Annotated in this window: 66 protein-coding genes, 2 pseudogenes and 1 riboswitch (2 of these 69 running past the window's edge); of the genes and pseudogenes, 42 read left to right on the top strand and 26 right to left on the bottom strand. The window is 36.9% G+C overall.

Going from position 1 to position 55976, the window contains the following annotated elements:
* Window positions 1–335: the 5' portion of an adhesin gene (locus AAIE21_RS14530; protein WP_343267424.1), read on the bottom strand. The gene continues 301 nt to the left of window position 1, outside the view; the window shows 335 of its 636 coding nt (coding positions 1–335); it begins with the start codon at window positions 333–335; its stop codon lies beyond the left edge, outside the window.
* 188 nt (window positions 336–523) lie between these two features.
* Between AAIE21_RS14530 and AAIE21_RS14525 the strand changes: the two genes are divergently transcribed.
* The gene (locus AAIE21_RS14525) at window positions 524–826 is read left to right on the top strand and encodes an MTH1187 family thiamine-binding protein (protein WP_241817709.1); all 303 of its coding nucleotides are present in this window, start codon (window positions 524–526) and stop codon (window positions 824–826) included.
* Window positions 827–940: 114 nt separating this feature from the next.
* Window positions 941–1186, top strand: a complete 246-nt coding sequence (locus AAIE21_RS14520; protein ID WP_343267423.1) for a YusU family protein — start codon at window positions 941–943, stop codon at window positions 1184–1186.
* Between the two features lie 136 nt (window positions 1187–1322).
* Here the strand turns inward: AAIE21_RS14520 and AAIE21_RS14515 are convergent, their stop codons facing one another.
* Window positions 1323–1850 (bottom strand): GNAT family N-acetyltransferase, encoded by a 528-nt coding sequence (locus AAIE21_RS14515; protein WP_343267422.1) that lies wholly within the window; start codon window positions 1848–1850, stop codon window positions 1323–1325.
* 482 nt (window positions 1851–2332) lie between these two features.
* Between AAIE21_RS14515 and AAIE21_RS14510 the strand changes: the two genes are divergently transcribed.
* Window positions 2333–3250 carry a proline dehydrogenase family protein gene (locus AAIE21_RS14510; protein ID WP_174102366.1) on the top strand — a complete coding sequence of 306 codons (918 nt, stop codon included), beginning with the start codon at window positions 2333–2335 and terminating at the stop codon, window positions 3248–3250.
* A gap of 26 nt (window positions 3251–3276) precedes the next feature.
* Here AAIE21_RS14510 and AAIE21_RS14505 read toward each other — a convergent pair whose 3' ends face one another.
* Both AAIE21_RS14505 and AAIE21_RS14500 read right to left on the bottom strand, forming a co-directional pair.
* Window positions 3277–4116: a D-alanyl-D-alanine carboxypeptidase family protein gene (locus AAIE21_RS14505; protein WP_343267421.1), complete on the bottom strand. Its 840-nt coding sequence runs from the start codon at window positions 4114–4116 to the stop codon at window positions 3277–3279.
* Window positions 4117–4371: 255 nt separating this feature from the next.
* Complete coding sequence (locus AAIE21_RS14500) at window positions 4372–4518, bottom strand: YuzL family protein (RefSeq protein WP_174102368.1); 147 nt, start codon at window positions 4516–4518, stop codon at window positions 4372–4374.
* A 238-nt stretch (window positions 4519–4756) separates the two neighbouring features.
* Between AAIE21_RS14500 and AAIE21_RS14495 the strand changes: the two genes are divergently transcribed.
* From AAIE21_RS14495 to AAIE21_RS14485, 3 genes are all read left to right on the top strand, one after another.
* The gene (locus tag AAIE21_RS14495; protein WP_343267420.1) at window positions 4757–7138 is read left to right on the top strand and encodes a 3-hydroxyacyl-CoA dehydrogenase/enoyl-CoA hydratase family protein; all 2382 of its coding nucleotides are present in this window, start codon (window positions 4757–4759) and stop codon (window positions 7136–7138) included.
* A 21-nt stretch (window positions 7139–7159) separates the two neighbouring features.
* A complete protein-coding gene (locus AAIE21_RS14490) occupies window positions 7160–8335 on the top strand; it encodes an acetyl-CoA C-acetyltransferase (RefSeq protein WP_343267419.1) in 1176 nt (391 codons plus the stop codon).
* 129 nt (window positions 8336–8464) lie between these two features.
* Window positions 8465–10249 carry an acyl-CoA dehydrogenase family protein gene (locus tag AAIE21_RS14485; RefSeq protein ID WP_343267418.1) on the top strand — a complete coding sequence of 595 codons (1785 nt, stop codon included), beginning with the start codon at window positions 8465–8467 and terminating at the stop codon, window positions 10247–10249.
* A gap of 244 nt (window positions 10250–10493) precedes the next feature.
* On the opposite strand, the gene AAIE21_RS14480 is transcribed toward AAIE21_RS14485, so the two are convergent.
* Window positions 10494–10727: a hypothetical protein gene (locus tag AAIE21_RS14480; RefSeq protein ID WP_343267417.1), complete on the bottom strand. Its 234-nt coding sequence runs from the start codon at window positions 10725–10727 to the stop codon at window positions 10494–10496.
* A gap of 332 nt (window positions 10728–11059) precedes the next feature.
* Here AAIE21_RS14480 and AAIE21_RS14475 point away from each other — a divergent pair, with 332 nt between their 5' ends.
* The 6 genes from AAIE21_RS14475 to AAIE21_RS14450 all read left to right on the top strand — a co-directional run bounded on the left by AAIE21_RS14475 (window position 11060) and on the right by AAIE21_RS14450 (window position 14493).
* Complete coding sequence (locus AAIE21_RS14475; protein ID WP_343267416.1) at window positions 11060–11272, top strand: helix-turn-helix transcriptional regulator; 213 nt, start codon at window positions 11060–11062, stop codon at window positions 11270–11272.
* Between the two features lie 11 nt (window positions 11273–11283).
* Window positions 11284–11571, top strand: a complete 288-nt coding sequence (locus AAIE21_RS14470; protein ID WP_343267415.1) for a DUF2178 domain-containing protein — start codon at window positions 11284–11286, stop codon at window positions 11569–11571.
* A gap of 234 nt (window positions 11572–11805) precedes the next feature.
* Complete coding sequence (locus AAIE21_RS14465; RefSeq protein ID WP_006096499.1) at window positions 11806–11991, top strand: hypothetical protein; 186 nt, start codon at window positions 11806–11808, stop codon at window positions 11989–11991.
* 13 nt (window positions 11992–12004) lie between these two features.
* A complete protein-coding gene (locus AAIE21_RS14460; protein WP_343267414.1) occupies window positions 12005–12253 on the top strand; it encodes a spore coat protein in 249 nt (82 codons plus the stop codon).
* A gap of 255 nt (window positions 12254–12508) precedes the next feature.
* Entirely contained in the window at window positions 12509–13459 is a 951-nt protein-coding gene (locus AAIE21_RS14455) for an L-lactate dehydrogenase (protein ID WP_481858681.1), read from the top strand.
* Window positions 13460–13479: 20 nt separating this feature from the next.
* On the top strand, window positions 13480–14493 hold the full coding sequence (locus AAIE21_RS14450) for a PTS sugar transporter subunit IIC (RefSeq protein ID WP_343267413.1): 1014 nt from the start codon (window positions 13480–13482) through the stop codon (window positions 14491–14493).
* Between the two features lie 83 nt (window positions 14494–14576).
* Here AAIE21_RS14450 and AAIE21_RS14445 read toward each other — a convergent pair whose 3' ends face one another.
* Window positions 14577–15224: a phosphatase PAP2 family protein gene (locus tag AAIE21_RS14445; protein ID WP_343267412.1), complete on the bottom strand. Its 648-nt coding sequence runs from the start codon at window positions 15222–15224 to the stop codon at window positions 14577–14579.
* Window positions 15225–15366: 142 nt separating this feature from the next.
* Between AAIE21_RS14445 and AAIE21_RS14440 the strand changes: the two genes are divergently transcribed.
* The 16 genes from AAIE21_RS14440 (at window position 15367) to AAIE21_RS14365 (ending at window position 30166) form a co-directional block, all read left to right on the top strand.
* Window positions 15367–15894, top strand: coding sequence for a hypothetical protein (locus tag AAIE21_RS14440; RefSeq protein ID WP_343267411.1), 528 nt, complete (start codon window positions 15367–15369; stop codon window positions 15892–15894).
* A gap of 331 nt (window positions 15895–16225) precedes the next feature.
* Entirely contained in the window at window positions 16226–16591 is a 366-nt protein-coding gene (locus AAIE21_RS14435; RefSeq protein ID WP_000218966.1) for an arsenate reductase family protein, read from the top strand.
* Between the two features lie 41 nt (window positions 16592–16632).
* On the top strand, window positions 16633–17016 hold the full coding sequence (gene gcvH, locus AAIE21_RS14430; RefSeq protein ID WP_343267410.1) for a glycine cleavage system protein GcvH: 384 nt from the start codon (window positions 16633–16635) through the stop codon (window positions 17014–17016).
* 341 nt (window positions 17017–17357) lie between these two features.
* Window positions 17358–17702 carry a toprim domain-containing protein gene (locus AAIE21_RS14425; RefSeq protein WP_000263236.1) on the top strand — a complete coding sequence of 115 codons (345 nt, stop codon included), beginning with the start codon at window positions 17358–17360 and terminating at the stop codon, window positions 17700–17702.
* A 3-nt stretch (window positions 17703–17705) separates the two neighbouring features.
* Entirely contained in the window at window positions 17706–18014 is a 309-nt protein-coding gene (locus tag AAIE21_RS14420) for a thioredoxin family protein (protein WP_343267409.1), read from the top strand.
* Between the two features lie 151 nt (window positions 18015–18165).
* Window positions 18166–18510 (top strand): hypothetical protein, encoded by a 345-nt coding sequence (locus tag AAIE21_RS14415; protein ID WP_343267408.1) that lies wholly within the window; start codon window positions 18166–18168, stop codon window positions 18508–18510.
* Between the two features lie 125 nt (window positions 18511–18635).
* A riboswitch (SAM riboswitch) is annotated at window positions 18636–18745 on the top strand.
* A 340-nt stretch (window positions 18746–19085) separates the two neighbouring features.
* On the top strand, window positions 19086–20111 hold the full coding sequence (locus tag AAIE21_RS14410) for a methionine ABC transporter ATP-binding protein (protein WP_343267407.1): 1026 nt from the start codon (window positions 19086–19088) through the stop codon (window positions 20109–20111).
* A complete protein-coding gene (locus AAIE21_RS14405) occupies window positions 20104–20769 on the top strand; it encodes a methionine ABC transporter permease (RefSeq protein ID WP_343267406.1) in 666 nt (221 codons plus the stop codon). Before AAIE21_RS14410 ends, AAIE21_RS14405 begins: the two co-directional genes overlap by 8 nt.
* A gap of 25 nt (window positions 20770–20794) precedes the next feature.
* On the top strand, window positions 20795–21607 hold the full coding sequence (gene metQ / locus AAIE21_RS14400) for a methionine ABC transporter substrate-binding lipoprotein MetQ (protein WP_343267405.1): 813 nt from the start codon (window positions 20795–20797) through the stop codon (window positions 21605–21607).
* A gap of 128 nt (window positions 21608–21735) precedes the next feature.
* A complete protein-coding gene (metQ, locus tag AAIE21_RS14395) occupies window positions 21736–22542 on the top strand; it encodes a methionine ABC transporter substrate-binding lipoprotein MetQ (RefSeq protein ID WP_343267404.1) in 807 nt (268 codons plus the stop codon).
* Between the two features lie 236 nt (window positions 22543–22778).
* Window positions 22779–23564 (top strand): Fe-S cluster assembly ATPase SufC, encoded by a 786-nt coding sequence (gene sufC / locus AAIE21_RS14390; protein ID WP_343267403.1) that lies wholly within the window; start codon window positions 22779–22781, stop codon window positions 23562–23564.
* A 15-nt stretch (window positions 23565–23579) separates the two neighbouring features.
* Window positions 23580–24872 carry a Fe-S cluster assembly protein SufD gene (gene sufD, locus AAIE21_RS14385; protein WP_343267402.1) on the top strand — a complete coding sequence of 431 codons (1293 nt, stop codon included), beginning with the start codon at window positions 23580–23582 and terminating at the stop codon, window positions 24870–24872.
* On the top strand, window positions 24872–26092 hold the full coding sequence (gene sufS / locus AAIE21_RS14380; RefSeq protein WP_174102388.1) for a cysteine desulfurase SufS: 1221 nt from the start codon (window positions 24872–24874) through the stop codon (window positions 26090–26092). The genes sufD and sufS overlap by 1 nt, the downstream gene beginning before the upstream one ends.
* Complete coding sequence (gene sufU / locus AAIE21_RS14375; RefSeq protein WP_000009522.1) at window positions 26082–26513, top strand: Fe-S cluster assembly sulfur transfer protein SufU; 432 nt, start codon at window positions 26082–26084, stop codon at window positions 26511–26513. Before sufS ends, sufU begins: the two co-directional genes overlap by 11 nt.
* A 48-nt stretch (window positions 26514–26561) precedes the next feature.
* Entirely contained in the window at window positions 26562–27959 is a 1398-nt protein-coding gene (gene sufB, locus AAIE21_RS14370) for a Fe-S cluster assembly protein SufB (RefSeq protein WP_001118827.1), read from the top strand.
* A gap of 674 nt (window positions 27960–28633) precedes the next feature.
* Window positions 28634–30166, top strand: a complete 1533-nt coding sequence (locus AAIE21_RS14365; RefSeq protein WP_343267401.1) for a thiol-activated cytolysin family protein — start codon at window positions 28634–28636, stop codon at window positions 30164–30166.
* A 241-nt stretch (window positions 30167–30407) separates the two neighbouring features.
* On the opposite strand, the gene AAIE21_RS14360 is transcribed toward AAIE21_RS14365, so the two are convergent.
* The 5 genes from AAIE21_RS14360 to AAIE21_RS14340 all read right to left on the bottom strand — a co-directional run bounded on the left by AAIE21_RS14360 (window position 30408) and on the right by AAIE21_RS14340 (window position 33608).
* Entirely contained in the window at window positions 30408–31133 is a 726-nt protein-coding gene (locus AAIE21_RS14360; protein WP_343267563.1) for a VanZ family protein, read from the bottom strand.
* Entirely contained in the window at window positions 31133–31462 is a 330-nt protein-coding gene (locus AAIE21_RS14355) for a PadR family transcriptional regulator (RefSeq protein ID WP_343267400.1), read from the bottom strand. The genes AAIE21_RS14360 and AAIE21_RS14355 overlap by 1 nt, the downstream gene beginning before the upstream one ends.
* Before the next feature lie 304 nt (window positions 31463–31766).
* Entirely contained in the window at window positions 31767–32372 is a 606-nt protein-coding gene (locus AAIE21_RS14350; protein WP_343267399.1) for an ABC-2 transporter permease, read from the bottom strand.
* Window positions 32365–33231 carry an ABC transporter ATP-binding protein gene (locus AAIE21_RS14345; RefSeq protein ID WP_343267398.1) on the bottom strand — a complete coding sequence of 289 codons (867 nt, stop codon included), beginning with the start codon at window positions 33229–33231 and terminating at the stop codon, window positions 32365–32367. The genes AAIE21_RS14350 and AAIE21_RS14345 overlap by 8 nt, the downstream gene beginning before the upstream one ends.
* Window positions 33232–33236: 5 nt before the next feature.
* Window positions 33237–33608 (bottom strand): GntR family transcriptional regulator, encoded by a 372-nt coding sequence (locus AAIE21_RS14340; protein WP_343267397.1) that lies wholly within the window; start codon window positions 33606–33608, stop codon window positions 33237–33239.
* A 413-nt stretch (window positions 33609–34021) separates the two neighbouring features.
* Here AAIE21_RS14340 and AAIE21_RS14335 point away from each other — a divergent pair, with 413 nt between their 5' ends.
* From AAIE21_RS14335 to yunB, 3 genes are all read left to right on the top strand, one after another.
* A complete protein-coding gene (locus AAIE21_RS14335; protein ID WP_343267396.1) occupies window positions 34022–35431 on the top strand; it encodes a bifunctional metallophosphatase/5'-nucleotidase in 1410 nt (469 codons plus the stop codon).
* Between the two features lie 67 nt (window positions 35432–35498).
* Window positions 35499–35801, top strand: a complete 303-nt coding sequence (locus AAIE21_RS14330) for a YunC family protein (protein ID WP_098492015.1) — start codon at window positions 35499–35501, stop codon at window positions 35799–35801.
* 55 nt (window positions 35802–35856) lie between these two features.
* Window positions 35857–36594: a sporulation protein YunB gene (yunB, locus tag AAIE21_RS14325; protein ID WP_343267395.1), complete on the top strand. Its 738-nt coding sequence runs from the start codon at window positions 35857–35859 to the stop codon at window positions 36592–36594.
* 73 nt (window positions 36595–36667) lie between these two features.
* On the opposite strand, the gene AAIE21_RS14320 is transcribed toward yunB, so the two are convergent.
* Complete coding sequence (locus AAIE21_RS14320) at window positions 36668–37666, bottom strand: M23 family metallopeptidase (RefSeq protein WP_343267394.1); 999 nt, start codon at window positions 37664–37666, stop codon at window positions 36668–36670.
* Between the two features lie 190 nt (window positions 37667–37856).
* On the opposite strand from AAIE21_RS14320, the gene lipA reads away from it, so the two are divergent.
* Together lipA and AAIE21_RS14310 are read left to right on the top strand one after the other, a co-directional pair.
* Window positions 37857–38753, top strand: coding sequence for a lipoyl synthase (gene lipA / locus AAIE21_RS14315; RefSeq protein ID WP_343267393.1), 897 nt, complete (start codon window positions 37857–37859; stop codon window positions 38751–38753).
* 57 nt (window positions 38754–38810) lie between these two features.
* Window positions 38811–39140, top strand: coding sequence for a DMT family transporter (locus AAIE21_RS14310; RefSeq protein ID WP_343267392.1), 330 nt, complete (start codon window positions 38811–38813; stop codon window positions 39138–39140).
* Between the two features lie 207 nt (window positions 39141–39347).
* Here the strand turns inward: AAIE21_RS14310 and AAIE21_RS14305 are convergent, their stop codons facing one another.
* The 4 genes and pseudogenes from AAIE21_RS14305 to AAIE21_RS14290 all read right to left on the bottom strand — a co-directional run bounded on the left by AAIE21_RS14305 (window position 39348) and on the right by AAIE21_RS14290 (window position 41419).
* Complete coding sequence (locus tag AAIE21_RS14305) at window positions 39348–39824, bottom strand: YbaK/EbsC family protein (RefSeq protein ID WP_343267391.1); 477 nt, start codon at window positions 39822–39824, stop codon at window positions 39348–39350.
* 19 nt (window positions 39825–39843) lie between these two features.
* A pseudogene (locus AAIE21_RS14300) lies at window positions 39844–40011 on the bottom strand (YoaP domain-containing protein); the annotation flags it as partial.
* Entirely contained in the window at window positions 39981–40553 is a 573-nt protein-coding gene (locus AAIE21_RS14295; protein ID WP_343267390.1) for a histidine phosphatase family protein, read from the bottom strand. The gene AAIE21_RS14295 and the pseudogene AAIE21_RS14300, both read right to left, overlap by 31 nt.
* Window positions 40554–40639: 86 nt before the next feature.
* Window positions 40640–41419, bottom strand: coding sequence for a YhfC family intramembrane metalloprotease (locus AAIE21_RS14290; RefSeq protein WP_343267389.1), 780 nt, complete (start codon window positions 41417–41419; stop codon window positions 40640–40642).
* A 435-nt stretch (window positions 41420–41854) separates the two neighbouring features.
* On the opposite strand from AAIE21_RS14290, the gene AAIE21_RS14285 reads away from it, so the two are divergent.
* Window positions 41855–42589: a MerR family transcriptional regulator gene (locus AAIE21_RS14285; protein ID WP_343267388.1), complete on the top strand. Its 735-nt coding sequence runs from the start codon at window positions 41855–41857 to the stop codon at window positions 42587–42589.
* A gap of 39 nt (window positions 42590–42628) precedes the next feature.
* On the opposite strand, the gene AAIE21_RS14280 is transcribed toward AAIE21_RS14285, so the two are convergent.
* A complete protein-coding gene (locus AAIE21_RS14280) occupies window positions 42629–43207 on the bottom strand; it encodes a YhcN/YlaJ family sporulation lipoprotein (RefSeq protein WP_343267387.1) in 579 nt (192 codons plus the stop codon).
* A 118-nt stretch (window positions 43208–43325) separates the two neighbouring features.
* On the opposite strand from AAIE21_RS14280, the gene AAIE21_RS14275 reads away from it, so the two are divergent.
* A complete protein-coding gene (locus tag AAIE21_RS14275; RefSeq protein ID WP_343267386.1) occupies window positions 43326–43628 on the top strand; it encodes a YutD family protein in 303 nt (100 codons plus the stop codon).
* A gap of 39 nt (window positions 43629–43667) precedes the next feature.
* Here AAIE21_RS14275 and AAIE21_RS14270 read toward each other — a convergent pair whose 3' ends face one another.
* The 3 genes from AAIE21_RS14270 to glpX all read right to left on the bottom strand — a co-directional run bounded on the left by AAIE21_RS14270 (window position 43668) and on the right by glpX (window position 45799).
* Window positions 43668–44168, bottom strand: coding sequence for an RNA-binding S4 domain-containing protein (locus tag AAIE21_RS14270; protein WP_343267385.1), 501 nt, complete (start codon window positions 44166–44168; stop codon window positions 43668–43670).
* 374 nt (window positions 44169–44542) lie between these two features.
* Window positions 44543–44809, bottom strand: a complete 267-nt coding sequence (locus AAIE21_RS14265) for a DUF3055 domain-containing protein (protein WP_000392617.1) — start codon at window positions 44807–44809, stop codon at window positions 44543–44545.
* A gap of 18 nt (window positions 44810–44827) precedes the next feature.
* A complete protein-coding gene (gene glpX / locus AAIE21_RS14260; RefSeq protein WP_000439096.1) occupies window positions 44828–45799 on the bottom strand; it encodes a class II fructose-bisphosphatase in 972 nt (323 codons plus the stop codon).
* A 147-nt stretch (window positions 45800–45946) separates the two neighbouring features.
* Between glpX and AAIE21_RS14255 the strand changes: the two genes are divergently transcribed.
* From AAIE21_RS14255 to AAIE21_RS14245, 3 genes are all read left to right on the top strand, one after another.
* A complete protein-coding gene (locus AAIE21_RS14255; protein ID WP_343267384.1) occupies window positions 45947–46387 on the top strand; it encodes a DUF86 domain-containing protein in 441 nt (146 codons plus the stop codon).
* 76 nt (window positions 46388–46463) lie between these two features.
* A complete protein-coding gene (locus AAIE21_RS14250) occupies window positions 46464–47096 on the top strand; it encodes a helix-turn-helix transcriptional regulator (protein WP_343267383.1) in 633 nt (210 codons plus the stop codon).
* A gap of 99 nt (window positions 47097–47195) precedes the next feature.
* Complete coding sequence (locus AAIE21_RS14245; RefSeq protein WP_343267382.1) at window positions 47196–47960, top strand: TIGR01457 family HAD-type hydrolase; 765 nt, start codon at window positions 47196–47198, stop codon at window positions 47958–47960.
* 39 nt (window positions 47961–47999) lie between these two features.
* On the opposite strand, the gene AAIE21_RS14240 is transcribed toward AAIE21_RS14245, so the two are convergent.
* Complete coding sequence (locus AAIE21_RS14240) at window positions 48000–48581, bottom strand: NAD(P)H-dependent oxidoreductase (protein ID WP_343267381.1); 582 nt, start codon at window positions 48579–48581, stop codon at window positions 48000–48002.
* Window positions 48582–48834: 253 nt separating this feature from the next.
* On the opposite strand from AAIE21_RS14240, the gene AAIE21_RS14235 reads away from it, so the two are divergent.
* From AAIE21_RS14235 to AAIE21_RS14220, 4 genes are all read left to right on the top strand, one after another.
* Window positions 48835–49623: an ABC transporter ATP-binding protein gene (locus AAIE21_RS14235; RefSeq protein WP_343267380.1), complete on the top strand. Its 789-nt coding sequence runs from the start codon at window positions 48835–48837 to the stop codon at window positions 49621–49623.
* Window positions 49607–52180 (top strand): ABC transporter permease, encoded by a 2574-nt coding sequence (locus AAIE21_RS14230; protein WP_343267379.1) that lies wholly within the window; start codon window positions 49607–49609, stop codon window positions 52178–52180. Before AAIE21_RS14235 ends, AAIE21_RS14230 begins: the two co-directional genes overlap by 17 nt.
* Window positions 52181–52345: 165 nt before the next feature.
* Window positions 52346–52885, top strand: coding sequence for a hypothetical protein (locus tag AAIE21_RS14225; RefSeq protein WP_343267378.1), 540 nt, complete (start codon window positions 52346–52348; stop codon window positions 52883–52885).
* Window positions 52886–52909: 24 nt separating this feature from the next.
* A complete protein-coding gene (locus AAIE21_RS14220; protein ID WP_343267377.1) occupies window positions 52910–53170 on the top strand; it encodes a response regulator transcription factor in 261 nt (86 codons plus the stop codon).
* Window positions 53171–53219: 49 nt separating this feature from the next.
* Here AAIE21_RS14220 and AAIE21_RS14215 read toward each other — a convergent pair whose 3' ends face one another.
* The 5 genes and pseudogenes from AAIE21_RS14215 to AAIE21_RS14195 all read right to left on the bottom strand — a co-directional run.
* The gene (locus AAIE21_RS14215) at window positions 53220–53528 is read right to left on the bottom strand and encodes a hypothetical protein (RefSeq protein WP_343267567.1); all 309 of its coding nucleotides are present in this window, start codon (window positions 53526–53528) and stop codon (window positions 53220–53222) included.
* A 126-nt stretch (window positions 53529–53654) separates the two neighbouring features.
* Window positions 53655–53702: pseudogene (locus AAIE21_RS14210) on the bottom strand (hypothetical protein); the annotation flags it as partial.
* 44 nt (window positions 53703–53746) lie between these two features.
* Window positions 53747–54502, bottom strand: coding sequence for a helix-turn-helix domain-containing protein (locus AAIE21_RS14205; protein WP_343267376.1), 756 nt, complete (start codon window positions 54500–54502; stop codon window positions 53747–53749).
* Window positions 54503–54518: 16 nt separating this feature from the next.
* The gene (locus tag AAIE21_RS14200) at window positions 54519–55187 is read right to left on the bottom strand and encodes a vWA domain-containing protein (RefSeq protein ID WP_343267375.1); all 669 of its coding nucleotides are present in this window, start codon (window positions 55185–55187) and stop codon (window positions 54519–54521) included.
* Between the two features lie 59 nt (window positions 55188–55246).
* Window positions 55247–55976: the 3' portion of an HAD family hydrolase gene (locus AAIE21_RS14195; protein ID WP_343267374.1), read on the bottom strand. The gene runs 83 nt beyond the window's last position; the window shows 730 of its 813 coding nt (coding positions 84–813); its start codon lies beyond the right edge, outside the window; the stop codon is at window positions 55247–55249.

Genomic DNA, 55976 nt, shown 5'->3' with positions numbered 1-55976 from the left:
GTTCCGTTATATGTCGCGATTTGTGCTGTTTCAGTAAAGAGTTTAACGTTGCTGATGCTAATGCCATTTGAACTGCCAACTGAGTTAATTGCATTTACTAGCTTTTGCATAATTTGGGCCGTATCTACTGAGGCTGGTGGTGGAGTTGGATTAGGATTAGGTGGTGGAGTTGGGGTAGGTTGTGGGGTTGGACTAGGTGCTGGGGCTGGCTCTGGCTTTGGCTCTGGCTTCGGCTCAGGTTTTTCTACTGGTTTTGGGTCCTTCTGCCATATGTCACAGGCTGTTGTTCCAAATAAAAGAGGAATAGCAAATAAAATGAGAAACAACTTTTTCATGCGTCCACTTCCTTTCAAAAGGATAAAGTGATTAAAAAAGGGTAACATCAATATATGCACAACAGATGAAGAAGGATTACTGCGAATAAGCATATTATGAAAAATAAATTAAAAGTATAGTTATGGTTAGTAAAGTCGGAGAGAGTTTTGTACAATAGAAATGAAGCAAACATAGGAGGGAAACGATCATGGCAATTGTTGATGTATCGATTATTCCAGTTGGAACAGGTAATCCAAGCGTAAGTGAATACGTAGCAGAAGTACAAAAAGTGTTAGAGAAAAATGCGGATCGCGTGAAGTATCAATTAACACCGATGAATACAGTAATTGAAGGAGAACTTCCTGTATTACTTGAAGTGATTCAACAAATGCATGAGGTACCATATACAAAAGGTGCAAAGCGTGTAGCGACAACAATTCGTATTGATGATCGTCGCGATAAAGAGAGTACAATGGAGAAAAAATTAAACTCTGTTCGATCAAAATTATAAGAAAAAGCAGCGCCTTTCGCTGCTTTTTTATATGGATAAATTAGGCAAGGTGACTCTATTCGTGATACACTTTTTTATTATTAATGGTGGAGATTGGAGAAGGAGGAAGAGAAGATGAGTGACAAATTTAATGAACAGTTTGATGGCTTGCTTGAAAAGTATACGGAATTATTACTAGGAGAAAGCAGCGAAGAGAGGAAAGAGCAGGTGCAAAAGTGGGCACTGTACTCTTACATTGCAAAAACAATGCCAGCTTTAGTGAAGCATTGGAATGAGACGTATCCAGATGGAAAAGAAGAAATGGTGAACGTAATTGCGGATATTAAAAGATTAAATGAAGAACATCGAAATCATAAATAAGAGTTAGAAATCATTTTGTAACTGTCGCATAAAGAGCTTGAGGAAAAATAGTCCTCAAGCTTTCATTTTTATTACTGCTATTCCACTAAATTAGTCAATAACATGCAACAAAATACGTGTCTATAAAGGTATTACTTTATGTTGTAGAAGCTATTTCTAAACGCCAATCATTGCATCGCATAATACTTCCTGGTGGATATTCAAAATCACACTCACTAATAAATAAGAAGCCGAGTTTTTTGCAAATAGCGTTTGAAGCAGGATTACGGATGGAAGGAAAAGCATGAATGAATCTGTGCTTTTGTTCCATTCTAGCATGAGCAATAGCTTGCTCAATGGCTTTTGTTGCGATTCCTCTACCTTGAAATGCTGGTAGGACACTCCATCCAATTTCGTACACGGTCTCTTCTTGCCAGTAGTTGTCCCAATAGCCAACACTACCAACAATTTCGAGTTGCGGGAGTAGGACAATGTTAAACATACGTCCGTTCCCAAGTCTACTAATCCTAAGGTACCGTTCGTGGCGAGCAAGGAGTTGTTCTTCGGTTTCGGGACCTCCTAGGTATTCTAACATCTCAGATGTATTCATAAGACGAAGTAAAGTAAGGTTGGTATCGTTCCAAGGTTCAATCCGAACGTATTGTGCATTCATTCTTCCTGTCATTTCTCACACTCCAATTGTTATTTTCCACCCCAACAAAATTGTATATGCAATGTAGGATAGTACCTGTAAATGAAAACGGGATCCTATGTTTTTACACTTGCTATTCTTATTTCAACAGGAATCCTCTCCCACCTTTACACTTGATTTTTATAGGAGTGAATTAAGTGCACTCAGGATCTTATATTTGTATTCATCTTCAGTTATATTAATATTTTTATATAATTTATGGGGAGAGGTAAGAGGTGTGACGAGTAGTGTCGAATTTTTATTTTTAGGCTAGTTATTCACTTGTTTTTCTAGTTTCTTTTTAAATGTCGAAAAATTTTTATGAATATTTGAAAGCGATATTATAGGCTTTTAAACATTTTTATAGTATTTTATAAATTATCTAAATAATTATTTGTATCAAATAATTTTAAACAGTGATATAATTTTGAAGAGGGGTAAAAAACAGATAAAGTACAGTCATAGGGGTGAATTACATGGAACAATTAATGCGCAATTCGTTTCTTTTTTTATCAAAAAATAAAGCGTTAACAAAACTGGCTAAGAAGTATGGTTTACGCTTTGGTGCAGGGCGCTTTGTCGCAGGGGAGACAATTGATTTAGCTGCTGCAGCTATTAAACAATTAAACAAGCAAGGCCTTTGTGTAACAATCGATTATTTAGGTGAGTTCGTTGATAATGAAGCCGAAGCAAATGAAATGGCGAGCCAATCGATTGAAGCAATTCGCGCAATTGGACGCGAAAAACTTGATTCACAGCTTTCTTTAAAAATGACTTCTATGGGATTAGATATCTCAGATGAAATCGTAATGAATAATATGCGTCGCATTTTAGAAGCTGCAAAAGAAAACGGTGTGTTTGTTACGATTGATATGGAAGACTATACACGCTGCGGGAAAACAATTGATATCTTTAAACAATTAAAATCTGAATACGATAATATCGGTACTGTTATTCAAGCTTACCTATATCGTACAGAAAAAGACATCGAGGATTTAAATGCCTATAGTCCGAATTTACGTCTTGTAAAAGGGGCTTATAAAGAACCAGAAGAAGTGGCGTTCCCGGACAAGAAAGATGTAGATGACAATTATAAAAAAATTATTAAAATGCACTTATTAAATGGAAATTATACTGCAATTGCTTCACACGATGAGGCAATTATTGAATATACAAAGAAACTTGCCGAAGAACATAATATTTCACGTGATCAATTTGAATTCCAAATGCTATATGGTATTCGTACAGAACGTCAACTTGAGCTTGTAAAAGAAGGCTACAAAATGCGTGTTTATGTGCCATATGGAAACGACTGGTATGGTTATTTCATGCGCCGCCTAGCAGAACGTCCAGCAAACGTTGCGTTCGTTCTAAAAGGAATGATTAAAAAATAAACCAAGGAGAAAAAATACTCCTTGGTTTATTTTAATTGTTTGAATGCGTAATGTGCCATCTTTTTTGTATCAGGGTATAACTGCGCACGAGTAGAAGAAAGTACAACGTTAATAACACGCTTGCCGTCTTTTTCATCGACTGTTATGACCGTGTATTTTCCTAAAGCAGATAAACCGCTTTTACTTCCAATCGCATAGGGATCATCGTAAAGTTCTTCACGGCCATAATTTGCGATTTTCGGAGCACGCTCCGAAGTATGTAATGTTGTGCGCGTTGTATTCATATAATTTAATACAATTGGATATTTTAATGCTTCTTTTGTAATGACTGCAATGTCGTAAGGGGAAACCTTATTACCGAGTGCGTCAGCTCCGCTCGCATTTTTAAAGGTCGCATGCTTTGTTCCAAGCTCTTTGGCTCTCGCATTCATCATTTTTACAAACCCCTCTTTTGATCCCGCAATATGTTCCGCAATGGATTCAGAGATTGGATCCGCACTAATGATGAGCATCAGTTTCAAAGCCTCATCCCTTTTTAATTTTTCACCCGCGCGAAGTTTAATTTTCTTGCTCTGGCTCTCTGTTTTTATTGCATTTTTTGTAATCGTAATTTCTTCATCTTTTTTCACATTCTCTAGTAATAGAAGAGTTGTCATCATTTTAGCTATACTGGCTGGATAAGAGCGTTCTTGTTCACGTTTTCCATATAGAATTTCACCAGTGTCGGCATCAATTGTAATGGCGTATTTCCCTGTGATAGCAGGCTGATTCTCTCGCACGTCTTTTTGCCGTTGTGCATAGGAGAAGAAGATCATACTTGTAAAAAGTGTGGAAATTATTACAATCATGACTATTGTTCGTTTCATTATTTAGTCCCTCTTTTGCTTTATGTATACAAATAAATTGGGCAGAAAAGCGGCCCAATACTCATTATGCCACGTTCTCTGCCCAAAAATATAGCGGAAGTTCAAAAAGTCCGGTAAAGATAGCTATCGCATTTCTTCGTTACGTCGCCAGTCCGGTACTCATGTAGTTCCAGCTACACTCCGTATCCTCCCGGCTTCCGCGCCTCGAACTGCTCGGCTCTCTTTATCCTCCTTTTTGAACAAACACATATAGGGTTATTTTTCACCCATGTTGTGCTTTTTGTATTGCTGGTTGTTACCTTGGCGTCCTTTTTCGATGCCGCGATCAACCGGTCCTGCATTTCCTGTTACACTTGCTGCGCTAACGCCTGCTTTTGAAGGATCTTTCTTAAGTTTTCCCATATATATTCCTCCGTTTTCGTCAAATTCTAAAAAAGGAAAAAGCGTATTTTATCGCGAAAATACACAGTTATAGGATAACCGAATAAAAGAAAAGTATTTATTTCAGAAAATTTTATCAATAAATATATTGCGAAAATTTAAACAGTATCATATATTTATTAATAGAGGCTCACTCATTGATTGCGACTTATGTCGAAAAATTGAATGAGCATTCATTCAAGAATAGGGGGAGAAATGAATGTTCCAAATTAAAAAGGCTGCTGTTCTCGGTTCTGGCGTAATGGGCTCAGGGATTGCTGCACATTTAGCCAATATCGGTATACCAACATTACTGCTTGATATTGTGCCACAGGCGCTTACAAAAGAAGAGGAAGCGAAGGGGCTTACGTTAGAACATAAAAGTGTGAGAAATCGTTTTAGTAACGGGGCACTGCAAAAATTAGTAAAGCAAAAGCCAGCTCCTCTTACGGTGAAAGATAACTTAGCGCTGATTGAAGCAGGGAATTTAGAAGATGACCTTGAACGTCTTGCTGATGTAGATTGGATTATTGAAGTTGTTGTTGAAAACTTAGATATTAAAAAGAAACTATTTGAAAAAATAGATGCAGTTCGTAAAGCTGGCTCAATTGTGAGCTCAAATACATCAGGTATTTCCGTTGAAAAAATGGCAGAAGATCGTTCAGATGACTTTCAAAAGCATTTCTTAGGAACACACTTTTTTAATCCACCACGTTATTTAAAACTTCTAGAGATTATACCGACAAAAGAAACAGATCCACAAGTGTTAAACTTCATGAAATTATTTGGCGAAGACGTTCTTGGAAAAGGCGTTGTTATCGCAAAAGATACACCAAACTTTATTGGAAACCGCATCGGTACGTATGGATTACTTGTAACATTACAAGAAATGATCAAGCGTGGTTATAGCGTTGGGGAAGTTGATTCTGTAACAGGTCCATTAATTGGCCGTCCAAAGAGTGCAACGTTCCGCACGTTAGATGTTGTTGGTTTAGATACATTCGTTCATGTTGCAAACAATGTATATGAAAATGTACAGGAAGAAGAACGCGACGTATTTAAAGTACCTGCTTTCATGCATGACATGCTTGATAAAAAATGGCTAGGAAGTAAAACAGGCCAAGGTTTCTTCTTAAAACAAGGAAAAGAAATTTTAGAGTTAAATCCTGAAACAATGGAGTATGGAGCTCGTAAAAAATTAAAAGCTGCTTCCATAGAGTTAAGCAAACAAGAAAAAGGATTAGCGAATAAATTGAAAGCGCTTGTATATGCGAAGGATCGTGCAGGAGAGCTTTTATGGAATATTATCACGCCAACCCTTTTATATTCTGCAAAGCTTCATAAAGAAATCGCAGATGATATTGTTGCAATTGACCAAGCGATGAAATGGGGATTTGGCTGGGAGCAAGGGCCGTTTGAAATTTGGGATGCAATTGGCGTAGAAAAATCTGTTCAGAAGATGGAAGAGAACGGAAAAGTTGTTCCTGCATGGGTGAAAGATATGTTAGAGAAAGGATTTAGCACTTTCTATAAGCGTGATAACGGCGAAAGCTATTACTACGATAACGGCGAATACAAATTGATTGAACGCAATAAAAAAGCAATTTCCCTTAAGCAATTAAAAGAGAAAAATGGCGTATTAAAGAAAAATAGCGGTGCAAGCTTAATTGATTTAGGCGATGGCATCCTTTGCTTGGAATTCCATTCGAAGAGCAATGCGATCGGTATGGATATTACGCAAATGATTAATTACGCTGTTGATGAAGTAGAGAAGAATTATAAAGGGCTTGTTATCGGTAACCAATCGAAGAACTTCTGCGTTGGTGCAAACCTTGCGATGATCTTAATGGAAGCACAAGATGATAACTACTTTGAAATTGAGTGGGTCGTGAAGAACTTCCAAGATGCAATGACGAAAATTAAGTACAGCTCTAAGCCAGTTGTCGCAGCGCCATATGGTATGACACTTGGCGGCGGTACAGAAGTTTGCTTACCAGCAGCTAGCATTCAAGCTTCTAGTGAAACGTATATGGGATTAGTAGAAGTTGGTGTTGGCTTAATCCCTGGCGGTGGCGGTAACAAAGAACTATATATTAAACATTTAAACAAAATGGCAAACGGTGTGGAGTTTGATCTGCAAAAGGTTGCGAATAAAGTGTTCGAATCAGTTGCGATGGCGAAAGTATCTACATCAGCGCAAGAGGCTGTTTCTCGCAACTTCTTAGGCGATAAAGATGGTATTAGTGTGAATGGTGATCACTTACTATATGATGCAAAACAAAAAGCTCTTGCTTTATATGAAGCGGGTTATAAAGCACCGATTCGTAAAAAGATCCCGGTTGTTGGTGAAACAGGATATGCAACGCTTTTACTTGGAGCAGAAGCAATGCATTTATCTGGTTACATCTCTGAGTACGACTTACACATTGCGAAAAAGCTTGCATATGTCATTGCTGGCGGAAAAGTACCGTACGGAACAGAAGTTGATGAGCAGTATTTATTAGATGTAGAACGTGAAGCATTTATTAGCTTAGTAAGTGAGATGAAATCACAAGCAAGAATGCAGCACATGCTTGTAAAAGGAAAGCCATTACGTAACTAATAACGAGGGGAGATATCGTTCATGAGAGAAGCTGTCATTGTTGCGGGAGCAAGAACGCCAATTGGAAAGGCAAAGAGAGGTTCATTAAAAACCGTTCGTCCTGATGATTTAGGGGCATTAGTAGTAAAGGAAACATTGAAACGTGCGAATAACTATGAAGGGCCAATTGATGATTTAATTTTTGGCTGTGCGATGCCAGAAGCAGAACAAGGCTTAAATATGGCGCGTAATATCGGCGGATTAGCGGGACTTTCTTATGATGTTCCAGCTATTACAATTAACCGTTACTGTTCTTCAGGTCTGCAAAGTATCGCTTACGGTGCAGAGCGTATTATGCTTGGTCACTCCGAAGCTGTATTATCTGGCGGAGCTGAATCGATGAGTTTAGTTCCAATGATGGGGCACGTCGTTCGTCCAAATAGTCGCTTAGTAGAAGCGGCTCCTGAATATTATATGGGCATGGGTCATACAGCAGAGCAAGTTGCTGTGAAATATGGCATTTCTCGTGAAGAGCAAGATGCATTTGCAGTAAGAAGTCATCAGCGTGCAGCAAAGGCATTAGCTGAAGGGAAATTTGCTGACGAAACAGTATCTGTTGATGTAACGCTTCGTACGATTGCAAGTAATAACAAAATGCAAGAAGAAACAATGATCTTCGCACAAGATGAAGGTGTAAGAGCAGATACAACGCTCGATATCTTAGGGAAATTACGTCCAGCATTTAACGTTCGCGGTTCTGTAACGGCTGGTAACTCTTCACAAATGAGTGATGGTGCAGCATCTGTCCTTCTGATGGATCGTGAAAAAGCAGTGAGTGATGGTATGAAACCACTTGCGAAATTCCGCTCATTCGCAGTAGCTGGGGTACCACCAGAAGTAATGGGAATCGGTCCAATTGCAGCGATTCCAAAAGCGTTAAAATTAGCAGGATTAGAGCTATCTGATATCGGCTTATTTGAGCTAAACGAAGCATTTGCATCTCAATCGATCCAAGTTATTCGTGAACTTGGCTTAGACGAAGAAAAGGTCAATGTAAACGGCGGTGCAATCGCCCTTGGACATCCACTTGGGTGTACAGGAGCAAAATTAACGTTATCTCTTATTCATGAGATGAAACGCCGTAATGAGCAATTCGGTATTGTAACAATGTGCATCGGCGGCGGCATGGGAGCTGCAGGAGTGTTTGAACTTCTATAAAAAGTGGAAGCGGCTCGTTTAGAATGTGAGAAGAATGGAAGCAATTAAAGGGTATAAAAAATAAAGGAAGAGCCCGCTTCTCCCAAAATGAGAGAAGCGGCTTATGAAAATATGAAGGAGGAAATTTTCATGGAAAAAACAGTAGGAAGCGCAGTAAAAGGTGGTAGCTTTTTAGTTGATGATATTACAATTGATCAAGTGTTTACGCCGGAAGATTTTTCATCAGAGCATAAAATGATTGCGAAAACGACAGAGGACTTTATTGTAAATGAAGTTTTGCCAGAGCTTGAATATTTAGAGCAACATGAGTTTGATCGCTCTGTTCGTCTATTAAAAGAAGCTGGAGAACTTGGTTTATTAGGTGCTGACGTACCAGAAGAATACGGCGGAATTGGCCTTGATAAGATTAGTTCAGCGTTAATTGCAGAGAAATTCTCTCGTGCTGGTGGCTTTGCAATTACACATGGCGCTCACGTTGGTATCGGATCATTACCAATCGTATTATTCGGTAACGAAGAGCAAAAGAAACAATATTTACCGCTACTAGCAACAGGTGAAAAATTGGCTGCATATGCATTAACTGAGCCAGGTTCTGGATCTGATGCATTAGGTGCGAAAACAACAGCACGCTTAAATGCAGAAGGTACACATTACGTGTTAAACGGTGAAAAACAATGGATCACAAACTCAGCTTTCGCTGATGTCTTTATCGTATATGCAAAAATCGATGGAGAGCACTTCTCGGCATTTATCGTAGAGAAAGAATATCCAGGCGTATCTACAAGCCCTGAAGAAAAGAAAATGGGCATTAAATGTTCTTCAACTCGTACGTTAATTTTAGAAGATGCATTAGTACCGAAAGAAAATGTACTTGGTGAAATCGGTAAAGGTCATGTTATCGCGTTTAACATTTTAAATATTGGCCGTTATAAATTAGGTGTTGGTACAGTTGGTTCTTCTAAACGTGCGTTAGAAATTTCAGCACAATATGCAAACCAACGTCAACAGTTTAAACAACCAATTGCTCGTTTCCCATTAATTCAAGAAAAATTAGCGAATATGGCAGCGAAAATTTATGCAGCTGAAAGTTCTGTATACCGTACAGTAGGTTTATTTGAAAGCCATATGAGTACATTAACAGAAGAGCAAGTAAAAGACGGTAAAGCTGTAGCAGCTTCTATTGCTGAATATGCAATTGAGTGCTCTTTAAATAAAGTATTCGGTTCGGAAGTATTAGACTATGTAGTAGACGAAGGTGTTCAAATTCATGGTGGTTACGGATTTATGGCAGAGTACGAGATTGAAAGAATGTACCGTGACTCTCGTATTAACCGTATTTTCGAAGGTACGAACGAAATCAACCGTTTAATCGTACCAGGTACGTTCTTACGTAAAGCGATGAAAGGTGAATTACCACTTCTTCAAAAAGCTCAAAAATTACAAGAAGAATTAATGATGATGATGCCAGAAGAAGTAGGCGATGAGCCATTAGCACTTCAAAAACACTTAGTAAATAATGCGAAGAAAATCGGCTTAATGGTAGCTGGATTAGCTGTTCAAAAATACGGTAAAGCATTAGATAAAGAACAAGAAGTTCTTGTTAATATCGCTGATATCGTAAGCAACTTATATGCAATGGAATCAGCTGTTCTTCGTACAGAAAAAGCAATTAAAACAACTGGTCTTGAAAAGAACAAACAAAAAGTATTATACACAGAAGTATTCTGCCAAGAAGCGTTCAACCAAATCGAAGCAGATGCAAAAGAAACAATTATCGCAGTTGAAAACGGTGATATGCTGCGCATGATGTTATCAGCGCTTCGCAAGTTCACTCGTCACACGCCACTTAACGTAATTCCGAAGAAGCGTGAAATTGCTGCGAAGGTTTTAGAAGATGAGCGTTATACGGTTTAATGAGTAAGGGAAAGCAGTAGCCACATTTGGCTACTGCTTTTTTGTTGTTCTTTGTCGGAACGTCGATATATTCGGATTTGCGCTGATAAAATTTCATTTGCTTTTGTCTATCACGATGAAATATTGATATGTGAATCGTCACTGTTACTTTATGTATATATTAATCTTCACTAATTACTCCGTATCGCATTTTATCTCCCATCCACGAACTGACATCTCTCCATTTTACATTTTTTGCAGAAATCTAGCTTACTTCATATGGTGTCACCTTGTTAGGTTGCCAACCGATATCATCTGCCCAATAAAATAAATTGTTTTGTAATAGAAGAGATGCACCGAAAATAATTGAATCATGATTTTCAGGAGGCGGCGTTAAATGAAATTGTGTGACACCTTCAAAGAGTAACTCTATTGCGGAGGGGTTCTCATACTGCCTTTGAAAAAGGATCCTTACGTTTGTACTAGATGATATCCTCATAGATAAATTCTCACCTACGTAGCTATCTGTCCATATATACAATTCTTTCAAACAACTGTCGTGAAAACCCCAAAATAAACGAAGGAAGTTTTCAATTTCCTCTTTTGTTTTGAGTGTATTTCAATTCATATAGCACCTACTTTATAGATATTTTAGCTCTGTTTTATTTCATGTCTATTGTACTTGAAATTCCATTACTTGGATAAATTTAACTAACGAATTTATTCATTAGGAAGTAATTTGTGTTACAGAAAAATGTTAAAAATAATTTACAACATGTTAAAAATAAATTACAATAAAAATATAGAAAATAATGTAAAAACGGAGGTCCTATGAATCAGAGAGGAATGTTACGAAATAATCTGATTGTACTTCGGGCGGAAAAACGTTGGTCACAAACGGAATTAGCAAACCGAGTGGGTGTTAGTAGACAAACGATAGCTTCTATTGAAGCAAATCGATATAATCCATCTCTTATTTTAGCTTTTGAAATCGCGCATGTTCTTGGTAAGGAATTTCATGAAGTCTTTCAATATACGATATAGGGGGAAATGGAATGATAATGGCAATAGGGATAGTCGCATCAATCGCAGGGTTAATTGGGGTGTTATATTCTACTCGTTTTGAAAAGAAAGAGGGAAATGATGAGAGAGGAGATCAAATTACAGGAAATGCTGCAAAAATCTCGTTGTTTGTATTCTTACTTTCGTATTTAATTATTTTTCTAATCGGTAACCTATATTCATTAACGAGTGAACAGTATAAATTAGCAAATGCATGTTTATTGGCAGGAGTATTATGCTCCTATTCACTATCTATTTTAGTTTTGCGAAGAAGATATTAGATGAGAAAGAGCTATTTTACATATTAATTTGTAAATAGCTCTTTTTGTTATGTTTGATTAGAGGGGTGAAAAGGAGCGAATGAGATGAGAATCGTACATGAAAGTACAGTTTGTATTTGCTTCTTGGCTTTCTTTCGCATGTACAAAAACTTTATACCCTCACTTTACATGCATACAATCCAAAAACAAATAAATACTAAATGATGAATGACCAAAGAAAGGAAGGTAATTATTATGCCAAATTTAACAGAGCTTGAGCTTGAAAATTTACGCCATCTTATTGGGGGGCATGCGACAGTTGCGAACAAATTAGACCAGTATGCACAGCAGTGTACAGATCCTCAATTGAAACAAATGCTACAACAAGATGCACAAGCGGCAAGAAATACAAAACAACAATTAATGTCCTTTTTAGGCTAGGAGGGTACCGATTATGAATGAAAAAGATATGGTTAACGATTATTTATCGGAATTAAATGCTAGTTTGACTAGTTATGCGAATTACATAGCAGAGTCAAATAACGAACAGTTACATCAAACGCTGATTCACATTCGAAATCAGGATGAAATGAGACAACGTAATGTATATAAATATGCATTGCAAAAAGGGCATTATAAACCAGCGGCTCCTGCAAATCCAGCGGTTGTTCAGCAAACGAAAAGTCAATTAAGCGCACAATAATGCATAAAAAAGCGAGTGAATCTCGGAGAATGATTCACTCGTTTTTTTGTGCATTTGTATATGTCAATAAATATGTATGAAATATTTTTCCAGTTGTAACAAATATGACGAAAACGGAGTAGAGTGTTTCACAAAATATACACATGCTTTGCTCAACTATTCACAAAGTATCCATGGTTTCTATAGTGAGAATCTCTATAATGAAGAGTGTAAAGAACAAATAAAACATTACATGATTACTTAGGAGAGATTCTTATGAATAGAAACACAAGAAAAATCGCAATTATTGGTACTGGATTAGTTGGATCAAGCTGTGCGTATTCAATTGTGAATCAAGGCATCTGTGAAGAGTTGGCATTAATTGATATAAATCATGAACGTGCAGTTGGTGAAGCGATGGATTTATCGCACTGCATTAACTTTACAAATACAAGAACAAAAGTATATGCAGGTACTTATGAAGACTGCAAAGATATGGACATTGTGATTATTACAGCAGGTCCAGCTCCAAAACCAGGACAAAGTCGTTTGGATACTTTAGGAGCAAGCGCGAAGATTATGGAAAGTGTTGTAGAAGGTGTAATGGCAAGTGGATTTGATGGTATTTTCTTACTTGCATCAAACCCGGTTGATATTATTACGTATCAAGTTTGGAAATTGTCTGGATTACCAAGAAATCGTGTGATTGGTACTGGAACATCATTAGATTCTTCTCGATTAAAAACAATTTTATCTGAAATGCTTGAAGTTGACCCTCGTAGTATCCATGGTTATTCATTAGGTGAGCACGGTGATTCACAAATGGTTGCTTGGTCTCACGTAACAGTCGGTGGGAAACCGATATTACAAATTTTAGATGAACAAAAAGAACGTTTCGGTGAAATTGATTTAGATGAAATTGTAGAAAAAACTGCAAAAGCTGGATGGGAAATTTATAAGCGAAAAGGAACTACTTATTACGGTATTGGTAACTCACTTGCTTATATTGCACGTTCTATCTTTAATGATGATCAACGCGTGATAGCTGTTTCAGCAATTTTAGATGGTGAATATGGCGAATATAATATTTGTACAGGTGTACCAGCAATTATTACAAGAGATGGCGTAAAAGAAGTTGTTGAACTGAACTTATCAGAAGCTGAAGAAAACCGATTTGCAAAATCAAATGATATTTTACGTGACTACATGAAAACAATCGGTTACTAAACTAGGAGAAGGTGAAACAGATGAAGGAATATATAATGTCTCGTGTCTTTAAAGGATCTGCCGGAATTGCACAAGGTATTTTCGTATCCCTTGGAATTGGTTTACTTATCGAGAATATAGGAAGAATTGTTGATATTCCGATGTTGATCACAATCGGAGTTGTCGCGAAATCATTGATGGCACCAGCCATTGGGGCAGGGATTGCTTTCATGCTTGGAGCAAACGGACTTGTCATCTTCTCAGCGATGGTGGCCGGAGCGATTGGAGCAGGATCGATTTCCATTACTGAAGCAGGTCTAATCATCAAAACTGGTGAGCCAATCGGTGCATTATTAACAGCAACTCTAGCAGTTTATATCGGTAAACGATTAAGTGGAAAAACTGCTTTAGATATGATGCTCGTTCCATTTGCAGCAATACTCGGTTCTGGTATAGTCGGTATTTGGCTATCTCAAAATATTAGTCCTGTATTAAATACAATTGGCGCGTTTATTAAAGATAGTTCAGCTGGTAGTCCATTTATTGCTTCTATCGTACTTGCGGTTGTTTGGGGATTATTACTTATTTCTCCAGCGTCATCAGCAGCTTTAGCAATTGCACTTAGTCTAGACGGTGTTGCAGGCGGTGCTGCACTTGCTGGATGCGTCGCTCAATTTATTGGATTCTCTGTTATCTCCGCAAAAGAAAACAATTTAGGTGGTATTTTAGCACAAGCACTTTGTACTCCGAAAGTACAACTGCCGAACATTACTAAAAATCCAATGATTCTCGTCCCGACTGTCGTCGCCAGCGCCATTGTGGGCCCTGTATCTGCCCTTATCTTCCAGCTAGAAGCAGGTAAAGAAATTGCAGGTCTTGGATTAAGCTCTCTGATTGCACCAATTAATTTAATCTCCAGCCAAGGATTCAGTGTTGTACCAGCGATGGTTATCACTTATATCGTAATCCCAGTAGCTGTTTCTTATATACTATACATCGCACTAAAAAAAGCGGGTCGCATTCATTCAGGCGATATGACTGTGCCACAATCTTAATCGCCAAACAACGTATTGCACCTGAAAATCTCCTTTATAGATAGATAAAAGCAGACTGAAGAAGCCACAGTCTGCTTTTTTGTTTACATTTTATGATTTTGTTTCACCGGTACTGTCACCGTCTCTTTTACTAATACTAGCTGAATACCAAAGTATAGCATGCTTGCTAGCGTCATCCCAGAAACGGCATCTACGAAGGCATGCTGCTTCGTAAATAGCGTTGAGAAAATGATGAGTGTGCCAAAGAAAGTAAGAATATAATATTCAAAAACATGTTGTTCTCTTCGGTTAAAGGCAGCTAACATAATGACAAATGTCGTAAGTACATGAATGCTAGGGAAACAGTTTACGGGTTGATCAATACTATAAATATAGCGAACTAGTTCAGAAAATATGTCTGTTCCAACGACGGTTGGACGTGGTACCGTCGTTTGCCAAAAGTAATAAATAGAAAAACAAGCAAGCTTTCCAAGAATTACACTACTTAGAGTGACATAATATTGCTTTCGATCAGCAAAGCAGTAATAAATAAGTGCACCGTATAAGTATGGAAACCACAGTAAATAAGGAATAATAAATGCTTTTACAAATGGAATCCAATCATCTACTACAGTTGTAACGTTTACAGCGTGAACAGTCGATTTATTTAATACATCGTAAAGGGGACTTACGAGTACGAGTAGAAGTATATAACTTAACGGAAGAAAAGATGAAAGTTTAAAGTTCTTCATAATAATCTCCTAGTGTTTAGTAATGTAAGTAAATCCAATTGATTATAATATAGAAAATCAGATTGGGCTATCGATTTCACTTACATTTTCTTGAATTCACCTTACATTTTTGTCACTTGACTTAAGAAGGGGAGGGTGCTAAATGAAGCGTTTCTTTTATTTTTTCGTTTTTATATTGTTATGCCTAGTTGGTGTTGGGTGTGCAAAGGATAAAGAAGGAGAGAAATTAGAGTATAACGGGAGAGCACTCGTAATTGGAGTTATTGGTGAAAATCCGAAAGATACGTTTAGAAATATAAAGTTTGAAACTATAAAATTAGGCGAAATGAAAAAGAAATCGGGAGAAGTAGATGGTTTTCTTATAATGAAAGAGCACTTTCAAGAAGCGTCGAAAGAGCAGTATAAAGATTTATTTTTATCGTTAAAGAAACCAGTGTTTTTTATCGGCTTACAAGATAAATCGTATTCGATTTTTATTAAAAAGAATATAGAGTATAATAACGCGCCAAAAGATGAAAATGCCATGTATACACAAGGTTTTGCAAATATCGGAAGTGGCGAGGGACAACAATGGGGAATCGGTTTAACGAACGGTGGTAATGCAGACGGAAGTATTCATAATATGTATATCGTAGTATTTCAAACAATTGCAGATTATTTGAATAGATAATGAGGAGCCTTTGTAGAGGGCTTCTTATTTTTTCTTTTTAAACAAACGTTTGATTAAGAGGTATGTTTGGTATGAATGGGTCTATGTTTTTCAAAGATTGATGTAGAAAATATGAAATTAAACAAACGTTTGTTTAACATATATGTTCGGGTCCGTATGAGGAAAAATATATATTTATTTTTTTCTTTTAAATAGCGGAAAAACAAGAGAAAATTGCAGGATTATTAAAAATTATCACGAAATAAGTTAAAGTTTAGCGAATAATCGTTTGAAATAATAAAACGTTTTCTATATGATAAAGATAAAGGTTAGCAAAAAAGTAGGTGAATTTATGACAGTAACATTTTATTCATATCCAAAGTGTGGCACATGTCAAAAAGCGAAAAAATGGTTTGAGGCAAACGATGTAGCATATGAAATGATTCATATTGTTGAAAATCCACCGTCAAAAGAAGATTTGCGTAATTTACATGCAAAAAGTGAATTGCCATTAAAAAAATTCTTTAATACAAGTGGAATGCGTTACCGTGAACTTGGCTTAAAAGATAAGTTAAAGGAAGCAAGTGAGGACGAAATGTTCGAGCTTTTAGCGTCTGATGGCATGTTGATTAAACGTCCAATCGTAACAGATGGTACGAATGTAACACTTGGTTTTAACGAAGAGCAGTTTGAAAGTGTGTGGAAAAAGTACCAATAAGGTATTTTTACATAATTAATACATTCACTGGAGGTACAGTCATGAGCATTCCAAATCATTTACGTTACTCTGAAGAACACGAATGGGTAAAAACTGAAGGCAACCAAGTTGTTATCGGTATTACTCATTTTGCACAAAGCGAGTTAGGCGATATCGTATTCGTTGAACTTCCTGAAGTAGGTGCAACACTTGAAGCTGACGAGCCATTCGGAAGCGTAGAATCTGTTAAAACAGTTTCTGAATTATACGCACCTGTAAGTGGTAAAGTTGTAGCAGTAAACGAAGAATTAAGTGACCAACCAGAACTTGTTAACGAATCTCCATACGAAGGTGCATGGATGGTTAAAGTTGAACTTTCTGATGAAAGCCAATTAGAAGGGTTATTATCTGCAGAAAAATACGCAGAAATGACAAACCAAGACTAATTCTAGTCACCAAAAAGGACAGCCTGTGTGCTGTCCTTTTTATTTTGGCTGAAGTGAACAGGAAAATGTCTCTCCGTCAGAAGCTCCATCCCCCTTACATTCTGAACGAGCCGCTTGCGCTTTTCTTTGTCTAGCTTTGCCTCCTAGCCCCTCATGTCTAAGAACCTTCCGCATGAGAAGACAAAAAGCGTCTTCTATGCGAAAGAACCTTAGCCAACGGGGCTAAACAGCCGCCTCTGCTTTTCTTTGCAAAAATAAACAGGAAACAACATGAAAATATCGAATATACTATATACTAAAGTAAGGGTGTTTTATAGTATATGGTGATCGGGTGATGACATATGGTCTATGTAGAGAAAGTCATTATTGTCGAAGGGAAATCAGATAGAAGAAAGATTGAATCTATTATTCGCGAACCAGTGGAAATTGTTTGTACAAATGGTACAATTGGTTTGTCGAAAATGGATGAACTCATTGATCAGTTTTTTGATAAAGAAGTGTATGTGCTAGTGGATGCTGATGCTGCAGGTGAAAAGCTTCGAAAACAATTTCGAAAAGAATTCCCGCAAGCCGAGCATATTTACATTGACCGTTCGTATCGTGAAGTAGCAACTGCTCCTTCGAATCATTTAGCGAACGTATTATGGGGAGCTGACATTGACGTTTATACAGAATATTTACGGTAAGGAATGATAGAAGTGATTGACTGGACAGGTGCTGAAGCTACAGTTCTAATAGCAGACAAAGAAAAAACAGTGTTATATGTATATACACCGATGTGCGGAACATGCCAATTAGCAAAGAAGATGTTAACGGTGGTAGAAGCGACTATATCTGAATTAGAAATAGGAATGCTAGATTTAAATTATGCGCCACATTTGGCACGAGAATATGCGATAGAAAGTGTACCTTGTTTACTTGTATTTGAAAGTGGGACACTTACGAAGAAAATATATGCTTTTCATTCGGTTGAATATTTATATACAGAATTACAGTAGGCGGCAAATTTTTTGTCGCCTCGACATATTTCTCGGGAAATGTGTCAGTGGCAGAGAAGTGATACGGTATTTGTCGAGAGAAAGTAACAGGATTGCTGTTTGAAAAGATGGAATGGTATTAGTAGAGAGTGATATGAAGGATGTGATTAGAATGGGATTATATTTGTTGCTTCAATCATTTGTAACGTATGCTAATAGCCAATACCATCTAGAACCGCTTCTTCGGCAAGGAGAAAAAACGATTAATTTTCGTTTGGGGGATGAGAGTTGCTCACTTCAAATTTCAAGAGAGTATATACAGCTTTTGAAGGAAGCAAGGGGATCAGAACGAATTGTTTGCTTTCAAGAGGATGATTTACGGCGATTAGTTACTGGAAATGTTCGGTTACAAACGCTCATAAATAATGGACATGTACATTATTCAGGAACATATCGTACGATGTTATTATTAGAATCGGTATTTCATATATGTAAGCCGATGCCAGTAGGCGCTTAATATTCTGAAGGTTCGTTTTTTGAGAATTTTTTTGTTGACATAGTGGATGTATATTGATACAATTCAAGTCATAAAATATAGACAATTTCATAAATTTCAAATCAGACGAAAATTTAATCTGATTTCTCTTATCAAGAGAGGTGGAGGGACTGAGCCCTGTGAAACCCGGCAACCGTCAACTAGTATGTTGAAATGGTGCCAATTCCTGCAAAGCAAATGCTTTGAGAGATGAGAGGAAGGGGTAATGTTGATATATGCATATAAACCTTTCTGCTCATTCTAAAAGCAGAAAGGTTTTTTTGTTGTTTGAATGAGGAGGACATTCGAATAATAAGAGGAGTTAATAAGAAATGTAGCTATAGCGACAGTTAGATTTAAGCAATTCTCACATCAAAAATAAAAAATTGTGGGAGTAAATTTAACGAGCTGCTTGCGCTTTTTATGAAATCCAGCTTCAGCGGCAAGCTCTTCGCGTCTAAGAACCTCCCGCACAGCACCTTTTGTGTGAGAGAACCTTAGCCGATCAGAGCTAAACGAGCCGCTTACGCTTTTTAAACAAAAAAGGGGTGAACATCATGATCTTATTAGAAAATGTAAAGAAAATATATAAATCAAAAAGCGGTGATGTCACTGCTGTAGATGATGCCAATTTGAAAATAGAAAAAGGCGAGATTTTTGGTGTTATCGGATATAGTGGCGCTGGTAAAAGTTCTTTAATTAGATTATTTAATCAATTAGAGAAACCAACTTCTGGACAGATTACGATAGCGAATCGTGTTATTTCAGCAATTACTGGAAATGAACTTCGAAAGGCAAGACAAGAAATTGGAATGATTTTTCAGCACTTTAATTTACTTTGGTCACGAACTGTGCGCGAAAATATTGCTTTTCCACTAGAGATTGCAGGGGTAGAGAAAGCGCAGCGAAAAAATCGTGTGGATGAATTAATCCGTCTTGTTGGATTAGAAGGAAGAGGAGATGCCTATCCATCTCAGTTAAGTGGTGGGCAAAAACAGCGCGTTGGGATTGCGAGAGCATTAGCGAATAATCCAAAAGTATTACTTTGTGATGAAGCAACATCAGCACTTGATCCAGAAACGACAGATCAAATTTTAGATTTACTATTAGATATTAATAAGCGCCTTGGTTTAACAATTGTACTCATTACACATGAAATGCATGTAATTCGCAAGATTTGTAATCGCGTTGCAGTAATGGAAAAAGGAAAAATTGTAGAAAGCGGTCCTGTACTAAATGTATTCCGTAACCCACAGCAGGAAATTACAAAGAGATTTGTACAGCAGTTAACGGATTCTGAAGATACAAATGAAACGATTGAGAGCTTATTAGAAAAATATCCAGATGGAAAAGTTATTCGTTTACAGTTTATTGGTGATTCTGTAGAGCGTCCGGTGCTTCAAAGATTAATGAGACGCGAGGATATTGAAGTGAGTGTTTTGCAAGGCAATATCGCTCAAACAAACAATGGATCTTACGGGAACTTAGTTGTTCACTTAAATGGTTCAGAAGCAGCAATCCAGCAAGCGATAGCAGGAATTCATCAAGAGCAAGTAGAGCTGGAGGTGATTGCACATGGATAAATTACTCACAAACGTGGATTGGAATCAAATGTTAGAAGCAACAGGTGAAACATTATATATGACAGCAATCGCAGCGCTTGCCACATTTATTTTCGGTCTTATTTTAGGATTATTACTCTTTATGACATCTAAAGATAACTTGTGGGAAAACAAAGCGATTCACACTGTAATTGGAGCATTTGTAAATATTTTTCGTTCCATTCCATTTATCATTTTAATTATTTTATTAATTCCATTTTCGAAGCTTTTGCTTGGAACTATGCTTGGGGCAAGTGCAGCATTGCCAGCTTTAATTATTGGGGCAGCACCATTTTATGCAAGAATGGTTGAAATCGCACTTCGCGAGATTGATAAAGGTGTGATTGAAGCTTCAAAAGCAATGGGAGCAAAAACGAGCACGATTATTTGGAAAGTATTGATTCCAGAATCATTGCCAGCACTTGTATCTGGTATTACAGTAACGACAATTGCGCTTGTAGGATATACAGCAATGGCTGGTGTTGTCGGTGCTGGAGGTCTTGGAACACTTGCTTATTTAGATGGATTTCAGCGCGGACATAACGATGTGACATTCGTTGCGACGATTTGTGTATTACTCGTTGTTTTCTTGATTCAGTTTATTGGAGATCTTGTTACAGCTCGAATTGATAAACGATAAATAAAAGGGGAAGGGTGTTTATAACATGAAAAAATTATTACTTACAGCACTTATTACAACGTCAATTTTTGGGCTAACTGCTTGTGGTGGGAAAGATAAAGATGAAAAAAAACTTGTTGTCGGAGCTTCTAATGTACCGCACGCTGAGATTTTAGAGAAAGCAAAACCGTTACTTGAGAAAAAAGGTATCCAATTGGACATCAAACCATTTCAAGATTATGTACTGCCAAATAAATCTTTAGCAGATAAAGAGTTAGATGCGAATTACTTCCAGCATATTCCGTATTTAGAGAAAGAGATTAAAGATAAGGGCTATAAGTTTGAAGTGGCAGGGAAAATTCATTTAGAACCAATCGGTGTCTATTCTCAAAAATATAAAAGTTTAAAAGAGCTTCCAAACGGAGCGACAATTATTATGAGTAACTCTGTTGCTGACCATGGACGTGGTTTAGCGATTTTACAAAAAGAGGGCGTTTTAAAAATTAAAGATGGTGTAGACCCTGTTAAAGCGACTACAAAAGATATTGCGGAAAATCCAAAAAATTTGAAGTTTAAAACAGATATTGAGCCTGGCTTATTGCCACAAGTGTATAACAATAAAGAAGGCGATGCGGTTTTAATTAACTCAAACTATGCGATTGACGCAAAATTAAGCCCAGAGAAAGATGCGATTGCGATCGAAGGAAACGATTCTCCGTATGCAAACGTAGTTGCGGTTCGTAAAGGTGATAAGGACAAAAAAGAAATTAAAGCACTTGTAGAAGTGTTACATTCTAAAGAGATTGAGGACTTTATTAATAAAGAATATAAAGGGGCAGTTGTTCCTGTGAAAGAATAATTGTTTTTCATAAGGGCTGGTAAATGCCAGCTCTTATTTTTCCTTTGGGAAATAAGAAATCGAATGATAAGAAAAAGATCCGTATACGATATTTATTCTGAAAATTACAAAAAAGAAGGTGCCGTCATATGAAGAAAATCATACTATCAGTTTTTATAACAATATTTGTACTTGCGTTAGCAGCTTGCGGTGGGAAAGATGAAAGTACACTCGTTGTTGGAGCTTCTAACGTGCCGCATGCTGTTATTTTAGAAAAAGCACAGCCAATATTAGAGAAAAAAGGAATCAAACTAAAAATTAAAACATTCCAAGATTATGTGTTACCTAATAAAGCGTTAGCCGATAAAGACATTGATGCCAACTATTTTCAACACATTCCTTATTTAGATAAGGAGATCGAGGAAAAGGGATATAAAATTGTAAATGCAGGGAAAATCCATTTAGAGCCAATGGGAATCTATTCTAAAAAATATAAAAGTTTAAAAGACCTTCCGGATGGTGGGACTGTTATTATGAGTAATAACGTAGCGGAACGCGGCCGTATGCTTGCATTATTGCAAAAAGGTGGCGTCATTAAACTGAAAGATGGTGTAGATATCGTTAAGGCGACAGTCAAAGATATTGTGGAGAATCCTAAGAACTTAAAGTTTAAAACAGATGTTGAGCCAGGGCTTTCACCAAAGTTATACGAAAATAATGAAGGTGATGCTTTATTCATTAATTCAAACTATGCAATTGACGCGAAATTAAACCCTACAAAAGATGCAATTGCAATTGAAGGATCAGATTCTCCATATGCAAATATTATTGCCGTTCGTAAAGGGGATGAAAAGAAAAAAGAAATTAAGGAATTAGTAGAAGTGTTACATTCAAAAGAAATTCAAGATTTTATTAATAAAGAATATAAGGGAGCAGTACTCCCGGTAAATGATTAGGCATGAAAGGGGCTAGGAAATTTCCAGCCCTTTTTTCTTTATATAAATAAGAAGAAAGGTGTATCATAATAGGATGTGAGGGAAATACTTATATACATTTGTGAAAAAATTGTTACATTTTCTCAGCGTTTGCGATATCATTTTATTTGATATAAAATTAGAATGAGAATAAAATGAGAATATGAATGTTTTAGGAATTTTTAAAATGTATATAGAGGATTAATGGAGGTATTGACATGGCTGGTTCTACATTAACGGTTAAAGACTTACATGTATCAATCGAAGGTAAAGAAATTTTAAAAGGTGTAAACCTTGAAGTAAAAGGTGGAGAAATCCACGCAATTATGGGACCTAACGGAACGGGTAAATCAACCTTATCTTCTGCGATTATGGGTCACCCAAAATATGAAGTAACAGAAGGTAGCATCATCATCGACGGTGAAGATGTATTAGAAATGGAAGTAGATGAGCGCGCACAAGCAGGTCTATTCCTAGCAATGCAATATCCAAGTGAAATTAGCGGAGTAACAAACGCTGACTTCTTACGTTCTGCAATTAATGCACGACGCGAGGAAGGCGATGAAATTTCTCTTATGAAATTTATCCGTACATTAGATAAAAACATGGAATTCCTAGAAATGGATCCAGAAATGGCACAACGTTACTTAAACGAAGGTTTCTCTGGCGGTGAGAAAAAACGTAACGAAATTCTTCAATTAATGATGATTGAGCCAAAAATCGCAATCTTAGATGAAATCGACTCAGGTCTTGATATTGATGCATTAAAAGTTGTATCTAAAGGTATTAACCAAATGCGCGGCGAAGAGTTCGGTTGCTTAATGATTACGCATTACCAACGTTTATTAAACTACATCACTCCAGACTTCGTTCACGTTATGATGAATGGTCGCATTGTTAAATCTGGTGGCCCTGAGCTTGCACAACGTTTAGAAGCTGAAGGTTACGACTGGATCAAAAAAGAATTAGGTATTGAAGACGAAACAGCAGAGCAAGAAGCGTAAGAGAGGAGCATAAACATGACAATCGGTACATTACCTTTCGATCAAGAAACAATCCGTCAGCGCGCAAGCGAAGTAAACGAAGCTGCTTGGTTGACTGAGTTCCGCTTACAAGCTCTTGCACAAGCAACTGAACTTCCAATGCCAACGCCTGATAAAACAAAAATCGATAAATGGGACTTTATCGGAAAAGGCGACGCTGCTAAGCAAGAGCCTGTAAGTTCTTTAACTGAACTTCCAGAAGCAGTGAAAAACTTAATCGATGAAAATAACAGCGTATTAGTACAACGCACTGGTACTACTGCATTCGTTTCTTTAGCAGACGAAGCAAAAGAAAAAGGTGTTATCTTTACAGACATCGTAACAGCTGCAACTGAGCATACTGAACTAGTACAAAAGTATTTAATGAAAGACGGCGTGAAAGTAGACGAACATCGTTTAACTGCACTTCATGCTGCATTAATCAACGGCGGTGCATTCGTATATGTTCCGAAAAACGTTGTTCTTGAAACACCACTTCAAGCTGTATTCTTAGTAGACGGTGAAGAAGCGAACGTATATAACCACGTATTATTTGTAGCTGATGCTCACAGTTCTGCAACATACGTAGAAAACTACGTAGCAAATGAAACTGTTACAGGTATTGCAAATATCGTGGCAGAAGTAATCGTAGAACAAGGCGCACAAGTGAAGTTCGGTGCGGTTGATCTATTAGCAAAAGACGTAACAACTTACGTTAACCGCCGCGGCATCGTAGGACGCGACGGCCGCATTGATTGGGCTCTAGGCCTTATGAATGACGGAAACACAATCTCAGAGAACGTTACGAACTTAATGGGCGACGGATCATTTGCTGATACGAAAACAGTAACAATTGGCCGTGGTAACCAAACACAAAACTTTACAACGAAAGTTGTTCACTTCGGTAAACACTCTGAAGGTTTCATCTTAAAACACGGTGTACAAAAAGATAGCGCAACATCTATCTTTAACGGAATTGGTAAGATTGAACACGGTGCATCTAAATCAAATGCACAACAATCTTCTCGCGTTCTTATGTTAGACGAAAAAGCTCGTGGTGATGCGAACCCAATTCTTTTAATTGACGAAGATGATGTAATGGCAGGTCACGCAGCTTCAGTAGGTCGCGTAGATCCAGTACAACTATACTACTTGATGAGCCGTGGTATTCCAAAACGCGAAGCAGAACGTTTAGTCATCCATGGATTCTTAGCACCTGTAGTAAATGAGCTTCCAATTGAAGGAGTAAAAGCACAGCTTGTTGAGGTAATTGAAAGGAAAGTTCGCTAATGAATATTCATGAAATACGCAAACAGTTTCCAATTCTTGATCAAAAAGTGAACGGCAAACAACTTGTTTATTTCGATAGTGCAGCAACTTCTCAAAAACCAATTCAAGTGATTGAAACGTTAGAACGTTATTATAAAGAATACAATTCTAACGTGCATCGCGGTGTTCATACGCTCGGTACGAAAGCTACCGATGCGTATGAAGGTGCACGTGAGAAAGTTCGCAAGTTTATTAACGCGAAATCAATGGAAGAGATTATTTTCACGCGCGGAACGACAACTGCATTAAATACAGTAGCGGCTAGCTATGGTCTTGAAAATGTAAAAGAAGGCGATGAAATCGTTATTTCTTACATGGAGCACCATAGTAACATCATTCCGTGGCAGCAAGTTGCGAAGAAAACAGGCGCAACTTTGAAATATCTTCCACTTCAACCAGATGGGACAATTTCAATAGAAGATGCTCGTCAAACAATTACACCGAATACAAAAATCGTTTCTATCATGTATGTGTCTAACGTACTTGGAACGATTAACCCTGTAAAAGAAATCGGAGCAATCGCACACCAAAACGGTGCAATCATGGTCGTTGATGGTGCGCAAAGTACACCTCATATGAAAGTAGATGTACAAGATTTAAACTGTGATTTCTATGCATTATCTGCTCATAAGATGTGCGGACCTACAGGTATCGGCGTATTATATGGTAAGAAAGAATTGCTGAACAATATGGAGCCAATTGAATTTGGTGGTGAAATGATTGATTTCGTAGATTTACAAGAATCTACTTGGAAAGAGCTTCCGTGGAAGTTTGAAGCAGGTACACCGATTATCGGTAATGCAATCGGACTTGGTGCGGCAATTGATTTCCTAGAAGAAATCGGTCTTGATAATATTGAAAAGCATGAGCATGAATTAGCGCAATACGCTTTAGAAAGACTATCAGAAGTAGATGGCGTTACAATTTATGGTCCAAAGCATCGCGCTGGTCTTGTTACATTTAATATCGAAGACGTACATCCTCACGATGTAGCAACGGTATTAGATGTAGAAGGTATTGCGGTTCGCGCAGGACATCACTGTGCACAACCGCTTATGAAGTGGCTAAAAGCTTCTTCAACAGCACGTGCGAGCTTCTATTTATATAATACAAAAGAAGAAATTGATACATTTGTTGAATCGCTAATCAAGACAAAGGAGTATTTCACAAATGTCATTTAATAATTTAGATACGTTATATCGTCAAGTTATTATGGATCATTACAAAAATCCTCGTAACCATGGCGTGTTAGAAGATAGTGTTACTGTTAACTTGAACAATCCAACTTGCGGTGATCGTATTCAACTTACGATGAAAGTAGAAGAGGGGATTGTAAAAGAGGCGAAGTTTGAAGGCGAAGGATGTTCAATCTCAATGTCTTCGGCTTCAATGATGACACAAGCAGTAAAAGGAAAGAAAATTGAAGAGGCACTTCAGCTTTCTAAAATTTTCTCTGACATGATGCTAGGAAAAGAGTATGATGACAGCGTTGATTTAGGAGATATTGAAGCATTACAAGGCGTATGCAAGTTCCCGGCACGTATTAAATGTGCAACATTAGCGTGGAAAGCGTTAGAAAAGGGCTTAAACGAAGATAAGTAATGTTACAGGTTCCTAAAAACGAGGTTATCTAAGGAGGGACACACCAACATGGCGAAGCAACTGCCAGATATCGGCGATTACAAATATGGTTTCAAGGACAAAGACGTTTCGATTTTCCGTGCTGGACGCGGTTTAACAAAAGAGATCGTTGAAGAGATTTCACGTATGAAAGAAGAACCACAGTGGATGTTAGACTTCCGTTTAAAATCACTGGATAAGTTCTATGAAATGCCAATGCCACAATGGGGCGGCGACTTAAATGACTTAGATTTCGATGAAATTACGTACTACGTAAAACCATCTGAGAAATCTGAGAAGTCTTGGGATGAAGTACCTGATGAAATTAAAGCTACATTTGATAAATTAGGTATTCCAGAAGCTGAGCAAAAATATTTAGCTGGTGTATCTGCACAGTACGAATCTGAAGTTGTATACCACAACATGAAAGAAGACCTAGAAGCTCTAGGAATCGTATTTAAAGATACAGATAGCGCATTAAAAGAGAACGAAGATATTTTCCGTGAGCATTTCGGAAAAGTAATCCCACCAACAGACAACAAATTCTCTGCATTAAACTCTGCAGTTTGGTCTGGTGGATCATTCATCTACGTTCCAAAAGGTGTTAAAGTTGATACACCACTTCAAGCGTATTTCCGTATTAACTCTGAAAATATGGGACAATTCGAGCGTACGCTTATTATCGTAGACGAAGGCGCACACGTACACTACGTAGAAGGTTGTACAGCACCAGTTTACACGACTAACTCACTTCACAGTGCGGTAGTAGAAATCATCATTAAGAAAGATGCATATTGCCGTTACACAACAATCCAAAACTGGGCGAACAACGTATACAACCTAGTTACAAAACGTGCGGTTTGTGAAGAAAACGCAACGATGGAATGGATTGACGGTAACATCGGATCTAAATTAACGATGAAATACCCAGCAGTTATCTTAAAAGGCGAAGGCGCTCGTGGTTTAACATTATCTATCGCGATTGCTGGTAAAGGCCAACACCAAGATGCTGGTGCGAAAATGATTCACTTAGCACCAAACACATCTTCAACAATCGTTTCTAAATCGATTGCGAAACATGGTGGTAAAGTAACGTACCGTGGTATCGTACACTTCGGACCAAAAGCGAAAAACTCTCGCTCTAACATCGAGTGTGACACGTTAATCATGGATAACCAATCTACATCTGATACAATTCCTTACAACGAAATCAAAAACGATTACGTTTCACTTGAGCACGAAGCGAAAGTATCTAAAGTATCAGAAGAACAATTATTCTACCTAATGAGCCGCGGTATTTCTGAGCAAGAAGCGACAGAAATGATCGTAATGGGCTTCATCGAGCCATTCACTCGCGAACTTCCAATGGAATACGCAGTAGAAATGAACCGCCTAATCAAGTTTGAAATGGAAGGTTCTATTGGTTAAATAGAAATGCGGAGCCGACTGTTCAGACCCGTTGGCTAAGGTTCTTTCGCACAGAAGATGCTTTTTATCTTCTGGTGCGGAAGGTTCTTAGACATGAGGGTCTAGGAGGCAGAGCTGGACAATATTTAAAGTGGAAGCGGCTCGTTCAGAATGTGAGGGGGATGGAGCTTCTGACGTAGAGGCGTTCTTTGCCTCGTAGGAAGAAGCGAAGCCACCGAACATTCTAGCCGCTGGAACTGGATAATGAAAGAAAAGTAGAAGCGTCCTGTTTACAGGGCGCTTTTTTTATTGGAAGTAAATATATCAAGCGTTTCTCTCGATATATCAGAGTTATTCTTGAAATAACAGTGCTTTGACACGATATAAAGTGAAACTTCCATCAGTGATGCTTTTCTCACTGATGGAAAGCCCGCTCAATTGGGTTTTTACGGGGAGTTTTTTCCCCATTTTTATCCGGCCTTTACTGCCCGTTAATGCAGGATAAAGACCTTGCGACGATATTGGTTGGCTTTTCATACGATATTTACTTTGTTAGGATGCTCGGACAAGTAAAAAGGATTGGGTGCATGAAATCCAATGAAAAACTATCTAGTTTGAGTAAGTAAAAAAAATTTTATCAATATACAAAAATCGACATTATATGATATAATTTTCACAAAAAAGGAGGGAATATTTTGAAAGTTATAAATTATGTTAAAGGAATAAAATTTTTAGTATGCTTCTTAGTTGGTTTTTGCACTATTAATTATTCGTTTATTTCTTTCGCTGAAACACAAACAAGTAATTCAGATGATGCAACAAAAAATGCTAGTGGCATTGATACTGGCATAGCAAATTTAAAGTATAATAATCAAGAGGTTTTAGCAGTAAATGGTGATAAAGTAGAGAGTTTTGTTCCGAAAGAAAGTATAAATTCAAATGGTAAATTTGTAGTAGTTCAACGTGAGAAGAAATCACTTACAACTTCACCAGTCGATATTTCGATTATTGATTCTGTGGCTAATCGTACTTATCCAGGAGCAGTACAACTTGCAAATAAAGCTTTTGCAGATAATCAACCTAGTTTATTAGTGGCTAAGAGAAAACCTTTGAATATTAGTATAGACTTACCTGGTATGAGAAAAGAAAATACAATAACTGTTCAAAATCCAACATATAGTAATGTGGCTGGGGCAGTAGATGATTTAGTATCTATCTGGAATGAAAAGTATTCAACAACACATACGTTACCTGCAAGAATGCAGTATACAGAATCTATGGTTTATAGTAAATCTCAAATAGCAAGTGCTCTTAATGTTAATGCTAAGTATCTTGATAATGGACTGAACATTGACTTTACTGCTGTTGCAAATGGAGAGAAAAAAGTGATGATTGCGGCATATAAGCAAATATTTTATACCGTAAGTACAGAACTACCTAACAATCCATCAGATCTTTTTGATAATAGTGTTACTTTTGGTGAGTTAACTCGTAAAGGGGTAAGTAATGCAGCTCCGCCTGTTATGGTGTCAAATGTAGCTTACGGCAGAACAATTTATGTAAAATTAGAAACAACTTCTAAGAGTAAAGATGTACAAGCTGCTTTTAAAGCCTTACTTAAGAATAATAGTGTTGAAACGAGTGGACAGTACAAAGATATTTTTGAAGAAAGTACCTTTACTGCTGTAGTATTAGGCGGAGATTCAAAAGAGCATAACAAGGTTGTTACAAAAGATTTTAATGAAATACGAAATATCATTAAAGATAATGCAGAATTAAGTCCTAAAAATCCAGCATACCCAATTTCATATACAAGCACTTTCTTAAAAGATAACTCAATTGCTGCTGTTCATAATAATACAGACTATATTGAGACTACAACTACAGAATATTCCAGCGCTAAAATGACGCTTGATCATTACGGTGCATATGTTGCTCAATTTGATGTATCTTGGGATGAATTCTCATATGATGAAAATGGAAATGAAGTACTATCCCATAAAACTTGGGAAGGAAACGGAAAAAATAGAACTGCTCATTTTTCTACAGTAATACCACTTCCACCTAACTCAAAAAATATAAAAGTCTTAGCATGGGAATGCACAGGTCTTGCATGGGAATGGTGGAGAACAGTTATTAATGAACAAAATGTTCCGTTAACAAATGAAATAAAAATCTGGATTGGAGGAACGACATTATATCCAACCTCTAATATTAGTTATAATTAAAGGTGATGTATATGCCCGAAGCGCCCTGTTTACAGGGCGCTTTTTTTTATGTTGTATGTGTAGCTCGAGCGGTATCAGTTATAACCTGCTGGGTATTCAGTTAAATATATCAGCGATTTTTCAAATATATCGACCGTAACTACGAATTTATCAGCTATTATTTCAATATATTAGCGATTCGACATGATATATCGACCTATCGACAATTTGAGACATGGAGGGCGGCTCAAATACCCCTGGACTAAATTGTATCTACCTTATCCACCGATTTAATTCGGTACCAGATATGCTTCATGCCAGCATATATACTGTAACCAATTAGAGCGCCGAGTGTATTTAGTATGATATCATCAATATCAAACACACCAGTGAATGTGAGTAGTTGTAATAATTCAATAAAGAAAATGGCTTTTATAAAAAGCTTACATGCCAATTTTGCATTGTTTACTTGTGTAAATAATAATGGGATAAGAAATCCGAAAGGGATAAAAATCACAATATTACCCAATGTGTTCATTAATAGGATGTCTAAATTATAGTGATCAAAGCGTGTAATATACATGAGTATACTGCTGAAAGGGATTATATTAAATAAGCCAGTTATTCCATGCCAGTCACCTGTTTCAAAGAAGTAAGTAATACTGTTAAAATAATACGGATATCTCCCCAACAATAATTTAAACAATAAAACAAATGAATACGGTACAAATAACGCCCAGCCTAACCATTGTACATACTTTTGAGAGGGAGGCTGCATAGCCTTATCAATTTCAATTCCTAAAGTAGAAGCCTCTCCAAAGTTTTGAATGGCTAATTGAGTAGCTTCTTGTTCAGACTTTCCTTGTTCTATAAATTCTTGCTTCAAATTTGTTAGGTGGTCATGAATCTCAAAGGAGAGGTCTTCCTTATCTTGCTGCGATACATTTGCTTTTTGAACAATCCGCTTTATGTATTCCTCAAGCGTCATCAATTTAAAGCCCTCTTCCCACAAACCTTAATTAGAGCTGTTACAGAGTTCCATGCTGTGAGTTTTTCCGCTAATACCTTTTTGCCATTTGCAGTAATGCTGTAAAACTTTCGTTTCATACCTGTTTCCGATTCTCCCCAATAAGAGGAGATGAGTTCTTTTTGTTCTAAGCGTTTTAGGGCTGGATAGAGCGTACCTTGACTCATGTTGTATAAATCGTTACTGTTCTCTTTTAATTTTTGGATGATTTCATAGCCATATGTGTCATGTTGTCTAATGGTAGAAAGGAGTAAAATATCAATACTTCCTTTTAATATCTCTTTATCCATTTTATGGTCACCACCTTGTGAATAGATTGTAACACGACATATGTCGTGTTACAAGGTGTGTTGTGTAAGCAAATATATGAATCACTCTACAATAAAAGATAAGTGGTGTTTAGACAGTATATATCTTTTCATAACCGCATTCGAATTTCAGTCATATATTCATTTGGATTTAACAAATCATTTACGATGATATGTTATACAAAAAATAAGGTTGAAAAGATATTTGAAATCACTTTCCAGACATAAAGAAAATCCGATGAAATCTCATCGGATGAGTGTATTTTATAATAAGTAACATTTTAAATTAAAATGCTTTACGTTGATAAATGAATAATGATACGCCCCATGAAACGAGATAAGCGCATAAGATAATAACCGTAGCTATAGCGTACAGTGTTGGTATAGATAGACTGAAAATAGCATCGGTAACGGTACTAAACTTTGTTGCAAGAGATTGTACCGCCCCTGGACCAAAAGCGGTTAATATTAAAAATGAAACTAAAACAATTAAAGACATATGATTTTGCTTAAATTGATAAAATAGTGGAAATGAAATGGCTGCAAATAGCAAAAATAATGCATTTCCCATGATAATATGCTCTACAGTAAATGACTTTTGGAAGATGATTAGCATTGCGCTTGTTACAGCAATCGCTAGCAGCATGTAAAAAATTGTTCCAATATAACGTGAAGAAACAATTTCCTTACGTGTATATGGTAAAGAATTTAATAAAACATTTGTTTCTGCTTTTTCGTCATAGCTACGCGTATTAAAAGGAATAAAAATACTTGCAACCGTAAATATTAAAATAGGGTGTTTGTTCATCACAATAAAAAAGATAATACAGCCTAAATAAACTAGCAATTGCTTCTTCTGTAAAATTAAGTCGCGCTTGATTAAGTTAAGCATGATGCCCTACTCCTTTCGAATAATACATAATGTCTTCTAATGAGGCGCGTTCAATCATAACTTCATTGCCAAAAATTTGTTTAACCTCAGCTACATTATTCGTTAATGCTTCAAAGCCAGTTGGTGCACGATGAATATGCATAAAGGCTTTTTCTGTATCGCGATCTAATAAATCTGTACCACCTTTTACTAAGGCATAGTTTTCTTCCACCTCATGAATCGACTGATTAAAGATTAAATTTCCCTTTTTTAAAAAGGCAATAAAATCAGCGATGCGATCTAAATCCGTCGTAATATGTGTAGAGAAGAAAATTGTGCGATTGCCATCGAGCATTAATTCATGCAGTAAGTTGAGTAACTCACGTCTAAATATTGGGTCTAAGCCTGCTGTTGGCTCATCCATAATAATCAACTCAGCATGATGTGATAGCGCAAGCGCTAATGAAGCCTTCATCTGCATCCCTTTTGAAAAAGTTTTAATCGCCTTATTCATCGGCAGTTCAAATTGCTCTACATACTGCTTAAATATCGCCTCGTCCCAATTTTTGTAAGCGGGTGCGACCATTCGTTTAATATCCTTTAGATTTAAGCCCTCATAAAATACGTTACTATCAAAAACAAAACCGATACGCTCTTTAATTTCCTTTTCGTGCGATGCGTAGTCTAGACCAAAAATTTTAATCTCACCTGCATCTGGCTTTAATAAGTTCATCATCAGTTTAATGGTTGTCGACTTCCCAGCACCATTTGCGCCAATGAAGCCTGTTACAAATCCTTTTTTGATTTGTAAATTTAATTGCTCTATTGAAAAACCTTGAAAAGCTTTACTGACATTGTGTAGCTCTACTATATTTTCCATACAGTTTACTCCTCGTATAAAATAGTTAATAATTTTCGCAATTCCGTTAAGGGTAATCCAATTTCTTTACTATTAGCAATGACAGATAATAACTGTTCCTCAATCACTTTTAATTTCTTCTCACGTACTACATCTAAATTTTGCTCAGCAACAAAAGAGCCCCTGCCTACAATTGAATAAATAAAGCCTGCTTTTTCTAACTCCTCATACGCGCGCTTTGTTGTAATAACACTAATTTGTAAGTCCTTTGCGAGCTGGCGCATTGATGGAAGTGGAGAGCCCTCTTGTAAATCACCGGTTAAAATTAGTGATTTTATTTGATTTGTAATTTGTTCGTAAATTGGCTCCTTAGAACTATTTGAAATAATTATTTGCATGCAAATCCCTCTTAGTCTTTATATTGTATATATACTTTATATACAATATAAATATTTTGTATGGAAAATGCAATGTATTTTCAGAATTTTTATATAAAAAATCATGTGAGTATATTCAAATTACTCTCGCATTCACGACCAGTAAGATTTCCATCCCAAAGCTCAGAAGATGTAAAGAAGATGGGTAGCAGATTAATTATCCGTAAAAGCTCAATTGGTGAAGGCTAATAATCAGTGGTGAGAATTATATTTAAAGAAGGGGAGTTCCGTATGAAAGGGAGAATTTTTTGCTTTTTCATCTAATGAGAGTACAATGTAAAATAGCAAGAAAAGACGAAAAGTATTTACAGGATTATTGCACGCGCGTAGCGTAAAAGGCAGTAAGGAACTGAGAGGAGGTTTTTTCTCTGGATATGAATAAAGAAACAATTATTCACCTTTATCATACAAACGATATACATAGTCATTTTGAAAACTGGCCGCAAATTTCTCGGTTTGTACAAGAAGAGAAAAAGCGCAGGCAGAATGCAGGAGAGTCTGTTTTTACATTAGATATTGGCGATCACGTGGATCGTTTTCATCGTATAACGGAAGCGACGAATGGACGGGGTAATACGAAATTATTAAATGAAGCGTTATATGATTATGTAACGATTGGAAATAACGAAGGAATTACATTAGCGAAGGAGCATCTTGAACATTTATATGATGAAGCTAATTTTGAGGTGCTTGTAGCTAATTTATTTGAAAAAGACGGAACGCGTCCTGCTTGGGCAAAACCGTATAAACTGCATACAACTGCAGATGGAGTTACGATCGCTTTTATCGGCTTAACGGTAGCTTATCCGGAGTTCTATGAAATGTTGGATTGGCATATTGAAGATCCGATTGCACATTTAGAAGTGATTTTAGAAGAAGTGAAAGAAAAAGCTGATGTTACTGTCGTTCTTTCTCATCTTGGAAAGAATGCAGATGAGTATATGGCAGAGCAGTATGATATTGATGTTATTTTAGGAGCGCATACGCATCATTTGTTTGAGCATGGTGTTCTTGTAAATGAGACTCTTCTTTGTTGCGGAGAAAAGTGGGGGCGCTACGTTGGACACGTTCAGTTAACAGTAGACAAAGTGACAAAGCAAGTTGTCAAAAAAGACGGACGAGCGCTTTGTACCAAAGAGCTGAAAGTTTCCGGAGAAGCGTTACCGACTATTGAAGCCCTCAAGGAAGAAAGTACATTCATTATGGCAGAACCTGTTATTGAGTTGAAGGAACCTTTATCAGTTAATTGGTTTGAGGAAACACCTTTTTCTAGTATGCTAGCAAGTGCATTAAAAGAATGGTGTCATGCTGAGGTTGGTATGGTGAATGCGGGTGTATTATTAGAAGGGTTAAAAGAAGGAATTGTCACACGAGGAGATATCCATCGAATTTGTCCACATCCCATTAATCCGTGTGCACTAAAAGTAAAAGGTAAAACATTACGGGAAGTTATTTTAAAAGCACGTCGTCCAAATATGGAAGGGCTTGAAGTAAAAGGGCTTGGCTTTCGTGGGAAAGTAATGGGGAAAATGATTTATGATGGTATAGAAGTTATTCCAGATACGATTCCAGGAAATAAAATTTTACTTAAAGATGTGCTGATTAACGGGGAATCTTTAGAATTAGATCGCATATATACTGTCGGAACGATTGACATGTTTACATTCGGCTACTTATACCCAGAACTATCTACACTTTCTGACAAACAGTATTATATGCCGGAGTTATTAAGAGATGTGTTAACGAAGATGTTAATAACTTATACATCTTCCATTAAACTATAGGCTAGTTAACCTGTAACACTCATTTTTCTCTTTTCATAAAGATAAGAAAGAGGGGAGTGTGTGAACGATGGTGAATGTGGAACCGATTATCATTGATAACTATACGTTTATAGCTGTTAGCGTAAAGCTTCCGAAAACAAATTTGCTGGCTGTTATGAGCGATAAAGGATATATTATGTGTGGTGCTTTAGATGTCGGTCTCTTAAATGAAAAATTAGGAGACCGAGGAATTATTGCTGGCCGCGCGGTTGGTGTGAGAACGATTGAGCAGCTACTTGAAGCACCGCTTGAATCGGTAACGACCGGTGCCGAATCTTTAGGTATTTCGGCAGGCACACTTGGAAAAGATGCGTTATTAAAAATGATATAAGCATATATCGTCCCTCTTTCTTGCATAGAAATGATAATAGAAGGAGGGTTTTCTTATGCGTACATTTCGTCCAAAAGCTTCGCGGTTTCGAAAAGGACCGCTTCCTTTTCGGCATGTACTACTCATTTCGTTTATCATTTTTTTATTGTTAACTTTACAAGGATTCTGGATTGTGAATAAAAGTATTCAGCCAACATTAATCAAGTATGGGGAAGTGCAGACACATAAAATGGCAACGGTTGTTATGACGAAAGCAGTAAAGGATCGAATTAAGGAAGGATTTGATGTGGATTCGTTAATGAAAGTACAAAACGATAAGAATGGAAAAGTATCCACAATCGATTTAAATACAAAGCAAGTAAATGAGATTTTAACATCGACTACTGCATACATAGAGAAATATTTGCATCAAGTTGAGAAAGGGGATATGGAGGCGCTTGGCCTTCCAGAAGAGACTGGAGTATCGATGTCTGTTCCTCTTGGACGCATAACGGATAATGCACTCCTTGGTAATTTAGGACCGGATATTCCAATTGATTTTACAACGATCGGTCATGTGAATACGGATATTAAGCAAAATGTAAAACCTCATGGTATTAACAATACAGCGATTGAAGTTGTTATGGAAGTCGATGTGACGCTGCAGGTAATTATTCCATTTCGTACAAAAGAAATTACAGTGAAACAAAACATCCCAATTGCGACGCGAATTGTACAAGGAGAGGTACCATCTTATTATGGAAGCGGTGGAGTTGTTGTGCCAGATAGCAAAGGTAAGAAAGCAGGGGATTAACAAGATATGTATTAGAACGAATAAATAAGTTTGAAAAGACATTATAGAATCTAAAAGGAAACAACCGTAGCAATTATCTACGGTTGTTTTTTAAATTCGCACGTTCTTTTCGCTCCCACAAACTTAAATGCATATATGGATCAAAAGCCCATTCTGTATAACCGTTGTCTTTATACATTCCAAAGTGTAAGTGAGGCGGGAATTTCCCGGATGTGCCAGGAGGACCGTAGCCTGTGTTACCAACAAAACCAATGACTTTCCCTGGTTCGACAATTTGTCCAAGCTGTATTTCCTTTGAAAACCCACCTAAATGTGCGTAATAATGATAGTTATTATGGAGGTCACGAATCCCAATGCGCCATCCTCCAAGGCGATTCCAACCCTTTGTTTCAATGATGCCGTAGCAGGTAGATCTTACTGGTACGCCGTGCCCTGCGAAAATGTCAGTACCTTCGTGAATTCGTCTTCCGCCAAAGCTGCGACCAGCACCAAATGTACTACGGTAGCTATTATCGCTATAGACAGGAAGGGGAAAAGCAGTTCCTTCTAAGTTAATGCGGTCATAGTGCTTATAGATTCGAGCATACTCGGTAATTAATTCAACCGTTTTTGCACGTCTATAATATTCCCACAGCATAATTTTAATACGATCTTCTGATGTCCCTTGTTTTTTTATAATAGTTGCCATTGTGTGCAAAAGATCTCGGTCATTATTTGAGTTTGCAAATCCATCTTTATCGCCATCTAAACCAATTCCACCAAAGAGAGAAATCGTGTGGGGTAATGTGTCATTGTAAGTAGAATTGGCAGGTCCAGCCCACATTTCTGGTTTGAAGTGAATGGATATGATGGCATCGGGTTTTTTCGGAATATCTTTTCTTACGCTCCGAATATTGCGTTCATATTGATCAATTGCGGCTACATAATACCATGGAATATCAGTATCTTTTTCAGTTTCTTTATAGAGTGTCATGCGTTTTTCGTATATTTGATTTTGATCCATTTCACCATAGGCAATACTTTGCCCAAGAAAAACGTAAATAGAAAGAAATAGGACAATCTTTCGAAGCATGAAAATAAACTCCTTTCACAACATCACTCTTTTTAGTGTGGGATATACGAGATATTTCATTATAGTAAATCATTGGTAAAAATTATTGGAATCTTCATTTGAGCAAATCGCTTTCATACGTTAGAATAGATATGTTACATTGAAAGAAGCGAACACGGTAAACTATTTCATATTGTGCGGAGTTGATAACATGACAAAACAAACAGAATATAAGCGCAAGCCCGAATGGTTGAAAATTAAGTTAAATACAAATGAAAACTATACAGGCTTAAAGAAAATGATGCGTTCTAAGCAGCTTCATACCGTTTGTGAAGAGGCAAAATGTCCAAACATTCACGAATGCTGGGCAGTAAGAAAAACAGCAACATTTATGATCTTAGGTGCGGTTTGTACACGTGCTTGTCGTTTTTGTGCGGTTAAAACAGGCTTACCAACAGAGCTTGATTTACAAGAGCCAGAACGCGTAGCAGATTCTGTTGTACAAATGGGCTTAAAACACGTTGTTATAACAGCGGTTGCACGTGATGATTTAAAAGATGGTGGAGCAGCTGTTTTTGCTGAAACAGTACGCGCTGTTCGTCGTAAAAATCCATTCACGTCTATTGAAGTGTTACCATCTGATATGGGCGGGGTAGAAGAAAACTTAAAAATGTTAATGGATGCAAAACCAGATATTTTAAACCATAACATTGAAACTGTAAGTCGATTATCTGACCGAGTTCGCGCTAGAGCAAAATACCCTCGTTCATTAGAGTTTTTACGTCGTGCAAAAGAAATGCAACCTGATATTCCAACTAAATCTAGCATTATGGTGGGACTAGGTGAAACAAGAGAAGATTTAATTGAAGCAATGGACGACTTACGTGCGAACAATGTGAATATTTTAACGCTTGGACAATACCTACAGCCATCTAAAAAGCATTTACCAGTTATTAAATATTACACACCAGCAGAATTTGCAGAGCTAAAAGAAATTGCACTTAGCAAAGGATTTAGCCACTGTGAAGCTGGCCCGCTTGTTCGTTCTTCTTATCATGCAGATGAGCAAGTACGTTCTGCAAAAGAAAATACAGCAGCAGCAAAATAATTGTAAAAAAATCCTTCTTAGTGAGAATGCTAAGAAGGATTTTTTAGGAGGAATGGTATGAAAGCTTTTATCTTCTTAGCAATTGCCATTGTAAGTGAAGTATTTGGGACATCGATGTTAAAAGTATCAAATGGTTTTACAAAAGTATTGCCAAGCATAGGAGTCGTGTTAGGGTTTGCCTCAGCATTTTTCTTCCTTTCTAAAGCATTGCAGCACATACAACTTAGCACGGCGTACGCAATTTGGTCAGGAGTTGGGACGGCGTTAACGGCATTAATTGGTGTGCTTGTTTGGAAAGATGTTTTTACGTGGCAAACTGCTGTTGGATTAATACTGATTATAGGTGGAGTAGCAGTACTAAATATGTCAGGATCTAGCGCACATTAAAACAGAGCTGAATAATCAGCTCTGTTTTCGATATCCATTCATAGTGATTTGCTGACACATAAGCTATGGCTATAAAAATAAAAGAGGAATCTCTACTGGTTGAATCTTTTGGTTTTCACATGGCATGGGGTTAAAAAAGGTCCTGACCGCATCTATTCACGGCCGGACGTTCTCTTCTGCCTAAAAGAAATGTTTTACCTAGTTTTTTCAATTTGCTTTTCTATATTCTAGAACCGTATTTTGACATGTGGATAAAATCTTTTTTAATTCCTCTGTGGATAATTCAATTGTGAATTCAGGAACACCTGGTGTAATTAAAATTTTGTCATAGACATAGATGGAACGATCCACAATAATCGTTACATCCTGTGAATAACCAAATGGCGCCACGCATCCAGGAATACATCCTGTTTGTTCTCTTAGTTCATCAGGTGAACAAATGGATAAGCGTTCTCCGGTGAGTTCCTTCATTTCATTTCTCTCGAGACGTGTTCCTTCTAATGTGAAGAAAACGTAATAGGATCCAGATTTTGATTTTAAAAATAAGCTTTTACTAGGAGCACCTTGCAAGCCGAGACGTTCACGCACGACTCGATCCGTCTCATAATCGAGAACTGGCTCGTGTTCAAATTTTTCGTAGGAAGCATTTGTTTTATGTAATAACGAGATTACTTCTTCATACATAGTTTTGTAATACTCCTTTCTATATTTGGTGCATGTTCACCATCACTTTTTCAAATTTTTTCGCACTTAAAATTTCATGTGTCAAAAATTCTCCATTGTAAAAAGCTCCGTATGTTGTGAAGGCACAAGGAGCATGCTGCGCATCTTCTCGCGATGTCAACTGAATGCATTCAAAAGGGATGTTATGTCCCCCCACAATCTGTGGATTGTCGTTTGCTCATCAATTGTAATTTCGTAAATATCGGGATTGCTTACGTTTTTCCATTCACTAAAACCAATCCGATTATCAAAGTGTTTTAAAAGGAGTGTTAATAAATTTCCATGTGTAACAAGTAATGTTACTTGGTGTTCTTGTTGTAAAACATCTTGAATAAGCGATGCAACGCGGTTCATCGCTTGTTTTGTTGACTCTCCGCCTGAAAAGGCAATATCTATATTTGTAAAAGTATGTTCTAGTTTGTGTAGCCAATCTTCCATTGGAGCATCGCTTAATATGCGCTCTGATAGTCTTTTGTCTTCTTTAATTGGTAAATTGGCTTGTAATGCAAATGGTGCAATGGATTGAATAGCACGAGTAAACGGGCTTGAAATAATGGACTGTATGTGCAGGTTATTACTTATGAGAAACTCGGCAAGAGCGTTTGCTTGCTCTTTTCCTGCAATTGTTAGTGCTGCATCTTGCTCTTGTCCAGAAGCTGAGCAGTGACGTATAACAATAAGTTTTTTCAAAATCCATCCCTCATTTTTTAGTTGACCATACATACTTCGACAAAGAGGAAAAAAGTCCTCTATACAAAAAGCTAAGCCGTGTTGGCTTAGCTTTTTGTGGATTCTGTAATCAGTTTGTCTTTCATTTTGCGAATAAGAATAAAGGCGCAAATTGCAAATACAACCATGAGACCTTCTGTAAGGAATATGTTGATTACGTGCTTTTGATAAAGGGCCGCAAAGAAATCCACAAAAGCGTGGAAAAGCCCAGCGTATAAGACAAAAATATATTTCTTATGTTTTACGCCATATAATATAAGCATTGAGAAGGCGATTTGTAGAATCAGCGCCAAGATTCTTTCTAAGCTACCAAATAGATAGAGATAAGCTGGAGTGTTAAGCAATAGATCTTGTACTTGACTGAGCTGGGGAGCTTTTTCAATAAGCTTTGAAAAACTTCCATTATTGATTGAAATAGCGAAGTATAGAGTTTGAAGACTAGCTAGAGCCACAATTGAAATAGATTCAATTCCTCCGTGTCCAATCCCGTATGCTAAACCATCTTTATATTCTTGGTATTTCTTAAGTAAATAGAAAAAGGCGATGAATCGTCCAGCTTCTTCAAAGATGGCAGCAGTGAGTCCACCATAGAGTGCATAAAGAAATGGATTTTTTAATAATTCAGATGTCGTCTCGTTCCCTAGCATAAATACATGAAAAGGTGTTTCGAGAATTTGAGCAAACCCGATAAAGATAAGAACACCAATCCCAACAGCTTTCCAGTTTATATGATATTTTTTTCGAAAATAAATAAGTACAATAATTGGAACTAGAACCGAGGTCGCCAGTTGCAAAATCATACTAGTAATTACAGCATTTGAAATCATACTTTTCACCACTTTCTAATGTATGTACTCTTATATAAATCCAAAGTTTATCCTTTCTTTTTAGATGGGAGAGAGGATCCGCCCATGCATAGAAGCGGTCAGTGCCTTTTTTCGCCCCATGCGATATAAGAACAAAAGGAGGAAATGAGTGGAAGTCTGTTTTTGTTTTCATAGCCGGGAGAGAGCACCTGACTGGTCAGATCCCCTTTTTGCTCCATGCTAAGTGAAAACAGAGAGACAAAACGAGTGCAAGTCACTTTTTTCTTCCTAGCCGAAACTTATATGCCAGCAAATCAAAATGGACTTATCTATTATTATACAAGGAATTACGTGAATCGTTTACCTTAACAAAAATATAGGTATTAAAAAAGAATTTTTTCTGTTGACTCTCACGTTGCGTGATACTTTATTGTATGAATTAAGGGAGGCAAAATAATGACAATGAGGGTGAAAGAAGTAGCTGATTTAGTTGGTATTAGTGTGCGCACACTACATCATTATGATGAAATTGGGCTTTTAACTCCAGACGAGACGACAGAGTCAGGATATCGTCTATATTCCAATAGAAATTTAGAGCTATTACAGCAAATTTTATTTTTTAAAGAGCTTGGCTTCCCTTTAAAGAAGATTAAAGAAATTATCATGAGTCCTTCATTTGATCGTGAGGAGGCGCTTACGTTGCACCGGAAAATGCTACTTGAAAAGCGTGCTCGTTTAGATAAGGTGATTGCGACAATTGATAAAACGATTCAGTATACAAAAGGAGAGATTGAAATGACGAATAAAGAAAAATTTGAAGGATTTGATTTTAGTCATAACCCATATGAAGAGGAAGCTCGCACGCGATGGGGAGATGAAGCTGTTGATAAAGCGAACAAGGAAGCAGCTGGCATGACTAAGGAAAAGCAAGAAGAGTTTAATAACATTTATAGAAAGCTTGCTACGCTTCGGCACGATGCACCTGACTCTAAAGAAGCGCAAGAAGCGATCCGAGTATGGTATGATTACTTGCAAAACTTTGGTCAATATTCATTAGAAGCGTTTAAAGGATTAGGACAAATGTACGTCGATGATGAACGCTTTACAAAAAATATTAATCAGTTTGGGGAAGGGTTAGCACAGTTTATGTGTGAGGCAATGGCAGTATACGCAGATAACCGTAAAAAATAAAAAGATGGGGCTGTCTCAAGTGGGCAGCCGCCATCTTTTTTATTTTTTAATCATTTCATTTAGCGTAGCATTTTGACTATTATTTAAATGCGGATTTTTCCCCATTTCACGTTTTAACATATCAAGACTTTGCTCATATTCCTTATTGTTTAATGTACCAGATTGCAGCCCTTGAATTTGTGTAATCAATTTTTGGTCTGTTGATACATATGCTTTATAATAGCGAGGAACGATGGACAATGCAGCTTTATAGACTTGGTCTGCTACTAGCGCTGGATCTGAAGTATTTGATCGGTATACGACAAATACTTCATCATCAGTTACAAGTGTAGCGGCATTTGTTACGTCAGGCAGATTTACGGTCATATTTGTAATCATTTCAGCTACTTTCTCACGGTTAATCGCGCCTACTTGTTTGTTAGATACTTCATCCTTTTGCTTAGAAGAATAGCCGACTCTTGTGAGCCTTGTATTTGTATTTTCTGTATGATACATGTCGTTTTTATTGGAAACAAGAACGCGGCTACCTTCCTCACGTTCCATTTCTGCTTTATTTGCCGTTTGGCAACCTGCAAATAAGGAAAGAGTGAGAAAAGAAAGTATCATTTGTTTTTTCATGACGTATCACCTCCTTCTCCATAGCATTTACTACTTTTCAATTTTTTGTATTTGAAATTGTTGGTTGTTAGGCTTTGTGATACGATAAAAAGAAGAATGCTTAGAGAGGAAGTTAATGATGGAGCAAAAGCAGGAGATTCATGCTACAGTGAGCATTAATAATGTTCAGTACGAAGTAATTAAAGACTATCGTAACGCTTTTCGTGAAGAAGCATTTAAAGAGCGCTACGCAGAAATTTTAAATAAATATGATTATATCGTGGGTGACTGGGGGTACGATCAACTTAGATTGCGCGGTTTTTTTGATGATAGTAATCAACGTGCGACGTATGATACGAAAATTAGTACATTAACGGAGTACTTATATGAGTACTGCAATTTTGGTTGTGCACACTTTGTATTACGAAAAGTGAAGAAGTAAAAAGAAATTCCTCTTACGTAGATGTAAGAGGAATTCTTTTTACAAGCAAATTGAAATAAGATCACCTTCAGAAAGTGTTGTATTTGGTTTCATCCTCTGTCCGTTCAACTGAATGTATCCACTCTTTATTCTGTCTACAATCGCGGTGCGACTCCAATCTGAAATATGTGCTGCGAGTGCTTTATCCATGCGATGAGAGCCAAAAACGGTTTCTAGTGTAATGGTTATTTCTGTAGTACCATTTTCTTTATATTGCATAATTGAGATAGTAGTTGTTGGTTCATCTCGTTCATTCTGAAACACATCAAGCGTTTCGACATGATCAGAAAACGATTTATAAATGTGAAGTTTCTTATTCCACGTATGGCCTTTTAGACATTTATAAATGGCAAAACGGTAAATGTTTTTTCCATTTGCGTTATGCCTACGAATATTGGTATCAGTAAAAAGGGTGGTATGCCCACAATTTTTACAATGTTTCTCTATAGTTGTTTCAAATTCATTCTCATATAAATTCCAAGAAAGTTGTACTTTCTGCATTTTCCTTCACCTCGTATATATTGGGTAAAGGAACGTAATACAGCTATTTGGATGTCTTGCAGTATGAATAGGGAAGAAATAGACAAAAATAAAAGGAGGATCCCTTAAGAGGAACCTCCGTAAAACATCATACTACAGATGCGTTACGTTCCTTTGTAATGGGAAATGAACAGACTACTCCCTTGATAAAGCACAAAGCTTTTTTGAGAGTAATGCTATTCAATTGCTGATCCATTACAAAGTAAATGTTGGCATACGTAGTAGACGTCCTTTCTTCCAAATAGATTTGCTCATAAGTATAACACGGAAGACGAAAGATTCAAAATACTTTTTGCAAAAAAAACACCAGCTACTATAATAGCTGGTGCAGAATATTATATAAGTTCAAATAAGAATGAGCGTAGTTCTTCTGCAATTTCTTCAGACATGGAAAATGCATGCTCTAAGTAGCCCGGTTCGTTTAAATCGTCGGTGCCAATGATTGCAAATTTATTGCGCTGCATATCAAGGACAATTGTTTTACCGTAATGACGATCGGAATATAAAAGCGCTAAATCGTGGCGCTCATTTTCTCCCATAAAGCTAACGAAACGTGTTTTTGTATCGACTGTATCGTCGTAAAGAAAGAAACGTTCTTCCATACTACACAAGCTCCTTTTTTAAATATCTAAGTTTAAGTGTGGCTTATGATCTAAATGGTGATGCGTTTTAATAAAGCGTACCGTTCTTGTTTTGTAGCGCATAACGATAGAATACGTTTCTGCTAAATCTCCGCCAAGGAATTTAACACCATCTAATAGCTCGCCAGCAGATACACCTGTTGCTGAGAAGATTGCGTCGTCACCAGATACTAAGTCATCTAACATAAGAAGTTGACGAGGGTCTTCTAATCCCATTTCACGGCAACGTGCTTCTTCTTCTTCATTCATTGGTACTAAGCGTGCTTGCATTTCGCCTTCAAGACATTTCAGTGCTGCTGCAGAGATAACGCCTTCTGGAGCGCCACCAACACCAACGAATAAATCGATACCTGTTCCAGGAAGAGCTGTTGCGATTGACGCACCAACATCGCCATCACCGAATAGTTTTACACGTGCACCTTTTGCACGAACACGGTCAATAATATCTTGATGACGTTCACGTTCTTGGACGATAACCGTTAGGTCACGAATTTTTTTATTGTTTGCTTCTGCTACAATTTCAATTGTTTTTTCAATTGGATCATCTAAGCTAATTTTACCAGCTGCTTTTGGACCAACCGCGATTTTTTCCATGTACATATCCGGAGCATGAAGAAGGTTTCCTTTATCTGCGATTGCGATAACTGCCATTGCGTTTGCAAGACCTTTTGCAACAATGTTTGTACCTTCTAATGGGTCAACGGCGATGTCAACTTCTGGACCGTTACCTGTTCCTAGTTCCTCACCAATATATAACATTGGTGCTTCATCAAGTTCTCCTTCACCAATTACAACAGTACCTGCCATGTTTACTGAATCAAACATATCACGCATAGCTGTAGTTGCTGCATCATCTGCTTCGTTTTTCTTTCCGCGGCCCATCCATTGTGCGGATGCTAAGGCTGCTGCTTCTGTTACACGGACAATTTCTAATGCGAGTTCACGTTCCAAGGTGACATTCCTCCAATTTCAAAAATCATACAGTTATAACTATAACAAATAACGAGGAAAAGGTGAATTCGAAAAATTGTCGATTTTTTCAAGGGAAACGGTTACAATTGAAATATAAATGCTTTTATTTCTAGGTGGGTGACATTCATGTACTTTGTAGACAGAAAAAAAATAGAACAAATGTTAACATGTTTAGAACAAGCAGTAGATACATTTCAAGAGAAGCAGCAATATGAAACTCCTTTTGAATGTTACGCATTAGAGCGTATGTCGCATCTTATCATTGATTGCATATTAGATGTTGGAAATGCAATGATAGATGGATTTATTATGCGTGATCCAGGAAGTTATGAAGATATCATTGATATTTTAATGGATGAAAAAGTCATAAATGATGAAGAAGGAAAAGGAATTAAAGAGGTGATTCTTCTTCGTAAAATGCTTATGCAAGATTATATTAGAATGAACCATGAGGAATTATATACAACGATTCAAAGACAAATCGCTGTGGTACAGAAATACCCTGCGAATATTCGCCGTTATTTAGAAAAGGAATTAGGACCTGTATCTGCATTCGTGGCAGAATAAATGTAAGAAGATCCCCAATCACCTTTTGGGGATCTTCTACTTTTTATCATAGGTCAATAGGAAGAAGGGGTGAGCAATGGGGCAAGCTCGTACAACAAAGGAAGAGATTGTACAGATCCTAAAAAGAAATGGTGAACAAACGGTTGGATCATTAGCTGAATCTTTAGAGATTACGGAGATGGCAGTACGCCGGCATTTAAGTAAGCTTGAGAAAGAGCAAATTATTCAGTCGAAAATGGTGCGTCAACACGTGGGAAGACCAACGTATGTATACGGCTTAAGTCAAAAAGGGGAAGATTCATTTCCAAAAGATTATAAGCAATTTGCTTTAGAGATGTTAGAGGACCTAGAGAAAATTGGTGATGAAACGCTTGTAAATGCTATCTTAAAGGCAAGAACGAATCGGATGGAAGAGCAATTAAAAAAACGAGTAAGTTGCCAAGATCATGTATTGCAAAAGCTTCGGGAAGTTGCTGTTATTCAAGAGGAAAATGGATACATGGTACAAGTGAAACAAGAAGAAGAAAACTCATACATATTACAAAAACAAAATTGTCCGTTAAAGGCTGTTGCTGAAAACTATCCACAGCTTTGTTTGGAGGAAGAAAATATGTATAAGCGATTGTTTTCTGATGAAAATGTGAAGGTGTTATCAAATATGTGCGACGGTGACTGCCATTGTTCCTATCACATACAAGAGAAAAAATGAACGTTATGGGGCGCTTTTTGATGAAGCGTTTTTTTCTTTGGAAAAAGCGGGTAATATAAGAAGGGTATGAACGTTAGGATAAAAAGGAGAGAGACATAGATGTATAAAGGCTATTTAATCGACTTAGACGGTACAATGTATCGCGGTGAAGAACAAATTGAAGAAGCGAGTGACTTTGTAAAAGCCTTGCAGGAGCGCAATCTCCCATATTTGTTTGTAACAAATAATTCAACACGTAAACCAGAACAAGTAGCAGAAAAGCTTGTTCGTTTCGATATTCCAGCTAAGCCAGAGCAAGTGTTTACAACGAGCATGGCAACAGCGAACTTTATTTATGAGCGTAAACAAGATGCGTCTGTTTATATGATTGGTGAAGAAGGACTACACGCTGCACTTGTGGAAAAAGGATTTAAGCTTGTGGATGAAAATCCTGACTTTGTTGTTGTTGGATTAGATCGCGAAATTACATATGAAAAGCTAGCAAAAGCTTGTCTTGCAGTGCGTAATGGCGCGACATTTATTTCAACAAATGGAGACATTGCGATTCCAACTGAGCGTGGTTTACTACCAGGGAACGGTTCGTTAACATCTGTTGTTACAGTATCCACAGGTGTAGAGCCAATCTTCATCGGCAAACCAGAATCCATTATTATGGAACAAGCATTAAAAGTACTTGGTATGGAGAAAAAAGAAGCACTAATGGTTGGGGATAACTATGATACTGACATTTTAGCAGGGATAAACGCCGGTATGCATACGCTTCTTGTCCACACTGGAGTCACAACTGTGGAGAAGTTAACAGAATATGAAGTACAACCAACACAGGTTGTGCATAACTTGACGGAGTGGATTGAGAAGATGTAATAATGGACAGGCAATCTTTTGGATTGCCTGTCTTTTTCATTAAAATACGCGATTCACTACTTCTTTCACTTCTTCAAGGTATTCTTTTCTCGCGTCATCATCCACAGAAGGAACACTCGTATAGAATGTGTGCTCTAACGTTTCAATTCCTGTAAAATCAAAGATTCCAGCATCAGTCGTTTTCTTCATCGCATCAAACATACCGCTTGCTGTATAAGCTTCTTTTGAATTCCCCATTGTGGATAATAATAATCCTTTTTTACCACTCAATAATTTTTCGATACCATTTTCACCGTAAGCATAGGCGAAGCCGTGGCTAAACACACGATCAACATATCCTTTTAAGATTGCTGGAAGACCTGCCCACCAAACTGGATAAATAAAAGTAATGCTATCAGCCCAAGTGATATGTTCTTGTTCTTCTTTAATATCCTCTGGTGTATTTCCTTGAGAAAGTGAGATGAAATCAGAGGCACCTAATATCGGATTAAAGTTTAATTCATATAAATCGCGAACTCGTACTTCGTGACCTCTTTCTTCTAGTTCGCCTTTTACTGTTTCTAAAATGGCATGATTGAAACTTTGTGGGTTTGGGTGTGCATAAACGATTACATGTTTCATTTTCGTTCCTCCTATTTGTGGATATGTTGATAGTTTTTACATAAAAAGAAAATATTATTGTAACTATTATGGTTACGTTAGGATGGTGAAGTCAAGAAATTCAATTTCTTATTAGAAAATGTGAGATGTGCTATTTTGCGAAGTGTGTTTCAAAATATATTTATATTACACTACAAGTATAGGATGATAGGAAGTTTGGTTTCGTGGGAGAACATATATGAAGATAATTAAATGTAAAAGAAGGGGTTAAAAGATGAATATTATTGAAATTGAAGGATTAGAAAAATCATTTGATATTGGTAATAGTAAAGTAAAGGTATTGAAGGGGATTAATCTTCAAATTCAAAAAGGTGATTTCGTTTGTATTATGGGAGCAAGTGGATCGGGGAAAACAACTCTTTTACAGTTGCTTGGAGGATTAGATATTCCGACTACGGGAAGCATTCGAGTAGATGGCACAGAAATTTCATCGTTAAAAGAAAAAGAGCTAGCATTGTTTCGAAGACATCAAATCGGTTTTATTTTTCAGCAATTTAATTTAATACCTGTATTTAATGCGGAGGAAAATGTAGGACTACCATTATTATTGGATAATGTATCACAGAAGAAAGCGACGATAACGGCAAATCGATTATTAGAGCTTGTTGGTTTGAAAGGAAAGGAAAAACATTTACCATCGCAATTATCAGGCGGTCAGCAGCAAAGAGTTGCTATTGCAAGAGCGTTTGCAAATGAACCAGCGATTATATTAGCAGATGAACCGACAGGGGCTTTGGATTCTGAAAATAGCAAAAATATTATTGCGGCTCTTCGTAATGCTTGTGATGAATTAGGGCAAACGGCAGTTGTTGTAACGCATGATCCATTTGTAGCTGCTCATGCAGATAAAGTTATTTTCTTACTAGATGGTGAAGTCATTCATGAACATGTAGAAAGCAAAGGATGGAAATCCCGTCATATTCCGCAGCAAGTCACACACATTCAAGACATTATGAATCGGCACTTTAAGGTAGGTGATAAGAGCGATGTTTTGGATAATTAAATATGCGGCCAAGTCTATTAGACAGAATTGGCTAAGGAACATGTTAATCGCTCTTGGGGCTGCACTAGGTGTTATGTTAGCAACGATGCTTCTACTTGGGAACCAATCTGTAGAACAAAGTGTTAAAGAGCAAGTTGTAAGTCGTTACGGGGATTATAATTTGCAATTTGGTTATATAAAAAATGATATGTACTTAAATAATGAGAAATTAAAAGAACTGGATAGTCTTGAAAATGCTGAGAAAATAACAAAAGTACTTATACCTTATCCATTACCAAATCATAAAGAGCTTTCTGGCAAACCGTCTTATTGGGGCGTTGAACAAGGTTCTCCAGATATGCATGCTTATAAAGTTATAGAGGGGCGATACCCGAAAGAAGGAGCGGAAGTAGCACTTACAAAAGGGTATACAGATCGAGAAAATATAAAAGTCAGAGATATGATTCATTTACCTTTCCCTCCGCATGGTGAAAAAAATGTTAAAGTTGTAGGGATTTTGAATCCACCATTGATGGCAGCAATGGGGCATAGCGCATACTTTCCGATCAGTTGGATGCAAAAGGAATTAAATTTACAAGGCCAATTTAACCTTGTTCAAGTGAAAATATCTGATGTTAATGGAAAGACAATGATTGCTAATGATGCCAATAAGAAATTGGAAAATATCAAAATAGATCAGCGTACATATGTAGATAAAGCATTTGAAAGATTAAATGTAATGAAGCCATTAATCTTTAGCTTAGGCGGTATTGCTTTATTTGTTGTAGCACTTTTAATTATGGGAAGTTTCTTTTTATCTGTAAGGAGCCGTTTTAAACAATGGGCGTTATTACGTGCACTTGGTAGTAATCCAAACCAAGTCATTCTTGTTGTTTTATTAGAGGCGTTATGTATTGGAGCGATTAGTTCATTGGCAGGAGTTGTTTTAGGTGCTAGTACACATCAGCTCGCAGCTTCTGTTATTAACAAGTGGATGAATGTAGAAAGTACAGGGGGAGAATCATTTTCTATTTCAGGTAAGGCTTTACTCATTACGTTTTTATTAGGGATTGTTATGTCTGTAGTAGGTGCGATTATACCAGCATTTATGGTAAGAAAAATTCCTCCTGTTGAAGCATTAAGACCAGGAATTCCGAGCAATCAAAAGAAAGAACGGAAATGGAGCATTTTCAGTCTCGTTATTTTAATAGTGGGTGCTGGAATTGGTTTAAGTGGTGTGTTTGCTGAAGAATATATTGGTTTTAATCCAAGTGCGATAGGGGCACTGTTATTTGCAGTAGGTTTGTTGTTTGCAATTCCGTTATGTATTCGTGTTATTACGCCAGTTATTGCAAAACCATTTCAAATGCTATTTCGTATTGAGACAACGATTAGTGGGCGAAATGTGATTCGTTATCGTAAAAAGGCAGCTGTGTCAGTCGCGATTCTAGCATTTGGATTTATGTTATCGCTAGTTGGAACGATGTATGTGAATGCGATGTATGAAGGAACGAAACAAGGATTACAAAAGAATTTACCAGCAGATTTAGTCATTCGTGTTCCAATGCAGTCACAAGGGATTGAAAGTCTGCCGTTGCATTGGTTAGAAAAGATACAAAAGGTTGAAGGAGTCAAAGAAATTGTCGGAGCAGCCCCTGACTTCACATCAAAACTCGTAAATTATGACTTTAAAAAGGCAAATCAAGAGTGGTACGAGTTTATGAGGAAAAACAAGTATGATTATGAAGCAATGGAAGTTGTAGGTACGAATATTACTTCATTTCAAAAAGTAACACAGATGAAAGTTGTTTCTGGCCAAAGCTTGAGTACGCCATTAAAAGATGGGGAAGGAGTCATTACAAAAGATACAGCAAAAAATTTAGGGATCAAATTACAGGACACAATCGAAGTACAGGGAAAAGAGAAAGAAAAACAGCAAATTCGAGTTGTTTCTATTATAGAGAAAGACTTACGACTTCGAGGGTCTTACGTCTTTGTAAATGAAGAATGGGCACGAAATATGTTCAGTGTAAAAGGTTATGAATCGATTCAAATTATGACGGATTCTAAGGTGCCTTTTGAAACAATTAAGAAGAAAGTAACACAGATAACAAATGGGAAAGAGAATGTCGAGGTTATAAATAGTACCGATTTGTTAAAAGAACAAGAACAGCTCTTATCTCAAATGGTTATGTTAATTCGTTTATTAGTAGTCATTATCTTTATTATTTCAGGCATTGGCTTAATGAACGCAATTGTTGCAAGTTTACATGAAAGACGCGCTGAGATTAGTATGATTCGTGCCGTAGGAGCGATTCCGAAGCAAATGCGAAGAATTGTGTGGTTAGAAGGTACATTACTTGGTGCGATAGCTGGAATCATAGGGATTGGAGGCGGAGTGATTTTCAGTTATATTGTATTATCAAGTTTAGAATTAACAGTGATTACAATCCCATATAATCAAGTGCTATTACTGGCAGTAGCGAGCGTTATACTCGGAACGAGTGCAGCAATGATTGCTTCATTTCAGTTAAGGAATTTTAAATTAAGTGATACGCTGAAAGAGTTGTCAGCGTAAGGAGGGCCGTTTTTATAACGGTCTTTTTCTTTTGAATATGGTTAACTTTTTTTAGTAAATAATAAGGAATTCTTTCTATTTTTTCGATATTTTTAACTACTATAAATTAACTAACCTTGCATTATAAAGTAATAGTAAGGAATTGAAAGTGGAGGTAATCGAATCATGGTTCATACCGCATTATTCATTAAAAATGAACAGACATTTAAATTGTACCAGCGTATTATTGCAGAACACCTTTTTTCAGTACAGAATAAAGGTGAAGGAAAGGTATTGAATATCCATATTAATATTTTGGCTCAGTTGTTGTATGAAGCATTTAAAGAAATCGATTTAACAAATTCTCCTGTTGTTCCCGTTCTTATTATTTCTAACCCTGTAGCCGTTCAAAATATTCATGTTCCAGGTATATATACAATGAACTTTGTTTGCGATGAATTAAAGTATATTTGTGATGTTGATCGTCTTCAAAATGAGGATGCAACATTAGCAATCGGCTATACAATCCAGCGTAGTAGCCTTGAGCAGTTATTAGATAAAGAGGTAGAAAAAGTGCTTTTGTATATGATTAAAAGAATAAAGAGATTTTTGGATGTACACGGTGAGTTAACATGTTATTTTGAAGTTGCTGTTAAGGAAGACGGTTTATTATATGAGAACAATCTATCTCCCGTTTTTTTATGTCAATGGATTGTAAATCGATAGCAGTAGAGGAAGGAGAATGAAAAAATGAGTGTTAGGTTAAGTGCAAAAGAAAAAGAAGTAGCCATTCTCGTCTCAAAAGGAATGAAAGATAAAGAAATTGCTCAAACGCTGTATATTAGCCGAAGAAGAGTAGGAGAGATAATCGCTTCTATTAAGGGAAAGTGGAGAATTCATCATCGTGTAGAAATTGGAATTCGAGCCTACTACTATGGATTAATTACGATAGAAATAGCTCCTAGGGAAGAGAGTTCACAGAGGGTGAAACAAAAGAGTGTTGTTTTTTAATTATCATTTTCACCCTCTTTGATTGTATGCAAAGAGGGGAATTATCATTCTAGAAGCTAGTTTGAAAAGCTTCTATATCAAGATCACATTGTAAGGCGGTTTTAAAATATTTTGCTCCTAATTTATAAGCACGTAATTCATAAAAATGATCCCCTAATTCAGTAGCTAGCTTTTTAACCTGTATATATTGTCTGCTGGCTATTCCAAAATCAATAATTCTTTGCATTTCTTTCTCGTAGCTATAAGAGTCACCTTGAATTTTATAGAGCTGTGCTTTGTATGCATGAATTTCGATGTACACAGAAGGCATATCGTAAGCTTCTAAGATTTTGATGGCTTCAAGCATTACTTTATTCATTTGATCCCATTCTTTTAAGTGTAAGTAAATTTCAATGAGACTTCGTAATGAGTAGATGTTTGCCTTTTGATGATCGAGTGATGCATTTATTTGTAAGGAGTGGTTGAAATGTTGAATTGCTTGATCGAATTTTTTTAATCCTTGATATACCCTTCCGTAATTGTAATAAATCATTGCAAAATACATAGCAGGATTCTGAAGTTCTTTTACATATCGTTCTATTGCAAGGATTCTTCGTATCTTTCATCGAGATGATATTGTACAGCAATTGTAATAAGTGCATCTGTCATCGGAATTTTGTTGTTTAATTTGTTAAATAGTTCATATGCTTTTTTTGAATACTTCCGGCTAACACTTTGATCTTTAATGAGACGTTGTTTAACTAAGCTTAGATTATAGTATAGGTGAGCACGCTGTAAGTTCTCTTCAGAGGTCAATAATTGATTTGCTTGTTCATAGTATTCATTTGTTTTGATAAAATCTTGTTTCATATAAAAGTAATTACCACATGCTATGTAATAATAGGAAAAGTCTTCAGCAAACAATTGATTTGGCTGATTAGATATTAAATTTATTGATTGTTGATAAATGGAATTCGCTTTCTTTGATGCATCAGTACAAACATAATAGTGAAGTAGTACGCCAAAAATTTTTAAAAGAATTGGGAGTGGATGCATTTCACGAGTATGTAATTCTAAAAGGGAAATTTCGCTTTCTGTTAATTTGTTATTCTCTTTATAGTTTATCGTAATTGCTAGTATATCTGCTTCGAAGTCAGTTTTACTTTGCTTCGTGAGATGATCCACATTAATATTCAGTTTTGCCGAAACCCTCTCTAAAAAAGAACGAGAAGGTTTGGCTGTTCCATTTTCAACACGACTTAAATATGGGATGGAACAAATTCCATCTATTAATTCACCTTGTGTCATTTCCCGGTGTATCCGGATTTGACGTATCTTTTCTCCTATTTTCAAAGTAACACCTTCTATATTAGCGTAAAATTCGTTTTTCCTTCGCTTCTTTTATCCACGCTGGAAGTTCATTCAATAAATTGTTATACAACGTTTCATCTGTTGTTTTTTCGATATCGCGAATGTAGAAGAAGTTTGCGTTATCAATGAAACGCCCTTCCATTTCATCGAGCTTTCTAAGAACGTCGAATTTGCCATTTCCAATCCCAACAAACTGCCAAAAAATCGGTTGGTTAGAAGAGAATACAACCGGTTTTTGAATGCCTTTTTTACAGCCCCCATCGTTAATGAAAATAACAAAGGCAGGCTCTTCGCTTTTTTCTTCAATTGTATATTTTTTTATGATATCTTCCATTACTTGTGGTTCATCATTTCGGCCAAATTTATGAATGGAGTTATTATTTAAAATATGATTTTCTACGTAATTAGCAAAGTCTTTCTCGGTAACAGATGGTAACCTTGAAAATTCATTATCATATACCCAAATATCTAGTGAACCATCATCATCAAATTGGCTTGCTACAGCAAGAACACGTTCGACAACTTCTTGGACAGTACCGTTTTGATAAAGTGTTCGCATAGACCCAGAAATGTCTAATACGAGCGCAACTTTTGCGACAACGCCTGTTAATTTCTTTTTCTCTAATACAACGCGTACTGCTTCTTTTCTTAAAGTAATTGTACTCAAGTATAATCGCTCCTTTTTTATTATGTAACAAAGATGTCGGCTCTTGAAGTATGTATAGATTACGCAGTAGGAAGAGAATTATGGATCATTCGGAGTGCTTTATCCACAATTTCCTCCGCTGCATATATACCAATTTCATTTGTTTTTTCGATGTGAGGTAATAAACTTTTTTGTTTTGTTTCAAGTTCACCGTGAAGAGGGGCAATTGCATGATTCGCCCTTTCTAACATACATAAATCAAGTAAGGAATCTCCAGCAGTAATTACGGTTTTTACTTGCAGTTTTTCTTGTACATACTGAACGGCATCCCATTTGTTCACAGGTTTTGGCACAAAATATAATTTTCTGCCTTGCAATGAATGAGCCCATCCTTGTTTATCGAGCCAAGTTGTGAATGAATGTAATTCGTCGTATGGAATATTGTCACGCTTAATGATGCAGTAGTGAAATAAATCATCAGCTGTTTTTTGTGAAATGATCCATTCTTCATGAGAAATATTTTGAAATTCTGTTAGAACATCTTCTTTTTCCATGCATGCTGCTAAGCGCTCCGTTTGTATGTTTTTCCAAGTGGCATCTAATTTACCGTTATGAAGGATATTGCCTCCGTTGCTTGTAATCGCATATTCTGGAATGACTTCTGTTTGAAATAGTGTGATGCGCTGAAACTGTTCAATTGTTCGTGTTGTAACTGGGATGAATTGTGCTTGTAATTGTAGTTCTTTTAATAAAGAGATGGTTTTGTGTGTAATAAAAGAGATCTCTTTACCGTCTAACGTCTCGATAAGT

Source organism: Paenibacillus sp. 102 (assembly GCF_039549175.1).
Lineage (GTDB): Bacteria > Bacillota > Bacilli > Bacillales > Bacillaceae_G > Bacillus_A.
This window is presented reverse-complemented; position numbering and strand designations above follow the sequence as displayed.

Coding starts and splice junctions, on each gene's coding strand:
- AAIE21_RS14525 (WP_241817709.1), top strand. CDS start 524: ATGGCAATTGTTGATGTATCGATTATTCCAGTTGGAACAGGTAATCCA.
- AAIE21_RS14520 (WP_343267423.1), top strand. CDS start 941: ATGAGTGACAAATTTAATGAACAGTTTGATGGCTTGCTTGAAAAGTAT.
- AAIE21_RS14515 (WP_343267422.1), bottom strand. CDS start 1,850: ATGACAGGAAGAATGAATGCACAATACGTTCGGATTGAACCTTGGAAC.
- AAIE21_RS14510 (WP_174102366.1), top strand. CDS start 2,333: ATGGAACAATTAATGCGCAATTCGTTTCTTTTTTTATCAAAAAATAAA.
- AAIE21_RS14505 (WP_343267421.1), bottom strand. CDS start 4,116: ATGAAACGAACAATAGTCATGATTGTAATAATTTCCACACTTTTTACA.
- AAIE21_RS14500 (WP_174102368.1), bottom strand. CDS start 4,518: ATGGGAAAACTTAAGAAAGATCCTTCAAAAGCAGGCGTTAGCGCAGCA.
- AAIE21_RS14495 (WP_343267420.1), top strand. CDS start 4,757: ATGTTCCAAATTAAAAAGGCTGCTGTTCTCGGTTCTGGCGTAATGGGC.
- AAIE21_RS14490 (WP_343267419.1), top strand. CDS start 7,160: ATGAGAGAAGCTGTCATTGTTGCGGGAGCAAGAACGCCAATTGGAAAG.
- AAIE21_RS14485 (WP_343267418.1), top strand. CDS start 8,465: ATGGAAAAAACAGTAGGAAGCGCAGTAAAAGGTGGTAGCTTTTTAGTT.
- AAIE21_RS14480 (WP_343267417.1), bottom strand. CDS start 10,727: ATGAGGATATCATCTAGTACAAACGTAAGGATCCTTTTTCAAAGGCAG.
- AAIE21_RS14475 (WP_343267416.1), top strand. CDS start 11,060: ATGAATCAGAGAGGAATGTTACGAAATAATCTGATTGTACTTCGGGCG.
- AAIE21_RS14470 (WP_343267415.1), top strand. CDS start 11,284: ATGATAATGGCAATAGGGATAGTCGCATCAATCGCAGGGTTAATTGGG.
- AAIE21_RS14465 (WP_006096499.1), top strand. CDS start 11,806: ATGCCAAATTTAACAGAGCTTGAGCTTGAAAATTTACGCCATCTTATT.
- AAIE21_RS14460 (WP_343267414.1), top strand. CDS start 12,005: ATGAATGAAAAAGATATGGTTAACGATTATTTATCGGAATTAAATGCT.
- AAIE21_RS14455 (WP_481858681.1), top strand. CDS start 12,509: ATGAATAGAAACACAAGAAAAATCGCAATTATTGGTACTGGATTAGTT.
- AAIE21_RS14450 (WP_343267413.1), top strand. CDS start 13,480: ATGAAGGAATATATAATGTCTCGTGTCTTTAAAGGATCTGCCGGAATT.
- AAIE21_RS14445 (WP_343267412.1), bottom strand. CDS start 15,224: ATGAAGAACTTTAAACTTTCATCTTTTCTTCCGTTAAGTTATATACTT.
- AAIE21_RS14440 (WP_343267411.1), top strand. CDS start 15,367: ATGAAGCGTTTCTTTTATTTTTTCGTTTTTATATTGTTATGCCTAGTT.
- AAIE21_RS14435 (WP_000218966.1), top strand. CDS start 16,226: ATGACAGTAACATTTTATTCATATCCAAAGTGTGGCACATGTCAAAAA.
- gcvH (WP_343267410.1), top strand. CDS start 16,633: ATGAGCATTCCAAATCATTTACGTTACTCTGAAGAACACGAATGGGTA.
- AAIE21_RS14425 (WP_000263236.1), top strand. CDS start 17,358: ATGGTCTATGTAGAGAAAGTCATTATTGTCGAAGGGAAATCAGATAGA.
- AAIE21_RS14420 (WP_343267409.1), top strand. CDS start 17,706: ATGATAGAAGTGATTGACTGGACAGGTGCTGAAGCTACAGTTCTAATA.
- AAIE21_RS14415 (WP_343267408.1), top strand. CDS start 18,166: ATGGGATTATATTTGTTGCTTCAATCATTTGTAACGTATGCTAATAGC.
- AAIE21_RS14410 (WP_343267407.1), top strand. CDS start 19,086: ATGATCTTATTAGAAAATGTAAAGAAAATATATAAATCAAAAAGCGGT.
- AAIE21_RS14405 (WP_343267406.1), top strand. CDS start 20,104: ATGGATAAATTACTCACAAACGTGGATTGGAATCAAATGTTAGAAGCA.
- metQ (WP_343267405.1), top strand. CDS start 20,795: ATGAAAAAATTATTACTTACAGCACTTATTACAACGTCAATTTTTGGG.
- metQ (WP_343267404.1), top strand. CDS start 21,736: ATGAAGAAAATCATACTATCAGTTTTTATAACAATATTTGTACTTGCG.
- sufC (WP_343267403.1), top strand. CDS start 22,779: ATGGCTGGTTCTACATTAACGGTTAAAGACTTACATGTATCAATCGAA.
- sufD (WP_343267402.1), top strand. CDS start 23,580: ATGACAATCGGTACATTACCTTTCGATCAAGAAACAATCCGTCAGCGC.
- sufS (WP_174102388.1), top strand. CDS start 24,872: ATGAATATTCATGAAATACGCAAACAGTTTCCAATTCTTGATCAAAAA.
- sufU (WP_000009522.1), top strand. CDS start 26,082: ATGTCATTTAATAATTTAGATACGTTATATCGTCAAGTTATTATGGAT.
- sufB (WP_001118827.1), top strand. CDS start 26,562: ATGGCGAAGCAACTGCCAGATATCGGCGATTACAAATATGGTTTCAAG.
- AAIE21_RS14360 (WP_343267563.1), bottom strand. CDS start 31,133: ATGACGCTTGAGGAATACATAAAGCGGATTGTTCAAAAAGCAAATGTA.
- AAIE21_RS14355 (WP_343267400.1), bottom strand. CDS start 31,462: ATGGATAAAGAGATATTAAAAGGAAGTATTGATATTTTACTCCTTTCT.
- AAIE21_RS14350 (WP_343267399.1), bottom strand. CDS start 32,372: ATGCTTAACTTAATCAAGCGCGACTTAATTTTACAGAAGAAGCAATTG.
- AAIE21_RS14345 (WP_343267398.1), bottom strand. CDS start 33,231: ATGGAAAATATAGTAGAGCTACACAATGTCAGTAAAGCTTTTCAAGGT.
- AAIE21_RS14340 (WP_343267397.1), bottom strand. CDS start 33,608: ATGCAAATAATTATTTCAAATAGTTCTAAGGAGCCAATTTACGAACAA.
- AAIE21_RS14335 (WP_343267396.1), top strand. CDS start 34,022: ATGAATAAAGAAACAATTATTCACCTTTATCATACAAACGATATACAT.
- AAIE21_RS14330 (WP_098492015.1), top strand. CDS start 35,499: ATGGTGAATGTGGAACCGATTATCATTGATAACTATACGTTTATAGCT.
- yunB (WP_343267395.1), top strand. CDS start 35,857: ATGCGTACATTTCGTCCAAAAGCTTCGCGGTTTCGAAAAGGACCGCTT.
- AAIE21_RS14320 (WP_343267394.1), bottom strand. CDS start 37,666: ATGCTTCGAAAGATTGTCCTATTTCTTTCTATTTACGTTTTTCTTGGG.
- lipA (WP_343267393.1), top strand. CDS start 37,857: ATGACAAAACAAACAGAATATAAGCGCAAGCCCGAATGGTTGAAAATT.
- AAIE21_RS14310 (WP_343267392.1), top strand. CDS start 38,811: ATGAAAGCTTTTATCTTCTTAGCAATTGCCATTGTAAGTGAAGTATTT.
- AAIE21_RS14305 (WP_343267391.1), bottom strand. CDS start 39,824: ATGTATGAAGAAGTAATCTCGTTATTACATAAAACAAATGCTTCCTAC.
- AAIE21_RS14290 (WP_343267389.1), bottom strand. CDS start 41,419: ATGATTTCAAATGCTGTAATTACTAGTATGATTTTGCAACTGGCGACC.
- AAIE21_RS14285 (WP_343267388.1), top strand. CDS start 41,855: ATGACAATGAGGGTGAAAGAAGTAGCTGATTTAGTTGGTATTAGTGTG.
- AAIE21_RS14280 (WP_343267387.1), bottom strand. CDS start 43,207: ATGAAAAAACAAATGATACTTTCTTTTCTCACTCTTTCCTTATTTGCA.
- AAIE21_RS14275 (WP_343267386.1), top strand. CDS start 43,326: ATGGAGCAAAAGCAGGAGATTCATGCTACAGTGAGCATTAATAATGTT.
- AAIE21_RS14270 (WP_343267385.1), bottom strand. CDS start 44,168: ATGCAGAAAGTACAACTTTCTTGGAATTTATATGAGAATGAATTTGAA.
- AAIE21_RS14265 (WP_000392617.1), bottom strand. CDS start 44,809: ATGGAAGAACGTTTCTTTCTTTACGACGATACAGTCGATACAAAAACA.
- AAIE21_RS14255 (WP_343267384.1), top strand. CDS start 45,947: ATGTACTTTGTAGACAGAAAAAAAATAGAACAAATGTTAACATGTTTA.
- AAIE21_RS14250 (WP_343267383.1), top strand. CDS start 46,464: ATGGGGCAAGCTCGTACAACAAAGGAAGAGATTGTACAGATCCTAAAA.
- AAIE21_RS14245 (WP_343267382.1), top strand. CDS start 47,196: ATGTATAAAGGCTATTTAATCGACTTAGACGGTACAATGTATCGCGGT.
- AAIE21_RS14240 (WP_343267381.1), bottom strand. CDS start 48,581: ATGAAACATGTAATCGTTTATGCACACCCAAACCCACAAAGTTTCAAT.
- AAIE21_RS14235 (WP_343267380.1), top strand. CDS start 48,835: ATGAATATTATTGAAATTGAAGGATTAGAAAAATCATTTGATATTGGT.
- AAIE21_RS14230 (WP_343267379.1), top strand. CDS start 49,607: ATGTTTTGGATAATTAAATATGCGGCCAAGTCTATTAGACAGAATTGG.
- AAIE21_RS14225 (WP_343267378.1), top strand. CDS start 52,346: ATGGTTCATACCGCATTATTCATTAAAAATGAACAGACATTTAAATTG.
- AAIE21_RS14220 (WP_343267377.1), top strand. CDS start 52,910: ATGAGTGTTAGGTTAAGTGCAAAAGAAAAAGAAGTAGCCATTCTCGTC.
- AAIE21_RS14215 (WP_343267567.1), bottom strand. CDS start 53,528: ATGAATAAAGTAATGCTTGAAGCCATCAAAATCTTAGAAGCTTACGAT.